49 protein-coding genes (1 of these 49 only partly in view) are annotated in these 56769 nt (G+C 70.5%); 24 read left to right on the top strand and 25 right to left on the bottom strand.

Translation table 11 applies throughout. The features are described 5' to 3' along the window. Positions 1–493 carry the beginning of an ROK family transcriptional regulator gene (locus ACZ4SW_RS14050; protein WP_468242140.1) on the bottom strand. It extends 623 nt beyond the left edge of the window, so only the first 493 of its 1116 coding nucleotides appear in the window; the start codon lies at positions 491–493; its stop codon lies beyond the left edge, outside the window. Positions 494–602: 109 nt separating this feature from the next. Here ACZ4SW_RS14050 and ACZ4SW_RS14045 point away from each other — a divergent pair, with 109 nt between their 5' ends. Beyond that, entirely contained in the window at positions 603–1688 is a 1086-nt protein-coding gene (locus ACZ4SW_RS14045; RefSeq protein ID WP_468242138.1) for a Gfo/Idh/MocA family oxidoreductase, read from the top strand. Then, positions 1685–2152 carry a heme-degrading domain-containing protein gene (locus ACZ4SW_RS14040; RefSeq protein ID WP_468242136.1) on the top strand — a complete coding sequence of 156 codons (468 nt, stop codon included), beginning with the start codon at positions 1685–1687 and terminating at the stop codon, positions 2150–2152. Before ACZ4SW_RS14045 ends, ACZ4SW_RS14040 begins: the two co-directional genes overlap by 4 nt. A gap of 105 nt (positions 2153–2257) precedes the next feature. On the opposite strand, the gene ACZ4SW_RS14035 is transcribed toward ACZ4SW_RS14040, so the two are convergent. The 4 genes from ACZ4SW_RS14035 to ACZ4SW_RS14020 form a co-directional block, all read right to left on the bottom strand. Next, complete coding sequence (locus ACZ4SW_RS14035) at positions 2258–3115, bottom strand: fumarylacetoacetate hydrolase family protein (protein ID WP_468242133.1); 858 nt, start codon at positions 3113–3115, stop codon at positions 2258–2260. Positions 3116–3270: 155 nt separating this feature from the next. After that, the gene (yidC, locus tag ACZ4SW_RS14030; RefSeq protein WP_468242657.1) at positions 3271–3981 is read right to left on the bottom strand and encodes a membrane protein insertase YidC; all 711 of its coding nucleotides are present in this window, start codon (positions 3979–3981) and stop codon (positions 3271–3273) included. Between the two features lie 318 nt (positions 3982–4299). Continuing rightward, entirely contained in the window at positions 4300–4611 is a 312-nt protein-coding gene (locus ACZ4SW_RS14025) for a DUF6412 domain-containing protein (RefSeq protein WP_468242131.1), read from the bottom strand. Positions 4612–4675: 64 nt separating this feature from the next. Continuing rightward, the gene (locus tag ACZ4SW_RS14020; protein WP_468242128.1) at positions 4676–5209 is read right to left on the bottom strand and encodes a winged helix-turn-helix transcriptional regulator; all 534 of its coding nucleotides are present in this window, start codon (positions 5207–5209) and stop codon (positions 4676–4678) included. Between the two features lie 155 nt (positions 5210–5364). Here ACZ4SW_RS14020 and ACZ4SW_RS14015 point away from each other — a divergent pair, with 155 nt between their 5' ends. Continuing rightward, a complete protein-coding gene (locus ACZ4SW_RS14015; RefSeq protein ID WP_468242126.1) occupies positions 5365–6762 on the top strand; it encodes an MFS transporter in 1398 nt (465 codons plus the stop codon). Between the two features lie 82 nt (positions 6763–6844). Here ACZ4SW_RS14015 and ACZ4SW_RS14010 read toward each other — a convergent pair whose 3' ends face one another. Continuing rightward, positions 6845–7657, bottom strand: coding sequence for a class E sortase (locus tag ACZ4SW_RS14010; protein WP_468242124.1), 813 nt, complete (start codon positions 7655–7657; stop codon positions 6845–6847). A gap of 281 nt (positions 7658–7938) precedes the next feature. Between ACZ4SW_RS14010 and ACZ4SW_RS14005 the strand changes: the two genes are divergently transcribed. From ACZ4SW_RS14005 to ACZ4SW_RS13980, 6 genes are all read left to right on the top strand, one after another. Next, the gene (locus ACZ4SW_RS14005) at positions 7939–9414 is read left to right on the top strand and encodes a glycoside hydrolase (RefSeq protein WP_468242121.1); all 1476 of its coding nucleotides are present in this window, start codon (positions 7939–7941) and stop codon (positions 9412–9414) included. Between the two features lie 316 nt (positions 9415–9730). Further along, entirely contained in the window at positions 9731–10624 is an 894-nt protein-coding gene (locus ACZ4SW_RS14000) for a pentapeptide repeat-containing protein (protein ID WP_468242119.1), read from the top strand. Between the two features lie 72 nt (positions 10625–10696). Beyond that, positions 10697–11713, top strand: coding sequence for a hypothetical protein (locus tag ACZ4SW_RS13995; protein WP_468242117.1), 1017 nt, complete (start codon positions 10697–10699; stop codon positions 11711–11713). A 115-nt stretch (positions 11714–11828) separates the two neighbouring features. Continuing rightward, entirely contained in the window at positions 11829–12341 is a 513-nt protein-coding gene (locus ACZ4SW_RS13990; RefSeq protein WP_468242114.1) for a very short patch repair endonuclease, read from the top strand. 291 nt (positions 12342–12632) lie between these two features. After that, positions 12633–13628 (top strand): DNA cytosine methyltransferase, encoded by a 996-nt coding sequence (locus ACZ4SW_RS13985; RefSeq protein ID WP_468242112.1) that lies wholly within the window; start codon positions 12633–12635, stop codon positions 13626–13628. A gap of 11 nt (positions 13629–13639) precedes the next feature. Next, a complete protein-coding gene (locus ACZ4SW_RS13980; RefSeq protein ID WP_468242110.1) occupies positions 13640–14968 on the top strand; it encodes a DNA cytosine methyltransferase in 1329 nt (442 codons plus the stop codon). A gap of 18 nt (positions 14969–14986) precedes the next feature. Here the strand turns inward: ACZ4SW_RS13980 and ACZ4SW_RS13975 are convergent, their stop codons facing one another. Genes ACZ4SW_RS13975 through ACZ4SW_RS13965 form a run of 3 tightly spaced genes read right to left on the bottom strand, consistent with a single transcriptional unit; the run spans position 14987 to position 19011 of the window. Then, the gene (locus ACZ4SW_RS13975; RefSeq protein ID WP_468242107.1) at positions 14987–15865 is read right to left on the bottom strand and encodes a DUF6339 family protein; all 879 of its coding nucleotides are present in this window, start codon (positions 15863–15865) and stop codon (positions 14987–14989) included. Beyond that, the gene (locus ACZ4SW_RS13970) at positions 15862–16857 is read right to left on the bottom strand and encodes a hypothetical protein (RefSeq protein ID WP_468242105.1); all 996 of its coding nucleotides are present in this window, start codon (positions 16855–16857) and stop codon (positions 15862–15864) included. Before ACZ4SW_RS13970 ends, ACZ4SW_RS13975 begins: the two co-directional genes overlap by 4 nt. Before the next feature lie 3 nt (positions 16858–16860). Further along, the gene (locus tag ACZ4SW_RS13965; protein WP_468242103.1) at positions 16861–19011 is read right to left on the bottom strand and encodes a helix-turn-helix domain-containing protein; all 2151 of its coding nucleotides are present in this window, start codon (positions 19009–19011) and stop codon (positions 16861–16863) included. Between the two features lie 529 nt (positions 19012–19540). On the opposite strand from ACZ4SW_RS13965, the gene ACZ4SW_RS13960 reads away from it, so the two are divergent. The 6 genes from ACZ4SW_RS13960 to ACZ4SW_RS13935 all read left to right on the top strand — a co-directional run bounded on the left by ACZ4SW_RS13960 (position 19541) and on the right by ACZ4SW_RS13935 (position 32758). Then, complete coding sequence (locus ACZ4SW_RS13960) at positions 19541–19750, top strand: hypothetical protein (protein WP_468242101.1); 210 nt, start codon at positions 19541–19543, stop codon at positions 19748–19750. Between the two features lie 140 nt (positions 19751–19890). Continuing rightward, positions 19891–24678, top strand: a complete 4788-nt coding sequence (locus ACZ4SW_RS13955) for a DEAD/DEAH box helicase (RefSeq protein WP_468242099.1) — start codon at positions 19891–19893, stop codon at positions 24676–24678. Further along, the gene (locus tag ACZ4SW_RS13950; RefSeq protein WP_468242097.1) at positions 24675–26576 is read left to right on the top strand and encodes a UvrD-helicase domain-containing protein; all 1902 of its coding nucleotides are present in this window, start codon (positions 24675–24677) and stop codon (positions 26574–26576) included. The genes ACZ4SW_RS13955 and ACZ4SW_RS13950 overlap by 4 nt, the downstream gene beginning before the upstream one ends. Then, the gene (locus ACZ4SW_RS13945; RefSeq protein ID WP_468242094.1) at positions 26573–29812 is read left to right on the top strand and encodes a helicase-related protein; all 3240 of its coding nucleotides are present in this window, start codon (positions 26573–26575) and stop codon (positions 29810–29812) included. The genes ACZ4SW_RS13950 and ACZ4SW_RS13945 overlap by 4 nt, the downstream gene beginning before the upstream one ends. Then, positions 29809–31674: a DrmB family protein gene (gene drmB, locus ACZ4SW_RS13940; RefSeq protein WP_468242092.1), complete on the top strand. Its 1866-nt coding sequence runs from the start codon at positions 29809–29811 to the stop codon at positions 31672–31674. The genes ACZ4SW_RS13945 and drmB overlap by 4 nt, the downstream gene beginning before the upstream one ends. 394 nt (positions 31675–32068) lie before the next feature. Next, positions 32069–32758 carry an alpha/beta fold hydrolase gene (locus ACZ4SW_RS13935; RefSeq protein WP_468242090.1) on the top strand — a complete coding sequence of 230 codons (690 nt, stop codon included), beginning with the start codon at positions 32069–32071 and terminating at the stop codon, positions 32756–32758. Between the two features lie 33 nt (positions 32759–32791). Here ACZ4SW_RS13935 and ACZ4SW_RS13930 read toward each other — a convergent pair whose 3' ends face one another. After that, entirely contained in the window at positions 32792–33325 is a 534-nt protein-coding gene (locus ACZ4SW_RS13930) for a DinB family protein (protein ID WP_468242087.1), read from the bottom strand. 247 nt (positions 33326–33572) lie between these two features. Here ACZ4SW_RS13930 and ACZ4SW_RS13925 point away from each other — a divergent pair, with 247 nt between their 5' ends. Beyond that, complete coding sequence (locus tag ACZ4SW_RS13925; RefSeq protein ID WP_468242085.1) at positions 33573–34343, top strand: alpha/beta fold hydrolase; 771 nt, start codon at positions 33573–33575, stop codon at positions 34341–34343. Positions 34344–34359: 16 nt separating this feature from the next. Here the strand turns inward: ACZ4SW_RS13925 and ACZ4SW_RS13920 are convergent, their stop codons facing one another. Next, on the bottom strand, positions 34360–34872 hold the full coding sequence (locus ACZ4SW_RS13920) for a PadR family transcriptional regulator (RefSeq protein WP_468242083.1): 513 nt from the start codon (positions 34870–34872) through the stop codon (positions 34360–34362). 111 nt (positions 34873–34983) lie between these two features. On the opposite strand from ACZ4SW_RS13920, the gene ACZ4SW_RS13915 reads away from it, so the two are divergent. Both ACZ4SW_RS13915 and ACZ4SW_RS13910 read left to right on the top strand, forming a co-directional pair. Further along, positions 34984–35547, top strand: coding sequence for a hypothetical protein (locus tag ACZ4SW_RS13915; protein ID WP_468242080.1), 564 nt, complete (start codon positions 34984–34986; stop codon positions 35545–35547). 181 nt (positions 35548–35728) lie between these two features. Further along, positions 35729–36496 (top strand): class I SAM-dependent methyltransferase, encoded by a 768-nt coding sequence (locus ACZ4SW_RS13910; protein ID WP_468242078.1) that lies wholly within the window; start codon positions 35729–35731, stop codon positions 36494–36496. A 213-nt stretch (positions 36497–36709) separates the two neighbouring features. On the opposite strand, the gene rox is transcribed toward ACZ4SW_RS13910, so the two are convergent. The 3 genes from rox to ACZ4SW_RS13895 form a co-directional block, all read right to left on the bottom strand. Continuing rightward, the gene (rox, locus tag ACZ4SW_RS13905; RefSeq protein WP_468242076.1) at positions 36710–38176 is read right to left on the bottom strand and encodes a rifampin monooxygenase; all 1467 of its coding nucleotides are present in this window, start codon (positions 38174–38176) and stop codon (positions 36710–36712) included. A gap of 329 nt (positions 38177–38505) precedes the next feature. Then, complete coding sequence (locus ACZ4SW_RS13900) at positions 38506–39243, bottom strand: class I SAM-dependent methyltransferase (RefSeq protein WP_468242073.1); 738 nt, start codon at positions 39241–39243, stop codon at positions 38506–38508. A 257-nt stretch (positions 39244–39500) separates the two neighbouring features. Further along, on the bottom strand, positions 39501–39929 hold the full coding sequence (locus ACZ4SW_RS13895; protein WP_468242071.1) for a MarR family winged helix-turn-helix transcriptional regulator: 429 nt from the start codon (positions 39927–39929) through the stop codon (positions 39501–39503). A gap of 61 nt (positions 39930–39990) precedes the next feature. Here ACZ4SW_RS13895 and ACZ4SW_RS13890 point away from each other — a divergent pair, with 61 nt between their 5' ends. Then, entirely contained in the window at positions 39991–40788 is a 798-nt protein-coding gene (locus ACZ4SW_RS13890; protein WP_468242069.1) for an alpha/beta fold hydrolase, read from the top strand. A gap of 30 nt (positions 40789–40818) precedes the next feature. Here ACZ4SW_RS13890 and ACZ4SW_RS13885 read toward each other — a convergent pair whose 3' ends face one another. The 3 genes from ACZ4SW_RS13885 to ACZ4SW_RS13875 form a co-directional block, all read right to left on the bottom strand. Next, on the bottom strand, positions 40819–41292 hold the full coding sequence (locus tag ACZ4SW_RS13885) for a carboxymuconolactone decarboxylase family protein (RefSeq protein ID WP_468242066.1): 474 nt from the start codon (positions 41290–41292) through the stop codon (positions 40819–40821). 396 nt (positions 41293–41688) lie between these two features. Further along, entirely contained in the window at positions 41689–42162 is a 474-nt protein-coding gene (locus ACZ4SW_RS13880) for a DUF2267 domain-containing protein (RefSeq protein WP_468242655.1), read from the bottom strand. Between the two features lie 298 nt (positions 42163–42460). Then, positions 42461–42883, bottom strand: coding sequence for an Hsp20/alpha crystallin family protein (locus ACZ4SW_RS13875; RefSeq protein ID WP_468242064.1), 423 nt, complete (start codon positions 42881–42883; stop codon positions 42461–42463). A 308-nt stretch (positions 42884–43191) separates the two neighbouring features. Here ACZ4SW_RS13875 and ACZ4SW_RS13870 point away from each other — a divergent pair, with 308 nt between their 5' ends. Further along, positions 43192–43494, top strand: coding sequence for a hypothetical protein (locus ACZ4SW_RS13870; RefSeq protein ID WP_468242062.1), 303 nt, complete (start codon positions 43192–43194; stop codon positions 43492–43494). Positions 43495–43842: 348 nt separating this feature from the next. On the opposite strand, the gene ACZ4SW_RS13865 is transcribed toward ACZ4SW_RS13870, so the two are convergent. From ACZ4SW_RS13865 to ACZ4SW_RS13855, 3 genes are all read right to left on the bottom strand, one after another. Further along, a complete protein-coding gene (locus tag ACZ4SW_RS13865; RefSeq protein ID WP_468242059.1) occupies positions 43843–44301 on the bottom strand; it encodes a hypothetical protein in 459 nt (152 codons plus the stop codon). Positions 44302–44385: 84 nt separating this feature from the next. Continuing rightward, positions 44386–45867, bottom strand: a complete 1482-nt coding sequence (locus tag ACZ4SW_RS13860; protein ID WP_468242057.1) for an MFS transporter — start codon at positions 45865–45867, stop codon at positions 44386–44388. Positions 45868–45932: 65 nt separating this feature from the next. Further along, complete coding sequence (locus ACZ4SW_RS13855) at positions 45933–47270, bottom strand: DUF445 domain-containing protein (protein WP_468242055.1); 1338 nt, start codon at positions 47268–47270, stop codon at positions 45933–45935. A 248-nt stretch (positions 47271–47518) separates the two neighbouring features. Between ACZ4SW_RS13855 and ACZ4SW_RS13850 the strand changes: the two genes are divergently transcribed. After that, positions 47519–48850 carry an SGNH/GDSL hydrolase family protein gene (locus ACZ4SW_RS13850; protein ID WP_468242052.1) on the top strand — a complete coding sequence of 444 codons (1332 nt, stop codon included), beginning with the start codon at positions 47519–47521 and terminating at the stop codon, positions 48848–48850. Between the two features lie 6 nt (positions 48851–48856). Here the strand turns inward: ACZ4SW_RS13850 and ACZ4SW_RS13845 are convergent, their stop codons facing one another. Genes ACZ4SW_RS13845 through ACZ4SW_RS13830 form a run of 4 tightly spaced genes read right to left on the bottom strand, consistent with a single transcriptional unit; the run spans position 48857 to position 52531 of the window. Continuing rightward, positions 48857–49762, bottom strand: a complete 906-nt coding sequence (locus ACZ4SW_RS13845) for a DUF1707 SHOCT-like domain-containing protein (RefSeq protein ID WP_468242050.1) — start codon at positions 49760–49762, stop codon at positions 48857–48859. Between the two features lie 10 nt (positions 49763–49772). Next, the gene (locus ACZ4SW_RS13840) at positions 49773–50822 is read right to left on the bottom strand and encodes an ABC transporter ATP-binding protein (RefSeq protein WP_468242048.1); all 1050 of its coding nucleotides are present in this window, start codon (positions 50820–50822) and stop codon (positions 49773–49775) included. A gap of 10 nt (positions 50823–50832) precedes the next feature. Next, positions 50833–51738, bottom strand: a complete 906-nt coding sequence (locus tag ACZ4SW_RS13835) for an ABC transporter permease (protein WP_468242045.1) — start codon at positions 51736–51738, stop codon at positions 50833–50835. Beyond that, entirely contained in the window at positions 51731–52531 is an 801-nt protein-coding gene (locus ACZ4SW_RS13830; protein ID WP_468242043.1) for an ABC transporter permease, read from the bottom strand. Before ACZ4SW_RS13830 ends, ACZ4SW_RS13835 begins: the two co-directional genes overlap by 8 nt. A gap of 202 nt (positions 52532–52733) precedes the next feature. Between ACZ4SW_RS13830 and ACZ4SW_RS13825 the strand changes: the two genes are divergently transcribed. Next, a complete protein-coding gene (locus ACZ4SW_RS13825; protein ID WP_468242041.1) occupies positions 52734–55175 on the top strand; it encodes a transglycosylase domain-containing protein in 2442 nt (813 codons plus the stop codon). A gap of 72 nt (positions 55176–55247) precedes the next feature. Here ACZ4SW_RS13825 and bcp read toward each other — a convergent pair whose 3' ends face one another. Beyond that, positions 55248–55715 (bottom strand): thioredoxin-dependent thiol peroxidase, encoded by a 468-nt coding sequence (gene bcp, locus ACZ4SW_RS13820; RefSeq protein ID WP_468242038.1) that lies wholly within the window; start codon positions 55713–55715, stop codon positions 55248–55250. Positions 55716–55905: 190 nt separating this feature from the next. Between bcp and ACZ4SW_RS13815 the strand changes: the two genes are divergently transcribed. After that, the gene (locus ACZ4SW_RS13815; RefSeq protein ID WP_468242036.1) at positions 55906–56244 is read left to right on the top strand and encodes a DUF3618 domain-containing protein; all 339 of its coding nucleotides are present in this window, start codon (positions 55906–55908) and stop codon (positions 56242–56244) included. 43 nt (positions 56245–56287) lie between these two features. Next, positions 56288–56629 carry a GroES family chaperonin gene (locus ACZ4SW_RS13810; RefSeq protein WP_181139332.1) on the top strand — a complete coding sequence of 114 codons (342 nt, stop codon included), beginning with the start codon at positions 56288–56290 and terminating at the stop codon, positions 56627–56629. The last annotated feature ends 140 nt before the right edge of the window (positions 56630–56769 follow it).

Genomic DNA, 56769 nt, shown 5'->3' with positions numbered 1-56769 from the left:
GCCGGTGGTCGAGCGGGCCGGGAAGAACGACCCCGACGCCGAGCACCGCCACCCCGCCCACCAGCTCCTCGACCTCGCGGGCCGCCCCCTCGACCACGGCCTCCGCCCCCGCGCCCAGGTCGAGCGGTGCCCGCCGCTCCGCCACCACCGCTCCCGCGAGGTCGCACAGCACGGCCCGCAGCTCGTCCCGGTCCAGATGCAGCCCCACGGCGTGCCCGGCGCCCGGCACGAGCCGCAGCACCGTACGCGGCTTGCCGCCCGTCGAGGCACGGCGGCCCGCCTCCGCCACGAGCCCGTCCGCCCGCAGCCGGGCGGTGATCTTGCTGACGGCCTGCGGGGTCAGCCCGGTCCGCTCCGCCAGCTCCAGCCGGCTGATTCCCGGCTCTCCGGCCGCCCTCAGCAGGTCGAGCACGACAGCCGTGTTGTGGCTGCGCAGGGCGAGCAGGTTCACTCCGCTCGGATTCACGCCGCTCAGATTCACTCCGCTCGCCACGGTCCCTCCCCCATGCCTGCCGCCTCCGCCGGTCCCGCGCACGTCCTGTCCACGCCTCCATTGTCCCTGCCGCTTGCACTTTGGCAACACTGTTGCGAAAGTGGGGCGCATGACTGGCACAGCCCCTGGTACTGACACCCCCCTGCGCGTGGGCCTGGTCGGCTACGGCCTCGCGGGCTCCGTCTTCCACGCCCCGCTGATCGCCGCGACCGAGGGCCTGGTCCTCGACACGGTCGTCACCTCGAACCCGGAACGGCAGCAGCAGGCCCGCACCGAGTTCCCGGACGTGCGGCTCGCCGCCACCGCCGACGAGCTGTGGCCGCGCGCCAGCGAACTGGACCTGATCGTCGTCGCCTCGCCGAACAGGACGCACGTGCCGATCGCGACCGCCGCCCTCGAGGCCGGACTGCCGGTCGTGGTCGACAAGCCGGTCGCGGGCACGGCGGCCGAGGCACGCGGACTGGCGGCGCTGGCCGAGGAGCGGGGCCTGCTGCTGTCGGTCTTCCAGAACCGCCGCTGGGACAACGACTTCCTGACCCTGCGCAAGCTGCTGGCCGAGGGCGAGCTGGGCGACGTCTGGCGCTTCGAGTCCCGTTTCGAGCGCTGGCGCCCGCAGCCCAAGGGCGGCTGGCGGGAGTCCGGCGATCCCGCAGAGATCGGAGGTCTGCTGTACGACCTGGGCAGCCATGTCGTCGATCAGGCGCTGGTCCTCTTCGGCCCCGCCGTCTCCGTGTACGCCGAGTCGGACGTCCGCCGCCCAGGCGCGGAGGCGGACGACGACACGTTCATCGCGCTCACGCACACCGGCGGCGTCCGCTCCCACCTGTACGTCTCGGCGACGGCGGCCCAGCTCGGCCCCCGCTTCCGGGTCCTGGGCTCGCGCGCCGGATACGTCAAGTACGGCCTGGACCCGCAGGAGGCGGCGCTGCGCGAGGGCCTGCGCCCCGGCCCGGACTGGGGACAGGAGCCCGAGTCCCTGTGGGGCCGTCTCGGCGCCGGGGAGTCCCCGCTGACCGGCGGCGGCGACGCCGTGCCGACCGTCCCCGGAGACTACCCGGCGTACTACACGGCGATCGCGAAAGCCCTGCGCGAGGGCGGCCCGAACCCGGTGCCGGCCCTGGAGGCGGCCGAGGCCCTGGACGTCCTGGAGGCCGCACGACGCTCGGCTCGCGAGGGCGTGGAGGTGAAGCTGTGACCGCCGCGACCCCCGGGATCCCGGAACTGGAGGAGCAGGAGCGCCGCCTGACGCTCACTCGGTTCACGTACGACGACGCGTGGCGGCTGGGCACGCTGCTGGTGGAGCTGGCGCGGGCGCGCAAGGCCCCGGTGGCCGTCGACATCCGCCGCGGCGGCCAGCAGCTCTTCCACGCGGCCCTGCCCGGCTCGGCCCCGGACAACGACGCGTGGATCGACCGCAAGCGCCGCGTGGTCGAACGCTACGGCTGCTCGTCCCTGCTGGTCGGCTCCCGCTTCCGCGCGAAGGGCACGACGTTCGAGGAGTCCTCCCGCCTGGACCCGGACGTCTACGCGGCCCACGGCGGCTCCTTCCCGATCAGGGTGGAGGGTGCCGGGGTGATCGGGGCGGTGACGGTTTCCGGACTGCCGCAGGTGGAGGACCACCGGTTGGTGGTCGAAGCGTTGGAGCAGTTCAAGAACTAGGGGTCGAGGGGCGCCCCTGAAGGGGCGCGGGGAACTGCGCGACCAGCCGACGACGGCCCGCGGTCGACGAACCGCCGCAGTTCCCCGGCCCTCCCGGCGCAGCGCCTACGCGTCCTTCAGTTCCTGCCGCTGGCGCCCAAGCCCTTCGATCTCCAGCTCGACCACGTCCCCGGCCCGAAGGAACGGCTTCGGCTCCGGCCGCCCCAGCGCCACTCCCGCCGGCGTCCCGGTGTTGATGACGTCACCGGGATACAGCGTCATGAACTGGCTGACGTACCGCACGACTTCGGCGACCGGGAAGATCTGCTCCGCCGTGGTCCCGTCCTGCTTCAACTCCCCGTTGACCCACAGCTTGAGGGACAGGTCCTGCGGATCGGCCACCTCGTCCGCCGTCACGAGCCAGGGCCCGAGGGGATTGAACGTCTCGCAGTTCTTCCCCTTGTCCCACGTCCCCCCGCGCTCGATCTGGAACTCGCGCTCGGAGACGTCGTGCGCGACGGCGTACCCGGCGACATGCGCCAGCGCCTCCTCGTGGGACTCCAGATAGCGGGCGGTCCGTCCGATGACGACCGCCAGTTCGACCTCCCAGTCGGTCTTGGTGGACCCGCGCGGCACCAGCACCGTGTCGTGGGGCCCGACCACCGTGTCCGCCGCCTTGAAGAAGATGACCGGCTCGGCGGGCGGCTCCGCACCGGTCTCGCGGGCGTGGTCGTGGTAGTTCAGGCCGATGCAGACGATCTTGCCGATGCGGGCGAGCGGCGGTCCGACGCGCAGCCCGGTGGGGTCGAGCGCGGGCAGTTCGCCGCTCTCGGCCGCGGCACGGATCCGGCCGAGCGCCGCGTCGTCGGCGAGCAACGGTCCGTCGATGTCCGGGACGAGACCGGACAGGTCCCGCAGGATCCCCTCGGCGTCGAGCAGCGCGGGCCGCTCCGCCCCCGCCGTACCGACTCGCAGCAGCTTCATGGTCACAGTCTCCCTAGATCGCGGGCAGCCGCCGAAGGGTGCGGCCAGGTGCGGCCCGGGCACAGCCATCGGAGGACTGGTCGATCCTCCAAGGTCGGCGGTCAGTCCGCAATACCCCGTTCACGGACTGGACCGCCGACGACCGCCCGGCGCGCTCAGCGGTACAGCACCGCCCGTTCGACGGCACTCCACGTCGTGCTGGTCACCACGTAGAGCGCGGCGGCCAGCGGCACCACCGCCACGGTCACGAGCGTGAAGAACGACAGGAACGGCATGGCCTTGGTGACCGCGCCGAGCCCGGGCACCTGCTCCCCGCCGCCCGCCTGAACGGGGCTCGCGGCCATCGTCCGCTTCGTGCGCCGGTAGTTGAAGGCGGCGACGGCCGTGACGAGCGCGAACAGCCCGAGGTAGACGAGTCCGGCCGGCCCGAGCGGCCCGCCGTGGCCGAGCGCGTCGGCCCACCGGTCGCCGAGCGGCGCGGTGAACAAGGCGTGGGAGAGCAGGTCGTTGGCCTCGCCGCCGATCGTCGTGCTCGAGAACAGGTGGTAGAGGAGGAAGAAGGCGGGCAGTTGGAGGAGGCCCGGCAGCAGCCCGGACAGCGGCGAGACCTTCTCCTCCGCGTGCAGGGCGAGGACCGCCTTCCGGAACTTCTCGGGGTCCTTCCCGTGCTTCTTCTTCAGCTCGGCGATCCTCGGCTGCAGCCGGGCGCTCGCCTGTTGTCCGCGCGCCGCGGCGCGGGAGAGGGGGTGGACGAGGAGCCGTACGAGCGCGGTGAACAGGACGATCGCGGCGGCCGCCGCGGAGGCGTGGAAGAGCGGCTGGAGCAGGTCGGCGAGGTGCTCGACCAGGCGGGCGAAAACGGACAGGAACGCGGACAAGGGTGAGCCCTCCGGGGTCTCGTCGTGCCGGGGTGGGGGGGGGATGGTGTGTCGGCATGACGACCCGCGCGGGGGCACGGACGTACGGAGGTCGTACGAGGTCGTACGCGGACGTACGGAAGACGTACGAGGTCGTAGGTGAACGTACGGAGGTCGTACGAGGTCGTAGGTGAACGTACGGAAACGCACGAGGTCGTACGCGGACCTCCGTGGACGTACGGAAGCCGTACGAGCCCCCTCGGAGACGCACGAAGGCGTACGAGGACATGCGAGGACGTACGAGCGACGTACGAAGGAAGCCGTGCCCTACGCGGTGGTCGCCGGAAGGGCGTGTCCGGGTGCCCTGGGCCGCTGTCGGCCGGCCGCGTCGGGGTCCCGTTGCGGCAGGAACGCCGTACGGTGCTCCCGGTCCCGTATCGCCGTACGCACCCGGGTCGGCGGCACGGCGGGCACACTGCGGGCGGCGATCAGCGCGCAGAGGGCGAGGGCGGAACCGGCGGCCGCGGTCGCGGCGAGGGCGACGGCGGCGGAGAGGCTGCCGGCGTCGAGGACTGCGACCTCGAGCAGCAGGAGCAGCAGCACGGCGGCGGGGCGCAGCCGCACCCAGGTCCGGATCATCCGCGTCCCTCCCCCCGGCTCGCTCGCCGTCGGTGTCCTTCTCCAGATCTGTCGTACAGGGTTGTTATACAGGCTCGACCTGGAGTGGCTGCAGCAGCATCTTCGGCTTCAGCAGCGCCCGGCTGACCGGATCGGCCGGGTGGGGGTCGAGCCCCGGTCCCGGCAGCATCTCAACGTCCTCGGCGGGCACGATGGTTCCGCAGGCGGGGCATTCGCCGTACGGCCCCAGTTCCCGGTCCGTGCCGCAGGTCGCGTGCCGGAAGATGCGCAACTGGGCTTCCGAGTAGTACTCGCGCCCCCACCGGCCGAGCGCGCGCAGCGCGGGCCACAGGGCGATGCCGCGTTCGGTGGGGACGTACTCGTCGCGCGGCGGAGATTCCTGGTAGCGGCGTTTCTCCAGGATGCCCTCGGCGGTCAGGCTCTGGAGGCGGGCCGCGAGGACGGCGCGCGGGATGCCGAGGTGGACGAGGAAGTCGTTGTAGCGCCGCACGCCGTAGACCGCGTCGCGCACGATGAGCAGCGTCCAGCGCTCGCCGATGATCTCCAGCGCGTGCGCGAGGGAGCACTCCTGCCTCGCGTAGTCCTTTCCGAGAGCCATGGCCTCACTGTAGCGAATTTCCGACGGTTAAGTTCAATCACCGAACCGACTTTTCCCAAACTTGGTTCAATGAACGAACTCACGCTGCTAGCGTCACTCACAACCGAAAGTTCAACCAACGAACCCACCACCCGACCCCGCCCGGAAGAGCAGCCATGCCCCAGCTGGATCGCACGGAACCGACCACGGGAACCCGCCCCGCCCCGCCCGTTCACGAAACTCCCCGGGCCACCCCCACCCTGGCCCTGACCAGCGCGGCCACGGCCGTCGCGCTCATGACGTACACCGCGCCGGCGGTCACGCTCCCCGCCACCGCCGCCGCCCTGCACACCCCCCTCTCCGCGCAGGCCTGGCTGCTCAACGGCACCCCGCTGGGCCTTGCCGCGCTGCTCCTGGTGGCCGGCAGCCTCGCCGACGACTACGGCCGCCGCCGGATCTTCGTGGCGGGCACGGTCGCCCTCGGCATCACCACCGTGCTCGGCGCCTTCGCCACCTCCACGTGGCTGTTCACCCTGGCCCGCGTCGCGCAGGGCGCGGCGAGCGCGGCGATCCTCGCCAGCAGCCTCGGCCTGTTGGTGCACGCCTTCCCGACCCCGCGCGGCCGGTTGCACGCGACCGGGGTGTGGGGCGCGTTCGTCAGCGGCGGCATCGCGGTCGGACCACTGATCGCCGGCGCGATGCCCGACTGGCGGCTGACCTTCGGGGTGCTGGGCGCCGCGGCGCTGATCGTCGCCGCCCTGTCCGCCCGGACGCTGACGGAGTCCCGCGCGCCCCGGGGCGGCCGTCCGGACCTCGCGGGCGCCCTCGTCTTCAGCCTGGCGCTCGTCTCCCTGGTGGCGGCGCTGACGCTGGGCCGGGACGGCTGGCTGCGCGCCCCGGTGGCGCTGCTGCTCGCGGCGGCGGTCGTCCTGATCGCCGCCTTCGCCCTGATCGAGCACCGCACCCGCACCCCGATGATCGACCTGTCCCTGCTGCGCCACCGGCGGTTCCTCGGTTCCGCGGCGGGCGGTCTGTTCACGGGCCTGGGCGTGCTCGGCCTGTTCACCTTCCTGCCGGCGCTGCTCCAGCAGACGCTGGGCCTGAGCCCGCTCGCGACGGCGTGGCTGTACCTGTTCTGGTCCGGGCTGTCCTTCGTGGTCGCCCTCCAGGCCAAGCGGCTGGCGGGCCGGGTCTCGCCCCGCCACCAGCTCGCCCTCGGTTTCACCCTGCACGCCGTCGCCGTCCTGACGCTGCTCGGCGCGGTCGGCTCCGGCTCCTGGACCCGCGTGCTGCCGGGCCTTGCGATCGGAGGCGTGGGCAGCGGTCTGCTGAACGCCGCGCTGCCCCTGGTCGCCGTGGAGTCGGTTCCCGCCGAACGCGCGGCGATGGGCTCGGGCGCGCAACAGACGTTCCGTTACATCGGCTCCTGCGCGGGCGTGGCGCTCACCATCGCACTGGCCACGTCGGGCGGCCCGGGCTCACTGGCGCACGGCGCGAATGTCGCCGAGGTCGTCTCGGCGGCGCTGGCGCTGCTGGGCGCGGTCACCGTCCTGACGCTGCGGGAGCGGGCGTGAGGATCACCGTCCTGACGCTGCGCGAGCGGGCCTGAGAATCACCGTCCTGACGCAGCGGGAGCGGGCGTGAGGAGCCTCCGCCTCACCGAGACCGCACAGACGTGAGCGTCCCCCACACCACCAGCCGGTACCGGGAGGTGTACTCGGGGGTGCAGGTGGTCAGGGTGATGTAGTGGCCGGGCTCGTCGTACCCGTAGTCGGGTCTGACGAGCGAACGCGGCACGGGCCGTACGACGCCGTAGTCGCGGGCGGAGGTCTCCGGGAGGATCCGGTCGACGGCGTACGTGTACACGGCCGCCCCGGTCTCCACCCGGACGACGTCCTTGACCCTGAGCCGGTTCAGGTACCGGAACGGCTCCCCGTGGGTGTTCCGGTGCCCGGCGAGGGCGAAGTTCCCGGCCTGCCCCGGCTGCTGGGTGCCGGGGTAGTGGCCGACGTATCCCTTGTTCAGCACCTCCGCCTTGTCCACGCCCTCGGCGACGGGGACGCGGAGGTCCAGCCGCGGGATGACGAGGACGGCGTAGGCCTGGGACCGGGCGGGACGGAGCCGCGGCGAGTCCCCGGACCGCGGCGAGCCCCCGGCCCGCCGGCCGCCACCGGCCTCGGGCCGCACGGTGGAGGAGACCGGCGCCCCGGCCCCGCCCCCGGCCGCGTCCCCGCCGGCGTCCGCGTCCCCGGTCGCCGCCGTCCCCCACTCCCGCTCCAGCGCCTCCACCTTCCGCTCGGTCCCCTGCCGGGCCTCCCGGTTGGTCCACCACGCCTCGTGCACGACGAGCAGCAGGAGCACGAGCCCGGCGGTGACGAGGAGTTCCCCACCGGTCCACAGCACCCGTCGCCGCAGGGCACGGCGCCGCCGGGTGCGGTGCACGACCACGGAAGCCCGCAGAACCCGCATGCGCACGCCTCCTTCGCCGGGGAGCCGCCCGCACGATAGAAGACGCACCCTCAAGTCACCAGGCTCGTACGCCCGGCAAGTCACCAGGCTCATAGGCCCGGCTCTCCCCACCCTGCCCCTTCCTCCTCCGCCCAGGCTTCATCTACCGGTTTTAGAAAGGGCCGTCACAACCCTCGACAACCCCATGCGCCACACCCGATCCTTCCTGTGCATCCAGCGGGACCGGTCGACGCCGGAGGGACGACCCGGCGTTCGGGCGGCACGGAGAGGCGGAGAAGGCCATGATCCGACGCAGAACTCTGCTGGCCGCCGCGGGCGGCACGTTCCTCGGGAGCGCCCTGGCGACCGGCACCGCACACGCCGACGCGACCATCGCGGTCAACCCCTCTACGACCTACGGAAGCTGGGAGGGCTGGGGCACCTCCCTGGCCTGGTGGGCCAACGTCTTCGGCGCCCGGGACGACTTCGCCGACATCTTCTTCACCACCAAGTCGGTGTCGTACGGCGGCAGGACACTTCCCGGCCTCGGCCTGAACATCGCCCGCTACAACCTCGGCGGGTGCAGTTGGAACAGCGTGGGCGGCGCATCGATGGTCGTCTCGCCCAACATCCCGTCGTTCAAGCAGATCGAGGGTTACTGGCAGGACTGGAACAACGAGGACCCGACCTCCTCGGCCTGGAAGTGGACGGCCGACGCCACCCAGCGCGCGATGCTGGTCAAGGCGACCCAACGCGGCGCGGTCAGCGAGCTGTTCGCCAACTCCCCCATGTGGTGGATGTGCCTGAACCACAACCCCTCCGGCGCCTCCGACGGCGGCAACAACCTCCAGTCCTGGAACTACCGCCAGCACGCCTCGCACCTGGCCTCCGTCGCCCTCTACGCCAGGAACAACTGGGGCGTGAACTTCACGACCGTCGAGGCCTTCAACGAGCCGTCGTCGGGCTGGTGGAAGGCGGACGGCACCCAGGAGGGCTGCCACATGGACGCCTCCGTGCAGTCGGCCGTCCTGCCGTACCTGCGCAGCGAGCTGGACAAGCGGGGCCTGACGGGCACGAAGATCTCCGCGTCGGACGAGACGAGCTACGACCTGGCGCGCACGACGTGGGGTTCCTTCAGCTCCACGACGAAGGGCTACGTCAACCGCGTCAACGTCCACGGCTACCAGGGCTCCGGCGGCCGCAGGGACCTCCTCTACACGGACGTGGTGAAGACGTCCGGGAAGGGCCTGTGGAACTCGGAGACGGGCGACGGCGACGCCACCGGCCTCACCCTGGCGAGCAACCTGCTCCTCGACTTCCGCTGGCTGCACCCCACCGCCTGGGTCTACTGGCAGGTGATGGACCCGACGGCGAGCTGGGCGATGATCGCCTACGACGCGAGCACGCTCGAGCCGGGCGCGGTGCAGACGAAGTACTACGTGATGGCGCAGTTCAGCCGCCACATCCGCCCCGGCATGACGATCCTCGACACGGGGGCCGACTACGCGGTCGCGGCCCTGGACAAGTCGGCGAAGCGCCTGGTGATCGTGGCGGCGAACAAGTCGTCCTCCGCCCAGACCCTGACCTTCGACCTCTCCCGCTTCACGACGGTGACGGGCGGCACGGGCGGCGTGATCCCGCGCTGGAACACGGTCACGGGCGGTGGCGGCGACCTGTACACGTCCCACTCGGACACCTACCTGAGCGGAAAGACGCTGAGCGTGCCGTTCGCGGCGGGGGCGGTGCAGACGCTGCAGGTGGACGGGGTGGCCGTATAGACGACGACCGGTGAAGGGGGCGGCGGCGAGAGTTCTGTGAACCCTCGCCGCCGCGGCTTTCCCCACCGGCGCCCCCTCGGCTCAAATAGCAGCCATGACCACAGGCACACCGCGGGCGGGGGCCCGGAGCAGGCAGCTTCGACGGATAGCGGACCGCCGAGCGCGAGCGGGACGGCGCAGCGGACAAGGCCCCAGGGCTCCACTGGGCGCACACCGTCCCGGCCACCGCCGCGGAGCACCGCAGCGAACGGCCGGCGCCGACGGGCCCGGCCCCACCCCACCCCCGGAGACGAGCACCTGGGGCAACCGGCTGGCTGTGACGGCCGCGATGCTCCCGGGCCTCGCCGCGGTCGCCGCACTGATCTTCACCTGGGTGTCGGTGACCCAGGCGTCCAGGGAGCTGGCCATCTCTGAACAGGGACAGATCGCCGACCGGTACGACAGGGCCCTGGAACGCCTCGACAACAACTCCGCGACCATCCGCCGAGGCGCCGTCTTCTCCCTGCAGGGCATCATGGAGGACTCCCCTCGCGATCAGCCCGAAGTGATCGCCACCCTGTCCGCGCACATCCGCACCCACGCCACCAAGAAACTGTCGACGCCGGAGAAGGCTCCCGACGTCCAGGCTGCACTCTTCGTACTGGCCCACCGCGACCCGGTCCACGACGGCGCCACACGTCTCGACCTCAGAGGTGCGTATCTGATCGGCGCGAGCCTCCAGGGCGCCGACCTGACCAAGGCGGACCTCACCGGAGCGGTGCTCACGAACTCCGACCTGCGGGACGCGGACCTCTCCGGCGCGACCCTGCGCCGCGCCTCGCTGAAACAGACCCAGTTACAGGGCGCCGCGCTCACCGGAGCAGACCTGAGCAGGGCGGCCTTGACCGGGGCCGACCTCACCGGGGCGAACCTGACCGACACCCGCCTGGACTCGGCCGACCTGAGATCCACCACCTTGGTGCACGCGGACCTGCGCAACGCCTACCTCGACAAGGCGGACCTACGGCAGGCGGACGTCACGGACGCGGACCTCGCTGGAGCCTCCCTGATCGGAGCGGACCTCGCCGGGGCCGAGCTGGACGCCGTACACCTCGACGACACGGTCCTGACGGACGTCCACCGCCCCGAAGGGGACTTGCCGCCGTCATCACCGCCGTCCACATCCCCTCCAGCGACTCCGTCAACCGACCCGCGAACCAGGCGTTCGTAACATGCCCGGCACGCTGCCCACTGACCTGCGGGTATCTGCTGCTTGTCGGCCAACGGCAGTACCGTGTCCCCCATGCGCCCCGACACGCCTGCCGAGAACGTCGACCACAACGCCGAAGCGGCACGCCTGGAGCGAACTGCCGGCCTGTATCCCGAGGACGCGGAACACCTGCTGCTGCAGGCCGCGGCCCACCGGGAACTGGCCGGCGACCGCCCCGGAGCGACCGCGCTCTACGACCGCCTGCTGTCCTCCGGCCGGCCGCTGGAGAACCCCCACCTGGTACGCGCCCTGAAGGCGTCCAACCTGTGGGAGTACGACCACGAGGCGGAGGCCCGCGCGATCATCGAGGGGGTCCGCACGGCCGCCCCGCGCCACCCCGCCCCCTGGGTGATCGTCGCGGAGTCCCTGGAGTCGCACGACGAGCTCCAGGCGGCGGAGGAGACGTTCACGCAGGGCCTGCGCCTCCTGGTCGGCGACGCCACGGAACCCCCGCAGTCCACGCACCCCCTCCTCTACGGCCGCCACCGCGTCCGCCGCATGCTCGGCGCACCCCACGACGACTGGGACGCCCTCGCGGACACCGTCCACTCCTCCTCCATCACCCTGGACGAGCTGCACGACCCCAAGCGGATCTGGACCCTGGGCTCGGACAACCCGGCGGAACTGAAGGCGGAGATCACCCGCCTCCGAGCAGAACTGGGCGCCTACCGGGAGGCCCTGTCCCGCCCGTTCCCGGTGGCGGTCCTGCACTGGCCGACGGGGGAACTGGCGGAGCTGGTGTCGGCGTACCCGACGCTGACGGCGGAGTACCCGTCGCACGAGGAGCACCTGGCGACGATAGAGGCGTCACTGAGGGAGCTTTCGGCGTCGGGGACGGGGAACCTGGGGATCGTGTCCGGGACGGTGCCGTCGTACGAGGCCTTCGCGGCCTCGGAGGGCGCGTCACCAGGGGATACGGCACTGCTGCCGCAGTACGCGACGATCTTGGCCGCACGGGGGCGGGCTGTGGCTTGGCCGCCGGAGCGGGGGGATGGGTGTTGGTGTGGGTCGGGGGTGGTTTATGAGGGGTGTCACGGAAGCACCGCCTGAGGCTGGAGACCGAGCGTCAACGGCATCAGGCGAGTACCGTCTGTTACGGAGATCGATTCGAGTGGATTGACCGAACTCGAACTTTGTCGATCGATTTGCCCGACTACGAGAAGCCATGAAAAAGAGCAGTAAGCCGCGTAGCGTCAGCGAGGATTCCTGGGCGTCATCGCCCGGCACGCGACGAAGCATGCAGTCCAACAAGGGGCGGGACACGAAGCCCGAACTGGCTCTCCGGCGAGCTGTTCACGCGTTGGGACTGCGGTACAAGGTGTCCATCCGCCCACTGCCGAAAGTCAGGCGCACAGCAGACCTCGTCTTCTCTCGGGTGCGCCTGGCTGTCTTCTTGGACGGCTGCTACTGGCATGGCTGCCCGGAGCACCACACCTTGTCGGCGACCAATACGGCTTATTGGACCGACAAACTCGAGACGAATCGTCGCCGCGATCGACAGACCGACCAATGGCTCCGTGAGGCGGGCTGGGAGGTTCTCCGTGTGTGGGAGCACGAAGATCCGCTGGCTGCCGCACTGCGAGTACGGGAGGTGTACGAGCGGCGACGGCAGGAGGTCGGGGCCTCCAGCGGGGACCGCACACGTACTCGCCGTACGCCGAGCCCGTCCCGGCGCTGAGTCTTCCATCCCGCTCGGACGGAGGTTCGACCCCCGAGACGGAGAGCGTGCCTCACGTGGCGATGTCTTTTCAGGAACTGCTTCGCTTGACGAAGATCTGCTGCAACTCATTCGGCGATGCCGCCCTGCGGGTTCTTGCTGTTCGTCGGCTGCAAAGTAGCCTCTTGACTCTGATCGTGGACGGCTGAACGGTACTCCGGTTCCCGGAGCATGAAACTCCCGAGGATGCGGCCGCATGGGTGGGGCCGCTGTGGAGCGGCGTCGGACAGAACGAACCGGGGGGAGAAAAGAATGAGCGGACTGACCTTCGTGGATGTGTGCTCCGGGGCGGGCGGGCTTGCCCTCGGGCTGGAGCAGGCGGGGTTCGAGCCGCGTCTACTGCTGGATGACGACGAGCTCGCCGTCAGAACTCTGCGGAATAATCGGCCGCACTGGAACGTGCTTCGCGCCGACCTGTTGGACTTCGACCCGGCCGAGCACCCCGTCAGCTACGACGTCGATCTGCTGGCGGCCGGTCTCCCCCGCGTGAAGTCGAGCGCCACGGTGACGCGCCAATCGTCCGACGCCGAGATCCGCCTCATCCAGGCGACGGCCTATCTGGCCCACGCCGTCCAGCCACGTGCGCTGGTCATCGAGAACATGCCCACCTTGGTCGACGGAAACCCTTTCGCGCCGATACGGGAGTTCCTCCACGAAGAGTTGGAGCACCTCGGCTACGAGCTGATCTGGTTCGTCCTGAACGCCTCCGATTTCGGAGTGCCCCAAGACCGCGAGCACGGCATCCTTGCAGCCGTCAAGGAGCAGTGGGCAAGCGCCTTCCGACCCCCTCGCCCCACCGTCCACGAGCACGTGTCGGTCGGAGAGGCGCTGGCGCCGTCGATGCGTTCCCGCGGCTGGCCGGACGCCGACCGCTGGGCGGCCCAGGCTACGAGTGTGGCGCCGACCTTGGTGGGCGGATCCAAGACACACGGCGGCCCGGACTTCGGACCGAGCGGCACGAAGGCCAGGTGGCGGCAGATGGGGGTCTACACGAAATCGTTCGGAAACGAGCCACCCGGCCCCGACTTCAAGTGGGATCCGTCACTCGGAGATGACGGACTGGTGCAGATCACAGTGGACCAGACGGCCCTGCTGCAGGGCTTCCCCGAATCATGGGAGATCGCCGGGCTCAAGACCGCCCGGTACCGTCAGATCGGGCACGCGACGCCACCACCCGTCGCTGAGGCGCTGGGACGGGCCGTCGCCGAAGCGCTGAACCGGGATCCGGTTGTCCCCGCTGCCGGCTAGACTTCCGCCACATGACCAGCACGCCGCCCCATCAGCCCATCCTCGACAAGCCCTTTGTCCTGGACCTCTTCGCAGGGCCCGGCGGGCTGGACGTGGCCGCACACGTGCTCGGTGTACCGAGCCTCGGCATCGAATGGGACAAGAGCGCCTGTCTGACGCGTTACGCGGCCGGTCTGGACACTCTGCACGCCGACGTGAGCGCAGTTCGTAGGGATGCCTTCGAGTCGCTGCCCCCGGAGATCAATGTGCTCGCCGGTGGTCCCCCGTGCCAGACGTACTCGGTTGCCGGGAGCGGCGTCGGCCGTAAGGCTCTGGACGAGGTCAAGGGCTACATCGAACGGCTCATGGCGGGCGTCTCCGACGATGAGATCGACAAGGAGCTGCAGAAGCTCAGCGATCCGCGCACGGCGTTGGTCCTCGAACCCCTCCGCTACGCGATCCAGGCGACGAGGAGCTCGAACCGCGGCAACCGACCGTACGACGTCATCGTCTTGGAGCAGGTCCCCGCGGTCGAGGCTCTCTGGGAGCATTACGCCCTGGTGCTGCAGAAGACCGGCCTGCCCGACGGCACCAGGTACCAGGTCACGGTCGATGTCCTCGACACCGAAAGGTACGGGGTTCCGCAGACTCGATCGCGGGCCGTGCTGATAGCTCGCCGTGAGGGGCTCGGTGAGCCCTTCCTTCCAGAGCCGACCCACCGCGCCTACGAAGCGAAACGATGGAATCGCAGGAACGGCGAGGCCGCCGCGCCCGCGCATCAGCCGGCTCTCGACGAGGAGATCGCTCCGGAGCCGGTGACGCGCCAGGGGAAGGCCGAGGGACCGCAGCCCTGGGTGTCGATGCGCATGGCCCTGCCCGGGCGCAGGAAACCCTTCCTGGTCCGCTCCAACTACGGCAGTTCCGGAAACCCGGGGCGACGCGGTGTCCGCACCGACCAGCAGCCGGCCGCCACTGTCACCGGCCGCATCTCGCGTTTCGTGGTATTCGAGCACCTGGACGAGAACATCGTCTACGAGGGCCCGCGGTTCAGCATGAACGAGGCGGGGATGCTGCAGAGCTTCCCACCGAACTACCCCTGGTCGGGCACGGCGCAGGCACAACAGGTGGGCAATGCCGTGCCGCCCCTCTTCGGCGCGCACCTGCTGAGCGCGGCGCTCGGTCTCCCCGCGCCGGACCCGGAAGTTCTGCGGGAGCCGTGGGTGCCGGCCACGGAGGAGAAGCGGGCCAAGCTGCGCAGCCACGGCTGCGGGGCGGCGGACGACTGCACCGCCCGCTGCCCGTGTCCCGAGGACCAGGCCCCGCCGCGCTCCACCCCGCCCAAGAAGGCTTCGACAGAGTGACCACGGGGGATCACCGGATCAGACTTCGCTCTTCCTGCCCCTGATCGGCGCGGTCTCGAAGAGTTCGGTGAAGTGGTCGACGAGCGCGGCCACGGACTCCTCGGGGACGGGGTCCTCGTCGGGTCCGACCGGGAGAAGGTGACGCGAGACCGGGGGTGCCGTCTCCGCCTCCGCGATCCAGTTTCGAAGAGCGCCCGGGTCCCTGGGCTCGTCCGGTGCGAGGACGTCGTAGACCAAGGTCGCTCCGGCCGCGGTGATGGCAACGCTCAGGCCGTTGATTTCCCGCCCTGTGGTGATCTTGCCGCTCTTCACAAGGCGGACGAGGGCCTGAGCGGTAGGACGGTGATCGATCAGATCCCTCCGCAGAACCGTGTGGATGAGGTCCTGGTTGCCGCAAGCCACCTCGACGGGCTCGTAGTCCGGCCCGTTCCGGAACAGTTCGGCCGCCCACCACAGACGGGAGAAGCACTGGCGGTCGGCGGGCCCCTGGAAACGCTCCACGGGGATACGCCGCTCCGGCCGCGCTGCCGTCGGCTCCGACAGGTGTCGCCAGGCCACGTAGTCCGGGGCCACCGCCAGTGCGAGGTGTGTCCACAGGCGCTTGTCCGCCGCCTCCCGCCGCGTGAGGCGCAGCGTGGCATGAAGCCGCGGCGCGAGCCACGCGTCGGCGCGGGTGCGGTCGTCGCGGAACTCGAAAATCGCGTCTTCCACAAGGCTGCGGATCGGCTCGACCGCCCATCTGGCGTCGTCCTCGGGGAGCGGTTCGACGACCTTGGCGAGGTCGATGCCGCCGTGGACCTGTTCGGCCTTGAGCAGTTGCTCGGTGAGGAACCTGTCTGCGGCCGATGCGGGGAGCAGCGCCAGGCGCTCCGGTACGTGGTCGGGCTGGGTGATCACTTCTCGCTCTCCCGGTTCGCTTGCTCGAGACTGCGGATGGCATAGCCCAGCGCCCTGGAGGCCTCGGCGCGTCGGATCGCTGCGTAGTGGATACGTGTCTGGAGCTCGGCCCAGCCCGAATCGCCGGTGTGCCGGCGGCGCACCTGCCGCAGCGCCTCCTCGACGTGCACGCCGGGTACGACGTCCGGGAGCATCTCCCGCAGGACCTCGCCCTGCCAGTCGGTGGGGAAGACCGGGTTGCCACCGGGCTCGATCTCCAGGTCGCCGATGGCACCGTGGAACACGGCGGTCCACACGTCCGTGGCCATGTGAGCGACGAGGAGGTCGCGGACCTTGCTCTCCACGCCGGAGCCGCTGCTGTCCAACAGCCCCACGATCCCCTCGACGTCGGTGTTCACGAAGACGGTGGGCACCCTGGCCGAGGTGTCCACGATCCACGGCGCGTCGGCGTACGCCCGCAGCCATTCCCTGGAACTCTTGGTGAAGGAGGCTTTGCGGACCTCCAGTTGGAGGCCGCTGACCGGCTCGTCGGAGACCGTGTCGACGATCCAACTCCGGTCGGTCTCGGCGATCGACCGACCCGCCACTCCGTCGACCGTGCCGACGGCGTAGATGGAGAGGGAGGCGCGCCCCAAGTGGTCGTCGCGGAGCACCTCCAGACAGCCCGCCCAGTCACGGCTGTCCTCCGCGTCACGCGTGAGGTCCGTCGCGGTACGGACGTTGGTCTCGCCGTCCACCAGCACGGCGAGGACGCGCACGTCGGACCAAGCCGCGTCCGGCGCGTCGGCCCCGGGGGGCAAGGTCGCCGACAGGCCGATGGTGGCGCTCACCCAGTCATCGTGCCCCGCGACGCCGAGCGCGACGGCCTGTTGCTGAGTCGAGTACGCGCTGGTGTCCAGCTGGTCCCGCGTACCGTCAGCGAGTTTGAGGGAGACCGATGTCACCCGGAACGTGATCGGGCGGTTGAGCCGCTTGTACGGGTAGATTTTCACGCGTCACTCCCCCTTGCCGGCACGCAGTTCGAGCACCAGGCGGGTCAGCGCGGTCCTGACCGGGTGGCTGGTGACGTCGGTGGCTCCGCGGAACGTCGCGCGGCGGGCTCCGGGGATGAAGCGGAGGGTGCCGTCCTCCACCTCGCAGCCCTCGACGGCCTCGAGCTCCGCCCAGTCCAGCTTCGGGCGGCCGCCGGAGCGCACGTCCAACAGGGCGACGGGCACCATGGGAACGACCTCGTCGCCCCGCGGAACGCTGATCTCAGCGGTGATCCGCCACTCGCCCGCATCGCCGATCGTCGCGTCGAGCCCGTTCAGCACCGGGATCACGGGGCCGGTGGGCACCTTCGCCTTGGGCCGGTTCTTCACGGTCAACGCCTTGCGTAGCGCCTCGCCGCCTTCGCGACTGCTGCGCCTCGGGCGCGCGACGAGTTCCCTGACCGCGTTGTTGACCTCCTTGGCCAGCCCCTCGAGCCGCCGGTACGCGGAGGGCGACCAGCGCAGCGTCAACTCCTCCGTCTGGCCCCAGCGGTCGTGCTCGGGGGGTTCCGCTGCACGCAGGAATTCCTCGGCTTCCTTGGCGAAGGGTGCCGCTTCCCCGGCAGCCTCGCCTGCCAGGAGAACCGCCTGGAACGGGTTGGTCCCGAGCGGTAGTCGCGGGACCGTGGCCTTCCTGACGGTCATGCGGTTGCCGCGCAGCGAATGCACCTGATTGATGGGCCTGTCGTTGTCGCCGGCCGCCTCGGTGACCAGCAGCACCGCCTGGTGGATCCCGAGCGTGCCGCCGACAGCACCTCCCGACAGCGGCAGCTTCAAGGGAACGTTCCGAACCGCAACCTGCCCGGCCTCGGTGAGCCTGTCCACCGTGGTGCCCTCGTAGAAGGCCCGCAGGGCGCGGGTCCTGGAGGGTTGTTCGACCGAGGGATCCACCTTGGTCTCCTCCACCACCACCTCTCCGTCGTTGCGCAGAGCGCGGACCGACACCTCGAGGAGGGGGAGTCGGCCGCCACCACCGGTCATGGCAGCCCAGAAGTCGCGACCCAGCGCCTGGACGAGCCGCTTGTGCATCCTGCGGATGTCGCGGGTGTCCTCGTCCCCCTCCTCCTCGACGAGATCGTCGTCGAGGTCGGACGTACTCGCCTCCAGGCTGGCCACATCGTGCGCACCGACGATGAGGAAGGACGTACCGGGCTCGTCGCTGTCGCGGCTCAGGTGCAGGCGCGCCACGGTCTCCTCGTCCGCCCACCACGAGCGGGCGACCTCGGCGCCCGGCGAGTCGGGGTCGGGGCGTCCGAACCAGGCGGGGCCCGCGTACGGCCGACCGTCGACTTCCCGCCACGGCAGTTCGAGGCGGCCGATCAGGCGTCGCTCGGTACGCCCCTCATGGGGAACGGAGAGCGTGGAGTTGATGAGAACGAGCCCGAGCGCGCTGGTTGCCCACAAAGTCGCCTTGCCCAGGCCGTAAGAACCGCCCGCCGAGCGCCCGGACTTGAGGCTCTCCAGCTGGCGTCTGACCACGGCGGCGAACTTGCCGTCCGCGTAGTCGTCGCCGGTGAGGCCGGAGGCGTTGTAGTCGTCGACACGCAGCAGGACCAGACGGCCTTTCTCGTACATGTCACGCACACCGGCGTCCACGACCCGCCCGACCTTCTGGTTGCCGGCGAGTTCCGAGACGGCCGAGTAGTGCGGGAAGAGGTCGTTCCAGAGGATCGCGTCGCGGAAGGCGTCAAGGTGTTCGCCGGTCAACTCATGCAGGGTGTACCGCACTCGGACCGGACGGCCGTTCTCCGTCAACCGCTCGTCGAGGCTGTTCTGGCAGGTCTCGCGCGCGAGCACCTGTACGTCCGCATCGAAGGCGAAGGCGGCGGCGTTGCCCAGTTCCCGGCCACCGTCGGGGTAGCCGGGACGGTGGTACCACGTCACCGGGAGACCGGCCTGGGTGTCGGTGGTACGCGTGTGTACCGTGCCGAGGTCCGTGCCGAGCGCCTTGGCGATGTCCGCCATCACGGTGGGGCGCGGGGTCGACCTCCCCGTGATCCACGCGGAGACGGCGGCTCGGGTCAGGCCGAGCTCCTCGGCCAGTTCGGCCTGAGTCTTCCCCGCGAGCTTGAGCTGCCGGGCCAGCCACGGCCCGAACTCCTCACCTGTCTCCACGCGCCACCTGCTCTTCCTCGGGTCGTCCCGATGACGCTAATTTGACGCCATCGATCTTGTCAACCAACAGTTAACCGAACGACCTCGACCACACCACTTTGCATCACCGCCCGACTTGTCCCAATAATCCGATTTCCGGCCAGATCGACCATCGACAAGGAAACGGAATCGTCAACTCCCCTCAGACGAACGAGAGTTCGCCTTGCTTCCGGCCCGCTTTACCGATACGTTCTTCGACGATGGGAAAGCCATCCCGCTCGTGCGTCCGGAATTCCGGCAGGACGGGCGGCCGGGGTAGAAATGCGTCCACGTAAGGCCCGGAGTATCAGGGGACAGCTGTGTCCACGGAACCCCTGAAACCGCACTGGGAAGATGTTTCGGGAAAGGGCTGGCGGCATCGGTCCTCGACCCGCTAGCGTTTCAAATGGGAGAGAATCCCGAAAGCAGAACCATTCCGTTTCACGGGGGATTTGGGCTGTCACGCCCCTGTGGCGAAAGCGCGAGAAGAGAAAGCAACAGGGGAGGGCCCATGGACGAGGACGACTGCGGTTTCTTGCTGCTCTCGGCACGGGAACTCAGCGCTTTAGAGCTGAGTATCCGGACGGCGCAGAGCAAGGCGGAAGTGGCGCGCATCCTGCAGGCGTACGGGCTGTCCGAGGAGGACTTCGAGAAGGGCTTCCCGTACCTGATGAAGGTGGTCCGGGACCTGCCCGCCGACCCGGCTGACCGCACGCCCTGACCCCCTCGGCGTCACCTCGTCATCAGCGCATGCACCGGGGAAGAGGGACCACTTGAGGGCTCTCTTCGACGACCCCGACGCACCACTCGCACGGGCCGGCCCGACAGTCGGCGGCCGGCCCGTGGTTCACCGCCCACCTCATGTCCCAGGAGCGCAGAACAGTGCCGTCCTCGTCCTCCACAGTCATCGAAACCGTCCTCGAGCAGTCCGCCCGTGTGCTCCAGACTTATGCCGTGGACCCCGGCCTCGTGGCCGAGCACGCCAACGGCGAACGCCGCATCACGCAGGGCGGTTACGGGGACCGACAGCTTTTCGAACTCGTTCAGAACGCGGCCGACGAAATCGCGGACGATCCCGGAGGAAGAATTCACGTAGTCCTCACGGACAGACATTTGTACTGCGCGAACGAGGGCAACCCGGTGACCCCGGAAGGCGCGGAGACCATTCTTCGAATGAGCATGTCGAAGAAGCGTGGCGGTCAGATCGGGCGTTTCGGAGTCGGCGTGAAGTCCGTTCTCGTGGTGACCGACACCCCGGAATTCTTCAGCAGCAGCGGCAGCTTCGGATTCAACCGGGCCTGGGCCTATGAGAAGATCAAATCCGTGCCCGGTGTGACGGCGCGCTACGGCCCGGAGTTCGAGGCCCCCGTCCTGCGGATGGCCCGCCCTCTCGACATGCAGGCGGAACGCGCCGTCGACCCCGTGCTGGACGAGCTGCTGACGTGGGCGACCACCGTCGTTCGTCTGCCTCTGTTGCCGAAGGCCGACGAGCGGCTCGGCCGGGACATGCACGGCGGGCGGGGCAAGGACCACGGCGAACCCCGCGACGAGTTCCCGCTCGGCTTTCAACTCTTCTCGCCGCACGTGGCGAAGGTCGTGCTGGAGGACCGCCGGCCCCGCCCCGTGGCCCGTCGGATCCTGACCACCCACCGGTCCGGTGACCTGCACACCGTGGTCGAGGAGCGCACCGGCAAGACGCCCTCCACCGAGCAATGGCGCGTCTTCACCGTCACGCACGAGCCCGGACCGGCGGCTCGCGCCGACGCCGGAGAGCTGCACGGCCGCATCACGCTCGATCTGTCCTGGGGCGTCCCCGCCCTGGAGAAGGACCCCGAGAGCGGTCTGTACGTGAGCCCGCGCTCGCGCGGTCGCGGCAAGTTCTGGTCCTTTTTCCCCACCAAGTACGAGATGTCGTTGAGCGGCATCCTCAACGGCGCCTGGAAGACCAATGAGGATCGGCAGAATCTGCTCGACTCCTCGCCCTTCAACCAGGAGATGATCCGGAGGTCGGCGCAGCTGGTGGTCGACTCGCTTCCCGCTCTCGCCTCGGCCGACGACCCGGCCGCCTACCTGCCGCTGCTCCCCGGCCGCGCCAAGGAGGCCGTCAGCTGGGCCGACGAGTTCCTGACCCGGGAGATCTGGGCCCGCGCCGCACGCTGTCCCTCGCTACCGGACCAGGACGGTGTCCTGCGCGTCCCGACGGCGCTCCACGTCCACCCGCGGCTCGACAAGGACCCGAGGAAACTGTCCGGTTGGCTGCGGATGTGGCACGAGTGCCCCGGACGTCCCGCGAACTGGCTGCACCCGAGTGTCGAGGCCGACTCCCTCCGCTCCGGCAAGGTCGAGCACATCCTCGCAGCCGCCGGGCACGGGCGTGCCGAGGTCCGCGAATGGCTGGAGGCCCTGGTCGAGAACGGCACGCCAGAGGCCTCGGCGGTGGCCGTCCGCATCGTGGCGGACATGATCGAGCAGAAGTCTCCGCACGCCGCGGAGGCCCGCAAGGCCCGGATCGTGCTCACCGAGGAGCACGGTCTCGTCGCGCCGGTCCACGGCAAGGTGTTCCGCCGGGCCGACGACCAGGACGGACTGCGCGAGTCCACGGTGTACGTGGTCACCGAGCTGGGCCAAGACCCGTCGCTGGCCCATGCCCTCAATGTTCTGGGTATCCGGGAGGCCGATGCCGAAGGCCGGTTCATCAGCGTCCTCGACCAGGGATTCGACCACTACACCGACTCGGACTGGCTGCGGTTCTGGGAACTGTTCCGCCGGGCCGGGGTCCGGCGGCTGACCCACAAGGTGCTGGAGCGGGTGCCCACCCCGCGCTCGAGCCTCCGCGTCCGGACCGCCGACAAGCGGTTCCGGCCGATCGAGGACTGCATGCTGCCCGGCGTCGTGGTCGACACCGACCGGGATCCCGCCGTGGCCGTCGACATGCACTTCCACTCCGACGACACGCACTTCTTCTCCCTGGTCGGCCTGAAGGACCGACCGGCCGGTGGAGTGCAGCCGGAGACGGGGGAGGAGTGGTTCGAGGAGTACCGGGCGGCCGTCCACTCGTCCTACCTGCGCACTCTGGACAGCAGCGCTCCTCGGCCGTCGCTGACCCGGATGAAGGTCGAGGGCGCCGCGATCGGCGGCCAGCTCCACCTCTTCCGTCACCTCTCACCGGAGTCCCGCGCCCGTTACCTGAAGGCGCTGCCCGACGACGCCGTGGTCGCCAACTGGACGCGGCAGTTCGGCGCCCAGACCAACACCCGACAAGCGGTGGTGTCACCGATCCGGTGGATGTTGCGGAAGTACGGCAGGGTCGCCACCTCCCAGGGACTCAAGCCTCTTTCTGAGGCCGTCGGCCCCGAGCTCGCCGCCTACCGCGATGTGCTGCCCGTCGCCGACATCTCCGCCGAGAAGGCCCGCAGGCTGCGACTTCCCAGCGCCATAAAGGAGGTTCCGGCCGACCGCTGGGAGGCACTCCTCGACGAGGTGTCCCGTAGTGAGGACGACGTGTTCGTCGGCACCACGTACGTGATGCTGACCCGCTTCGGAGTGGACTTCCCCGAGGACTCCCTGACCCGCTGCCGGATCGGCGACACCTGGGGCACCCGCCCCGACGGCGAGATCACCCTCGCCGTCGGCGACATCGAGTACCGGGCGCTGCGCGCCGAGCAGCTCCCGGCTCTGCTCGTGCAGACGCCCACGGACGCCGAGCTGATGGTGGAGAGGTGGGGCATGCTCCGCTACTCCGACGTGATCAGTCGGGAGACCCGCGAAGTGCCCGAGGGTGACCCCATACCGCTGGTCGAACTGTTCCCCGCCCTGCGGCCGCGCCTGAACAGCGGCAACCGGAACAGCACGGTCCAGCGGTGCACCGAGCTGGAGGAAGTCACTCGTACCCCCAACGGCACCCAGACCTCTCCCCTGGACGCCGTACGCCAGGACAACACCGTCAAGGTCCGGGTGCCGCTCGACCCCGAGCCGATGCTGCGACTGATCGACCGCGAACTCGGTCTCGGTCTCGGCGCGGCCGGCTGCCGTGCGGTGCTTGAGCATCAGGAGCGCATGGCCCGCGACAGCGAGCTGAAGGCGGCGCGGAAGGCCGTGCGCGAGGCCAAGGACGTCGTGACCAAGATCCAGCTGCTGATCGGTGCCGACGCGCTCAGGGCGGGACTCCCCGAGGGGTTGATGGAGGCCGAACTCCAGGCGACCGGTGGTGCGGAGCCGTCCCCTCGCCGCATCGCGCAAATGGCGTTCAACGCACACGGTGACGGCGTGCTCAAGGAGCACGCCCGTGACATCCAGGCCCGCTTCCCCGACGCTCCGATGTCGTACGGAGGTTCGTCGGCGGCCATCGCGTTCGTCTCGGACCTCAAGCTGCCGATCACGTTCGCCGGTTCACGGACTCCGTCGCCACCCTCGTCCGAGACCGTGGAGGGTCCGCGAGACTTCCCCAGCCTGCACGACTACCAGGAGGACCTGGTACGCAACATCTCCACCATGCTGGACCGGCTGGCTCCGCAGCGCGGCATGCTGTCGCTGCCCACCGGCGCGGGCAAGACGCGGGTCACCGCCGAGGCCGTGATCCGCTGGGTCAAACGGGTGGGCGCTCTCAAGGGACCGCTGCTGTGGATCGCACAGACCGAGGAACTGTGCGAACAGGCCGTGCAGAGCTGGAAGTTCGTCTGGAGCAAGGTCGGTGCGGAGCGTCCGCTGACCATCAGCCGCCTGTGGAGCAGCAACGAGATCGGGAACGTCGTCGACAACCCCCACCTGGTGGTCGCCACCGACGCCAAGCTGGAGAAGTGCCTGAGCACCGACCAGTACGCGTGGCTGCGCGAGGCGGCCCTGGTGATCGTGGACGAGGCGCACACCGCCATCTCCAAGCGTTACACAGAGGTCCTGGGCCTGCTGGGGCTCACCCAGTACGAGACCCGCAGGCATCTGCTCGGTCTGACAGCCACCCCCTTCCGCAACGCCAACGAGGACGAGACCCGCAGGCTGATCAACCGCTTCGGCAACAGGCGGCTCGACGAGGGCGTCTTCCCGTCCGGTGACCCGTACCGCGACCTGCAGACGTGGGGCATGCTCGCCCAGGTCGAACACCGCACACTCGAGGGCGGCCGGATCGAGCTGAGCCGGGACGAGAAGACGCACGCCGAGCGCATGGCGATGCTGTCCCGCGCCGCCGAGCAGCGGCTCGCCGACGACCACGAGCGTAGCCGGCGCATCGTCGAATCTGTGGCCGAACTTCCGGAGGACTGGCCGACGTTGCTCTTCGCGACGTCCGTGGACCATGCCAAGTATCTGGCGGCCATGCTCAACGACCGGGGCGTCCCGTCCGCCGCCGTGGACTCGACCACGAGTGCCCAGGATCGTCGCACCCGCATCGAGCATTTCCGAACCGGCCACATCCGCGTTCTTACCAATTACGGTGTTCTGACTCAGGGGTTCGATGCCCCGTCGACCAGGGCGGTCGTCGTGGCGCGGCCGGTCTTCAGCAGGAACGTCTACCAGCAGATGATCGGTCGTGGTCTGCGCGGCCCCAAGAACGGAGGCAAGGACACCTGTCTGATCCTCAACGTCAGTGACAACATCGCCAACTTCGACACACAGCTCGCGTTCACCCAGTTCGAGCACCTCTGGAGCCGCAAGTGACCGACGTCTACCTCGACAGCCCTTCGCTCACGGACGAGCAGCGGGCCGTGGTCGAGCAGCCCTGGGACGCGCGTGTCCTGGTGACCGCGGGGGCCGGAGCGGGCAAGACGCACACGTTGGTGCGCCGGCTCGACGCGCTGTGCGGGCACGACGATCCGGACGAGGCGCTCGAGGCATCGGAGATCCTGGTGCTCACCTTCTCGCGGGCCGCCGCCCGTGAGCTGCGCGAACGCATCGCCCGGCACGGGGAGCGGGCCCGTCGGGTGCGCGCCCAGACCTTCGACGCGTGGGCGTACGGGGTGCTCCTGCAAGCGTATCCGGACGGGGAGTGGAGTGGAGTCTCCTTCGATGAACGGATCCGCGCCGCCGCCGAGGCGATCGAGAAGGGCGCGCTGGAGGCCGGTGACTCGGTGCCGCCGGCACACGTGGTGATCGACGAGGTCCAGGACCTGTTGGGCGATCGGCGGGAACTGGTGGAGGCGCTCCTCGACCGGTACCAGGACAGCTGTGGTTTCACCGTGGTCGGCGACGCCGCCCAGTCCGTCTACGGCTTCCAGATCGAGGATCCAAAGGAACGGGAGGCGGAGACCGGCCGGTTCTTCGAGTGGCTGCGGCGTTCGTTCCCCGACGACTTGGTGGAGCTGCACCTCACGGAGAACTTCCGGGCCGTCACCCCGGAGGCGAGGATCGCCCTCGCCCACGGCCGTCGACTGCAGCGGATCCGGGACGCGGACGAGGCCGGCACCCTCTACGAGGAACTGCGCGACCTGCTCCTCGACCCGGCGAACACGTATGGCGAACTCACCGACGAGTACACCCTGCAGGGTCTGCGGGATCTCGACGACACCTGTGCGATCCTCACCCGCGACAACCAGCAGGCGCTGGTGGTCTCGCGGCTGCTCCACGAGCACGGCGTCGAGCACCGGCTGCGCCGCCCCCTGGAGGAGCGGCCGGTGCCCCACTGGGTGGCGGAGCTGCTGCGCCGTACCGAGGCGACCGGTCTGACCGAGGACCGGTTCCGTTCGCTACTCGGGGAGATCCCACTGCCTCACGAACCGAATGCGACGACCCTGTGGACGGTGCTGCGTCGCGCCACGCGCTCGCCCGGGCGCACCGCGCTCGATCTGGACCGGCTGCGCCGCCTGGTCGCCGAAGGACGGTTCCCCGACGAGGCGGCAGACCCGGAGACCGCGCGGATCGTCGTCTCCACCGTGCACCGGGCCAAAGGCCTGGAGTTCGACCGGGTGATCGTGCTGGCACCACCGACCGTCGCCGAGCTGCACAAGCAGTACAGGGACGACCTGGATCTCCCCGCCGAGGCGCGGGCGTTGTACGTGGCGATGACGCGTGCCCGGCAGGACCTGTATTTCATGAGTCCTCCCGAGCTGCCGCAGTTCCGGCGGGCGGGCAGCCGCGGGAACGGCCGGCGGTACATCGGCGGGTGGCGGTCGTACGACCGGTACGGCGTCGTAGCCGAGGCCGGTGACATCTGTCGGGACGACCCGCCCGGCCACACCTCCGATGCCGTGGCGACCCAGGCTTACCTGCTGCAGCAGACACGCCCCGGGCACGATGTGGTGCTGCGCAAGCGCCACGACCTGCCCATGGGTGAGTACCAAAGCCCGCCGTACGCCCTGATCCACGACGGGCGGGAGATCGGTGAGGCGTCGGAGTGGTTCCGAAAGGGGCTGTTCCAGGTGCAGAAGGTCAACCGGGCGTGGGATCCATGGTGGCCCGACGAGATCCACGGGCTGCGCATCGACACACTGGAGACGGTGGCGGGCGGCGTCGCCGCCGGCGCCAACGCCGGCCTGGGCGACCGAGGGGTGTGGATCGTTCCCCGGATCACCGGCATCGGCATGTTTCGACGGGTTGAGGATGAGGAGCGGGGCGCATGACGTACGAGGCAGGTCGGCACTCCGAGTACTACCGGGTGCGGGACGAGGAACTCCTCATGGGCCTCCGCCGTGAGCTCTTCGGCCCCGCCGAGGACTCGGCGCCGGAGGACCGGGCCGAAGTGCTCGCCCAGGACGCCCCGATCGACCGCTATCTGACCGGCGTGCTGTACCCGCGTGCCTCCAAGGAGCGGAAGGGTGAGGACGCCGCCGAACAGGACGGCCTGGACGCCGCCCCCGTGACCAGACGCGGGGACGCGGAAGAAGCCGGCGACGACGACATCGGTGTCTCCGGGGACAAGCGGCCCTCGTCCATGGGCCTGACCTTCGCGGTCGCTCCCGCCATAAGCGACACGATCGTGGTCTCCCCTCGTGCGGCGGTCTACGAGCCCACCGACGCGGAGGCCAATCCCGTCCCAGCGCGGCGGGCCGAGGCACGGACGACCGCCGAACAGCGGGAACGGTGGCACCGCAGAGAACTCGACCTCCCGGACGTCCCGATCGATGTCACCACCCCTGTGGCCGACAAGCGGGAACCTCTCGGTGACAGGGCACAACTGCGTGTCGTCGTCCGCCGTCCCGACCCGACCACCGGCACGGTCACGATCACGGTCACGCTGATCAACAAGCAGAAGGTCGGCGAATGGGACCTCCAGGACGCCTTCGCGCTCTTCCAGTGCGGCTTGACGGTCCGAGCCGCCGACGGTTCCAGCGCGATCGTCGAGCGCCCCGCCCCGACCGCGGCGCACGACCCGGAGATCGCCACCAGCCGGCTGTTGCACCGCCATGCCCCGACCTTCGCGGTCGGACATGGCTGCGCCGCTTCATGGGACTGGGTCCCCTCACCGATCGGGGTGACCGAGACACGCGAAGCCGCCGTTGCCGAGGTGCGCAGTGACTTCGTGCCCAGCGTGGAGGTGCTGCTCACCGACTCCAACCCGGAGATCGACAGCTCGTCCCTGTCTATGCTCGGGTTGGCCGAGAGGACCGACGCCCAGGTGCTGGCGGCACTGGAGGCACTGGCCATGGGCTACGAGGACTGGATCGACCGGAAGTCGTCCGAGGCGGACGCCTTGGTGGGCGGCCGTCACGAGAAGCCCGCGCGGGAGCAGGTGAAGGCCTGTCGTGAGGCACTCGGTCGTATCCGTGAGGGCATCGGCTTGTTGCAAACCAAGCCCGACCTGATGAAGGCGTTCCGGCTCGCCAACCGCGCCATGGCCGACCAGCGCGCGCGCAGTGCCTGGGTGAAAGGCGGACGCGTCGGCAGCCCCGATCCGGCCGCCGGCCGCTGGCGTCCTTTCCAGATCGCCTTCCTGCTCCTCTGCCTGGCCGGGATCGACGACCCGAAGCACGACGACCGGAAGATCTCCGACCTCCTGTGGTTCCCCACCGGTGGCGGCAAGACGGAGGCTTATCTCGGGCTGATCGCCCTGACGTCGTTTCTGCGCCGGATCCGCAAGGGGCCGCACGGCGGTGGTGTCACCGTCCTGATGCGCTACACGCTCCGGCTGCTCACCCTGCAGCAGTTCGAGCGTGCGGCGATCCTGCTCTGTGCCATGGAGCACATGCGGCGTCGCACGCCCGAGTTGGGCGACGAGGAGTTCTCCGTCGGCATGTGGGTGGGCCGCTCGGCCACCCCCAACACGCTCGCGGAGGCTGCCGCCAGGCTCGACGAGCTGCGCGCCGACCTCGGCAAGCGGCTCGCCACCGAGAACCCTGTGCAGTTGCACGCCTGCCCCTGGTGCGGGACCCGCCTCGACGCACGGAACTACGAGGTCGACGAGATCGCCGAGCGGATGTACGTCCGCTGTCCCGGCGCGGACTGTGCCTTCGCCGACGGCCTCCCGGTCCACCTGATCGACCAGGCGGTGTACGACGCGCGCCCGACCCTGGTGATCGCCACGGTCGACAAGTTCGCCTCGATGCCGTGGCGTCCGGCGACCTCCGCGCTCTTCAACCTCGATGACCCGCACGACCCCACTCCTCCACCGGAGTTGATCGTCCAGGACGAACTCCACCTGATCTCCGGCCCATTGGGCACCCTCACCGGGCTTTACGAGACCGCCGTGGACGCGCTGGCCGAATGCCCCAAGGTGATCGCCTCGACGGCGACCATCCGTCGCGCGGCCGACCAAGGGCTCCATCTCTTCGCCCGCGGCGTGCGGCAGTTCCCGCCCGCCGGTCTGGACGCACGTGACTCGTGGTTCGCCGTGGAGACCCCGCGCGAGGAGAAGGCGAGCCGCCGCTACGTCGGGCTCCTGGCCCCCGGCACGAGCCAGTCGACCCTGTTGATCCGTACGTACGCCACGCTGCTACACCGAGCCATGCACGCGGACACCGACGACAAGGTGCGCGACGCGTACTGGAGCCTCGTCGGCTACTTCAACAGCCTGCGGCTGCTCTCCGCGGCGGAACTGCAGGTCCACGACGACGTGGTGGCCTACTTGGAACTGCTCGCCGAGCGCGAGGGCGTCGCGGTGCGCCAGGTCGCCAACTACTCGGAGCTGACCAGCCGGATCGACGCCAGCGAGATCCCCGCGCGGCTCAAGGGCATCGAAAAGCGGCTCCCCGACGAGGACACCGTCGACGTCCTGCTCGCCACCAACATGATCGCGGTGGGTGTCGACGTGGACCGGCTCGGTCTGATGGCCGTGATGGGCCAACCGCAGACGACCGCCGAGTACATCCAGGCGACGAGCCGTGTCGGGCGTGCCCATCCCGGCCTGGTCGCGGTCATGCTGAACTCCGCCCGCGCGCGGGACCGTTCGCACTACGAGAGCTTCCAGCACTACCACTCGGCTCTCTATCGCGAGGTCGAGTCCACCTCCGTCACCCCGTTCTCCTCCCGCGCCCGTGAACGGGGCCTGCACGCGGTGATCGTCGCGCTCGCCCGCATCCTGATCCCGCAGGCCCGCCCGAACGACGGCGCCGGAAGGATCGAGACCTACGAGGGCGATCTTCGCGGGCCCATCAAGAACGCGCTGCTCGATCGCGTCCGCGCCGTGGCTCCGCACGAGGTCGATGCCGTGGAGCAGGGCTTCGAGGAGTTCGTCGCATGGTGGCTCAAGGAGGCCAGCAACCACAGTGGGCTGCTCTTCGAACCCCAGAAGGGCAGCCGCGCCCCCGCGCTCCTCAAGGCGTACGACGACGAGTCCGAGGGCACCGGGGCGTGGCCCACGCTGTGGAGCCTGCGCGACGTCGATGCCGAGTCCGCCCTGTTCATGGAGGGAACCCGATGACCCCGCCTCCCGCGCGTCGCCGCCGGACCGCAGCGAACGGCACCACGCCCGCTCATAACCTGCCGCGACGCGGCACGGTCCGCCGTGCCCAGGCGATCACCACATACGGCGTCGGCTCGCTCGTCGCCGTCGATCACGAGTCCTTCATCGTCTCGGGCCTCGACGAGGCCGACCGGAGCTGGAGCGTCCACGAGGCACCACGCGTCCACGAGCGGCGCCTGGAACGCCTGCTCGAGGTCGATCACTTCCGTCTTCCGCCGGCGTCCGACGACGACAGCAAGGACGGTCTGCGAGTCCGCCGCTTCCCATTGATGCACTCCTGCCCCGAGTGCGGCGAGCTGCAAAGGCATCAGGACTTCGCTCCGCCACCCGGGCGGAGTGTCTGCGGCACGTGCGAGGTGGACCTCGTCCCGTCCCGCTTCGTGGTCGCCTGCGCGGCGGGCCACCTCGACGAGTTCCCGTACTGGCAGTGGGTGCACCGCTCGACCGATCCCGCTTCGAGGTCGACCGGGAAATGCGGAGGCAAGCTCATGATGCGCACGTCCGGGCGCACCTCGTCGCTCCGCTCGATCATCATCTCCTGCACCTGCGGGAAGGCGCCCGAGGTCTCGATGGAGGGGTCCTTCCGCAAAAAAGCGTTGAAGGACCTCGGGCTCAAATGCCGGGGCACCCGTCCCTGGCTCGGCTCGTCCGTCCCGGCCGAGGGGTGCGGACGTCCCCTGCGTACTTTGCAACGAGGTTCCTCCTCGGTGTGGCAGCCGGTACTGAAGTCGGCGCTCTCCATCCCCCCGTGGAGCAGCGTCCGCGCGGATCCGCTCGCCGGCCACTGGGAGAAGCTCAGGAAGTACGACGACCGCGCGCGCATCGAGGCCTATCTCGACGCCGTCTTCGACGAGCCGTGGCCCCTCTCGCTGGACGAGGTCATGACGCTGCTCGACGCCGAACGCGAGGAGGAAGCCGAGGGCGAAGCAGCTCCCTCCTTCGACCATCGCTACCGCGCCCTGCGCAACAAGGAGTACGAACGCCTGCGCGCCGGAAACGATGAGAGCGAGCACTCCCGGGAGGAGGAATTCGTCTGCGAGTCGCCGCTCGGTGACGGGAGCGTGCTCGAACCACTGGGTGTCACCGGCCCGATGCTTGTCAAAAAGCTCCGCGAGGTGCGCGCCCTGAAGGCGTTCACCCGGCTCGTCGACGCCGAGTCGACGACCGACCCGAAGGAGATGCCACTCTCCGAAAGATTCCTGCGCTGGTTGCCGGCCATGGAGGTCCGTGGCGAGGGCGTCTTCCTCCGCCTGGACGAGGACCGACTGAGCGCATGGGAGAAGCAGGCAGCGGTGGTGGACAGGGGCGAGCGCATGCGCCGCGCCCATCAGCGGGTGCTCGATCAGCGGGCCGACGATCCGACCCGGGCCGTGTCATCCCCGGCGACCCCACGCCTTGTTTTGCTGCACACCCTGGCGCATGTCCTCATCAACGAGTGGAGCCTGGAGGCCGGTTACCCGGCCGCGTCCCTGCGGGAGCGGTTGTACTCCGATGACGACATGGCGGGCGTGCTCGTGTACACGGCGACGAGCGACTCGGCCGGCAGCCTCGGCGGACTGGTCGCGCAGGGCGAACCGGAGCGCCTGGACGAGACGATCCGTTCGGCCGTCCGCCGCGCCGAGTGGTGTTCCGCCGACCCCCTCTGTCTCGAGGCCGAGACGTCCGGCGCCGACGGGACCAATCTCGCCGCCTGTCACGCGTGCGTGATGCTCCCCGAGACGAGCTGCGAACACAACAACATCCTCCTCGACCGCGCGCTGCTCGTTGGCACCCCGGACGAAACTCACGTCGGCTTCTTCGCGAACATATTGGGTCGCTGACATCCGGAATCCGTCGGAGCGGCAGCCGCTCGTGCTAACTGTGCAGTACGTCGACGCCACCGTCTCGTCATCTCAACAACGAGGCGGTGTACTCGATGTATGGGGCCCCGTGGTTCACCGACCCGGCGATGCTTCTGCCAGCGGTCCGGGAGTGGCTGCGGCCTGGCATCGTGTTCGTCCTCTTGCAGCGGCCGACGGGCTTCACCGGCGTGCGGGCCCGTGTGCTACCGCTCCCGCCGGACCCAGAACGGTCGGGACGTCGATCGTGCGGGCGCACCGCCCCTCCCACGCGGGAAGTCAAGGGCACCCCGTCTGATGGCGAATGAACTCCACCGCATTCCAAGATCGGACAGAATGGATCACGTCCAGTGAGGTCGCTCGAGGGGGAGATGACATGGCGACGTTCGTGCTGGTGCCCGGGGCTTTTCACGGCGCGTGGTGGTTCGAGCCGCTGGTGCGGCGGTTGCTCGCGGACGGGCATGAGGCCCGTGCGGCGGAACTCACCGGCGTCGGGGAGCGGGTGCACCTGTCGTCCGGGACGGTCAACCTGGACACCCATATCCAGGACGTGGTGAACCTCCTGGAGCATGCGGACCTCACGGACGTCGTCCTCGTGGCGCACAGCTACGGCGGCATGGTCATCACCGGCGCGGCCGACCGGCTGGCGGATTCCGGACGCCTTCGTGCGCTCGTCCATCTGGACGCCTTCGTCCCCCAGGACGGCGACTCTGTGTGGTCGCTGAGCCCGCAGGTCTGGCGCGACCGCTATGTGGCGGGCGTGGGCGCGGACGGCTTCTCCATGGCCCCGCCGCCGTTCCTCACCGAGCCGCGCGTGACGTCCCAGCCCCTCGCCACCATGCTCCAGAGCATCGCGCTCACCGGCGCGTCCGAAAAGATCCAGCACCGCCACTACGTCTACATGAGCGCGTACGAGGGCTCCCCGTTCGCCCAGTTCCGCGACCGGCTGAGCGCCGAACCGTCCTGGACCGTCCATTCCCTGCCGTTCGGGCACAACGTCATGTCCGAGTGCCCCGACGAGATCCACGCCCTCCTCATCGACGTCGCGGCCCGCGCGACCGGGTGAGCATCGCCTCCTGCCCGAGACCGACTCGGTAAGTCACTCCCCCGTCTCCCCGTCGATCAGTTCTCGGGCGATGTCGAGGTGGCCGACGTGGCGGGCGTACTCCTGGAGCAGGTGGAAGAGGATCCGTCCGAGGGAGGGAGCCTCGGTGGGTGTCCGGAAGCGGCCGCCGAGGCGGGCCTTGTCGGCCAGGGCGGCGGCCGCGGCCAAGGAGGTCGTCGCGGTCACTTCCGCGCGGTAGGCGGCCATGACCTCTGCGGTGGTCCTCGTTGCGGGGACGCTCCATTCGGCCTCGTCTCCGCCGGGTGGGTGGGCGAGGACGTCTTCGGCGGCGAAGCCCCAGCGCATCCAGCGGCGTTCGACCCAGCCGAGGTGCTGGACCAGGCCGAGCGGTGACCAGCCGAGCGGTTCGACGGGTGTGCGGAGCTGGGCCTCGGACAGTCCGGAGATCTTTCGCATCAGCGCCTCGCGGTACCAGTCCAGATAGCCGAGGAGGAGGTCTTGCGGGTCGGAGACGCCGACGTCCGGGCCGTCGAGGGGCGCGGGGGCCTGTCCGTAGGGCTGCTGCATTACGCGAAGGTAGCCCGGCATGCTGTTTGGTGGGGCGGAGGCGGCTTTGAACGCTGCGTGGAAAAAAGAACTGGCCGGGGCGGAAGTCGAGTTGGTAGCCTGCAGGCAGCCGTGACACCGAGCGAGGAGGTGAGACCCATGAACGTGGTATCCGTGTGGGTGCTCCCCCTCGTCTTCACGGCCGGCGACTGACGTAGGTGTCGCCGGGAGCGCCTCGACAACCAGGCACTCCCGAAAGGCAACACCTATGTACTCTCATTCTCTGAAGTTCACCGCCGAGTCGTCGGCGAACGGTGTCCTCGAACGCGACTTCACCGTGGGCGAGGTCCCCGGCGTGCTGTGGTCGCCGGCTTCCGGCGCCGACCGTGCGCCCCTGGTGCTGTTGGGGCACGGTGGCGGCACACACAAGAAGTGGCCGGGGATGACCGGCCGTGCGCACCGCCTCGTGATCGACGGCGGTTTCCACGTCGCCTGCATCGACGCGCCCGGGCACGGCGACCGGCCGCGCACGGCGCACGACGAGCAGGAGATCGCCGAGCTGTACCGGGCGAGGGCGGCGGGCGAGCCGGAAGGCCCGATCGTCGTCCGTTACAACGCCCACCTGGCGGAGCGCGCCGTACCCGAGTGGCAGGCGACCCTGGACGCGCTCCAGGAGCTGCCCGAGATCGGCGCCGAAGGGCCGGTCGGTTACTACGGGCTGAACATGGGCACGGCGATCGGGGTGCCGTTCACGGCGATCGAACCCCGGATCGGCGCCGCGGTCTTCGGGCTCCACTGGCCCGACGCCCTGGCCGAGACGGCGAAGCGGATCACCATTCCGATCGAGTTCGCGCTCCAGTGGGACGACGAGCACATCCCGCGCGAGTCCGGTCTGGCGTTGTTCGACGCCTTCGCCTCCACGGAGAAGACGTTGCACGCCAACACGGGCAGGCACAAGGAGCTGCCCAGGTTCGAGGCCGACAGCGCGGTGCGGTTCTTCGTACGGCACCTCGGCCGGGCGGTCGCCTCACCGGCATGACCTCGTCCCTGACGCCCTATGTGATCTGCGCGGCCGCCCACTCGGCCCAGTCGCGGCGCATGGCGTTGAACCGCATGCCGTATTCCAGGACGATCCGGCCGTAGGTCGAGAGGTTGTCGTCGTCCCAGTCGACGGACTCGGCCAGGCGGCGCAGGTCCTCCTCGCTCTGGGCGGACATCTCGACCAGTTCCGTGAGGTAGGCCCGCGCCTGGCCGGGGGTCAGCACGCCGAGGAAGAACACCCGCAGCAGGATGTCGCTGCGGGTGTTCCGCTGCGGTGTGGTCTCGGTCAGCCAGCGCCGCAGCTCGGCCATCCCCTGCTCGGTGAGGGCGTACTCCTTGCGGCCGCGTGGTCCCTCGGCGGTCACGGTGATCAGTCCGGCGTCCGCCAGCTTGGTCAGCTCGGTGTAGATCTGGCTCTGCGTCGCCGGCCAGACGGTGGTCAGTGAGGTGTCGAACAGCTTCAGCAGGTCATAGCCGCTGGCGGGCCGCTCGGACAGAAGCCCCAGCAAGGCGTGTCGAAGGCTCATGCCCCCACCTTACCTTCCACTGTTGACATGTGAACACAGGAACGTCTAGCTTCGACATGTCAGAGATGGAATGTCAGTGGAACATCGAGAATATCGAAACGGGGAGCCACCATGTCCTATCTGCGCACCTTCCTCCCGTGGATCATCTTCGCCGTGCTGCCGTCCGGCCAGTGGCAGTGGGCCGCGCTGGCCGCCCTGGTGGTGGCGGTGGCGGTGATCGTCCAGCAGCGCCGGGCCGGTGCCGGATCCGACGCCCTGATCATCGAGACGGGCTCGGCGGCCTTCTTCGCGGTTCTGGCCGTGATCGCCTTCGCCGATCCGCACTCGCCTGTGCACGACTACTCGGCGGCTGCGTCGTCCGGCACGCTGGCGGTCGTCGCCGGGGTCTCGCTGGCCATCGGCAAGCCCTTCACGCTGGGCATCGCCAAGCGGACCACGCCCCGGGAGCTGTGGGGGCTGAGGCCCTTCGTCCGGACCAACGTCGTCATCACCGCCGTGTGGACCGCCGCCTTCGCCGTGACCGCCATCGTGCTCGCCGTCGTCGCGCACGCCGGGCACGCCCACTCCACCACGGCCACCCTCGTCCAGGTCGCCGGGTTCGTGGTCCCGATGGTGTTCACGGTCCGCTACGTCGCCGCCGTCCAGGCCAAGGCGAAGACCACCGGCGCCGCGTGAGGCGGATCGGGCCGGTCGGTGACGTCTCGTCAGGCCGCCCGGCCCTCCTTCTCGCCTCGTTCGCGGTTCCGTACCGCTGACGCACCGACCGCGGGCCCACCGGGCCCGCGCAGTCGTGTTCGGGGTTCAAGGGCCGGCATATCCCGTGCGTCCCGAGGTTCGGGCGCCGTAACCTCCGGTCATGCCCGAGAACTCGGTGGCGCAGTTCTACGACGAGCTGGCCGACGACTACCACCTGATCTACGCGGACTGGGACGCGGGCACGCGCCGGCAGGGGGACGCCCTCCACGCCCTCATCGGCCGGGAGCGCGCCGCGGTGCTCGACTGCTCCTGTGGCATCGGCACGCAGGCCATCGGCCTGGCCTTGCGCGGGCACCGCGTCACCGGGACGGACCTCAGCCCCCGGGCCGCCGCCCGCGCCGCCCGCGAGGCCGCACACCGGAAGGTGACGCTGCGCACGGCCGTCGCGGACATGCGGCGCCTCCCGTTTCCCGACGCCCTCTTCGACGTCGTCGTCTGCGCCGACAACTCCCTGCCGCATCTCCTGACGGAGCCGGATGTCCGCTCCGCTCTGGCGGAGATGCGCCGGGTGCTGCGCCCCGCCGGTTCGCTGCTGGTCAGCACGCGCCCCTACGACGACCTCCTGCGCACCCGTCCCCCTTCGGCGCCTCCGCAGGTCCACCGGTCCGCGGACGGCGGGGAACGGACCGTCACCTTCCAACTGTGGCACTGGCACGAGGACGGCGAGCACTACGACCTGGAGCACTTCCAGCTCCTGCCCGCAGGCGGGGATTGGCGTGTCCGGGTCCGCCGGACCACCTACTGGGCGCTCGGCCGGGACCGGCTGGCCGGCCTCGTGGCCGACTCCGGGTTCGTGGATCCCGAGTGGCGGATGCCGCAGGAGACGGGCTTCTTCCAGCCGCTGCTCATGGCGCGCGCCGGCGCGTAGGCGCTTCCACGGCCTTCGCACCGTCCGCCACGGCACGGCACGGCGAGGCGTCCTGCGACCCGCGGCGCGGAAGGGGGGGCGGCCAAGGATGTGCCCGGGGTCGTGGAGCGGCGGACCGAGGGCTGTGCTGCGCCGGCCGGCGGGGTACGGCGGTGGAGCGCGCCGAACCGCGCCGGAGCCGGCGCCCGCCCTGCCGAGCGGTCACCAGCACGCTCAGCCGGCGGCGGCGCCGAACCACTCGGGCAGTCGGCCGAGCAGGTCCTGCTGGTCTTCGCCGACCCACGCCACGTGACCGTCCGGCCGCAGCAGCACCGCGGGCACGTCCAGTTCCTCGCTGACGTCGACGACGTGGTCGACCCGGTCCGCCCAGCCCGCCACCGAGAGCCTGCCGGTCTGGTCGAGCAGCAGCCCCCGGCCGCCGTGCATCAGCGCGTAGAGGCGCCCCCGCTTCAGCGCCACGTCCCGCATCCGCCGGCCGAGCAGGTCGTGGCCCTCGCCGAAGTCGTAGCGGACCCCGATCGCGGTGATCTTCTCGATGAGGTACCGGTTCACCTCCTCGAAGTCCATCAGTTCCGACACCAGCCGGCGGACCGCCTGCGCCCCCGGTTCGGTGGACATCAGCTCCATCTGGGCGCGGGTGTTGTTCAGCACGTCGGCGGCCACCGGGTGCCGTTCGGCGTGGTAGCTGTCGAGGAGTCCCTGCGGTGCCCAGCCGGCCACCTCGGCGGCCAGTTTCCACCCCAGGTTGAACGCGTCCTGGAGACCGAGGTTGAGGCCCTGCCCGCCGGTCGGCGGGTGGACGTGCGCCGCGTCGCCGGCCAGCAGCACCCGGCCGACGCGGTAGCGCTCGGCCTGCCGGGTGGCGTCGCCGAAGCGGGACAGCCAGCGCGGTGAGTGCACGCCGAAGTCGGTGCCGGCGAACGCCCGCAGTTGCCGCTTGAAGTCCTCGAGGGTCGGCGGGACCGAGCGGTCCTCGGTCACCCCCGCCGCGGGCACGACGACGCGGTACAGCCCCTCCCCCATGGGTCCGAGGCCGAACCGCTTGTGGGTCTTGCGGACTTCGGCCACCACCGCGGTCACGGTCTGCGGTGGTACGGCCACCTCCATCTCGCCCAGCAGGGTCTCGACCCTGGTGGGCTCGCCGGGGAAGCCGACGCCGAGCAGCTTGCGCACCGTGCTGCGGCCGCCGTCGCAGCCCACGAGGTAGCGCGCGCGCAACCGCGTGCCTCCCCCGCCGGCTGCGCCCTCATCGGTGGGGGCGCCCCCACCGGCCAGTTCGACGGTCACCCCGTCCTCGTCCTGGGTCAGCCCGGCCAGTTCGCAGCCGCGCCGGATCTCGGCGCCGAGTTCGACGGCGCGCTCGGCCAGCAGGCGGTCGGTGGTGGGCTGCGGGATGCCGAGCACGTACCCGTGCGCGGTGTCCAGCCGGTCGGGCGCGGGCTTGTCGATGGCGGCGAAGAAGCCGCCGGTCGGGTACTTCCGGCCGTGCGCGAGGAACCGCTCCAGCAGACCGCGCTGGTCCATCACCTCGATGCTGCGCACGTGCAGGCCGAGCGCGCGGACCACCCTGGTCGGCTCCGCCTCCCTCTCCAGCACGAGCGTGCGCACGCCGTGCAGCCGCAACTCGCAGGCCAGCATCAAGCCGGTCGGTCCGCCACCGGCGATGATCACGTCGAACATGAAATCCCCCCATGGGACAAGGCTGCGTTTCCGGCCGGTTGCTCCGTGCCGCCCGGCTTGCACCGGTGGTTCGGCGTCGCGCAAGACCCGAACGTCGGCAAGAGCACACGTACTTCGCGAATCCCGGATTTTCCGCAGGTGCAGGCTTCGGCGGGAGATTGTGCAGCACGAACCGGCTCTTGCCGCAAGGCCCCCCGTGCGCTATACGTTGAGAGTGGCAAGGAGTGAGTGACCTCCTTGCCTTTTCTTTTCGCCGCCCTTTGCCGTCCTGTACGGGGCCCCGCGCCGCGCGGCCTTCCTTCTTCGCGGCCTCCTTCCCTGACTACGGCTCACGGCCGGGCGGTGCGACGGAACAGGGCAGTCCAGAGGAAGGGCTCGCCGAAGTACGGGGAGTCCGGTGCCTCGTCGCGCATGCGGCGCAGTTCGACCTCCTCCAGGTCGGAGAAGATCCGGCGCAGCGATTCCGGGGTGTAGGCGAGGCCGCCCTTGAGGCCGCTCTCGCGATAGAAGTCGATGTCGTCGAGTTCGGAGCCCATCGCACCGGCCGCGAAGCAGGTGAGGACGAGGTGGCCGCCGGGGGCGAGGGCCCGCTCGAGGAGGGCCAGGTAGCTGATGCGGCGGTGCGGCGGCAGGTGGTGGAAGCAGCCGGAGTCGTAGATCAGGTCGTAGGGGCCGCGCAGTTCCGTGTCGGCGAGGGCGAACGCGTCGCCGCAGAGGAACCTGACCTCGGCTCCCTCCTTCCGCGCACGCTCCCGGGCCCAGGCGACGGCCGTCGGGGACAGGTCGACGGCGTCCACCTCGAAGCCGGCGGCGGCGAGGTGCAGGGCGTTGCGGCCGGGGCCGCAGCCCAGGTCGAGGGCGCGGCCCGGGGTGATCAGGCCGCGGTCGAGACAGGAGACGAGGTTTTCGTCCGGCTTGGGCACGAAGAACGGCACGGGCCTGGAACGGTCGGCGTAGAAGCCGTCCCACCATCCGGCCGCGTCGGCCGTCCAGCGGTCGGCCGCGGGCGCGAACAAGTCGTCCAGGAGCTTGAGTACGTCGTCGACCGTGCGGATGTCGCGGTCCATCCGGGCCACCCCCTTTTCCGTCCTGCGATCCTAGGGGTGGATTCGGCGAATGCCCAGGTCAGGTGGTGTGAGCGGATGCCGTGGGCGGCCGTGTGGAGGGCGGCGGCGGGGTCGGGAAGGGGTTGCCTCGGGGGTGAGGTCGGCGCCGCCGCCATGGCCCCGTCAAGGGCTTCCACGGGGGTGATCCCAGCCCTGGCGGCGCGGCTTTTTCTCGCGATTTTCCGGCGCGGTCTCCCGCTGCGGATCCTCTGCGCCCCCTACGGGTTCTGTTCGCCGTTGAGGCGCCGGAGCAGGCCGAGCAGTGTCTCCCGGTCCGCGTCCGGCAGGGCGGCGAAGCATGCGGCGAGGACGTCGTCGGCGACCTTGCCCCCCTTCGCCAGGACCTGTTCGCCGGCGGGTGTCAGGTGGTGCTCGATGCGGCGGCCGCGGCCCGGGCGGCGCTCGATCAGCCCTTGGGCGGTCAGGCGGGTCGCGAGCGCGCCGAAGGCCTGTTCGGTCTGGAAGGTGGCCGCGGCCAGTTCGCGGGCCGAGGCCCCGGGAGAGCGGCTGATCGCCCGCAGGGCGTCCCACTGGGCGAGCGTGGTGCCGACGGCCGCGAGGGCGCCGTCGAGCGCCCGGTGCTGCCGGTACTGGGCTTGCTTGACCGCCCTGCCGAGGGCTTGCAGGTCGCCGTGCGTGAAGTGCATGGGGCAAGTCTACGCGGTGACTAAGCTAGCTTAAATAAAGATATTTAGTTATCGTGGCGGCATGCAGACAGAGACCTCAGCGGTCGTCCACGACGACCTGTCCCTCACCTTGTCGGAAGCCGGCCACGGCAGGCCGGTCCTGGTCCTGCACGGCGGCGGAGGCCCGGCCACGGTGGCCGGGCTGGCCGCGCGCCTCTCCGAGAGCGCGCACACCGTCACGCCCGTGCACCCCGGATGGGACGGCACCCACCGGCCCGCGTGGCTCACCAGTGTCGATGACCTGGCCCTCGCCTACCTGGACCTCCTGCACGACCGGGCACTGGACGACGTCCTCGTCGTCGGCTCCTCGCTCGGCGGCTGGATCGCCGCCGAGATGGCCGTGCGCGACACGGCAGGGATCATCAGCGGCCTCGTCCTGATCGACGCGGTCGGCGTGCACATCGAGTCGGAACCGATCACCGACGTCTTCGCCCTGGACGCCCGCGGCGTCGCCGAGCACTCCTGGCACGACCCGGACCGCCACTACGTCGACCCGGCCGGCGTCCCGTCCGACCAACTCGCCGTCCGCCAGGCCAACATGGCCGCTCTGCGCACCCTGGCCGGTGACCCCTACATGCACGACCCCAAGCTGCTGCGCCGGTTGGGCCGCGTCCGGGTTCCCGCCCTCCTGCTGTGGGGCGAGAGCGACCGTATCGTCAGCCCCGCCTACGGTGCCGCGTTCGCCGCGGCCTTCGGCGACGGCCGGCTGGAGATCGTCCCGAAGGCGGGCCATCTGCCGCACATCGAGCAGCCGGACGCCACCTTCGCGCACATCACCGCGCACATGGAGGAGCGGGTGCCGCTCGTCGTGCACGAGTGACACCCCCCCTCGGGGCTACGCGTCCGGGCGTCAGTCGAACATGCCCGGCTGGTAGTCGCCGGCCGGCTGCCGGACGATGACGTTCATGCGGTTGTAGGCGTTGATCAGGGCGATCAGGGACACGAGGGCCGCGAGCTGGTCCTCGTCGTAGTACTTGGCGGCGTTCGCCCACGCCTCGTCGGTGACGCCGCCGGCCGCGTCCGCGATACGGGTGCCCTGCTCGGTGAGCTCCAGGGCGGCGCGCTCGGCGTCGGTGAAGACCGTGGCCTCCCTCCAGGCGGCGACCAGGTTGAGGCGGACGGAGGTCTCGCCGGCGTGGGCGGCGTCCTTGGTGTGCATGTCCGTGCAGAAGCCACAGCCGTTGATCTGGCTGGCGCGGATCTTCACCAGCTCCTGCGTCGCGGCCGGGAGGGTCGAGTCCGTCACGACCTTGCCCGCAGAGTTGATGTAGCGCGCGAACTTGTTCGCTACGGAGTTGGTGAAGAAGTTGAGACGAGCGTCCATCGTGATCTCCCCATGTCGTGCCGTGTCGACGGTTACACAGCAACGACGGAACGACCCGGCACGGGTGTGACACCCGAGCGGGCCGGATGGACGTGACGTGCGTCACTTCGGACGGGAGCCGTAGGAGCGGGTCACGGTTCTCGCGGATGCGACCGGAAGCGGTGGACGCGGTGCGCGCGGTCGGCGCGGTCGGCACAGTCGGGGCAGTCGGCGCGCTGGACGGTTCTCGTGCCGTCCCGCGTGGTGAGGAAGACGTTACGGCCGCGGGGTGGGGAAGGCGCTCCGACCGCGGGTGAGGAAGGCGCCCCGGCCGCGGGGCGAGGAGCCGGGCCGCTCGGGGGCGTCGGTCCTCGCTCCGCGGTCACGGAGTAGGTCGTACGGGTGGCGGGGTCGGTGTCACGCCGCCGGTGCGAGTTCCGCCTTGCCGAACAACAGGGCGTAACCGGAAGGGAGTTGACGGAGCAGACGCCACGTCAGATCGTCGCCCACCAGGGTGGGCAGCGTGCTGAGGACCGCGCTGACGTCCCAGCGTGCCGTCGCCGGTGTGGCGCCCTCGATGCGGGTCGCCACCGCGTCCACGAACTCGGGCGCCGTCAGCGGCCGTGTCACCGGGATCTGCGAGGCGATCAGACGCGCGGCTTCCTCGGGGAGGCGGCGGGCCAGTTCCACGCGCTCGTCGCCGATCACGTGGCCGCCGAGGGCGGAGAGCACGATACGGGTGATGCGGTCGGCCTCCCTGGTGGTCGTGTACTGGCCGGACTCCTGCACCGCGTCGACCAGCCGGGACCACTCGGGCCGGGTCGCCGGCTGCACCGCGCTCGGCGCTTCCACCGTGATCGGCGTGTCCGGCGTGATCGGCGTGTCCGGCATGATCGGCGTGTCCGGCATGATCGCTGTGCCGACCGGGGTCGCCGTGTCCACCGCCGTGTCCACCGGGATGTTCGTGGGCGCCGTGCCGACCGGGTCCGTCATCGTCGTCCCGGCCGGAGCCGCCGTCGCCATGCCGGTCGCCGCCGTTCCGGTCGCCGCCGCGCTCGTCGTGGTCGTACTCATCCTGCGGGTACTCCTCCGTTTCGCTTCCCCACCTGGTCCCCACCCGGGTACCCGGTTGCCGTCGCCCGTCCCGTGGTTTTTTTCGGCCACGGGACGGGCCCTTGCCAGGCGAACGTCAGCTGCTGAGCTGCTTGCGCTTGTCGCCGCCCGTGATCTGGATGCGGCGCGGCTTGGCCTCCTCGGCGACAGGGATGCGGAGGGTGAGGACACCGGCGTCGTACGAGGCGTCGATGCGTTCCGTGTCCAGGGTGTCGCCCAGGAACAGCTGGCGGGTGAAGGTCCCGGTGGGACGCTCGGCCACGATCGTCTCGGCGCCCTCGGGGGCCGGGGAGCGGCGCTCGGCGCGGACGTTGAGGACGTGGCGTTCTACGTCCAGGTCGATCGACTCGGGGTCGATGCCGGGGAGGTCGAAGTGGACGACGAGTTCGTCACCGGAACGGTAGGCGTCCATCTGCATCGCGGCGGGACGCCCGGTGGTGCCGAAGACCTGCTGCGTGAGCCGGTCGAGCTCGCGGAACGGATCGGTGCGCATGAGCATCACAGGTCACTCCCTTCATGAGGTGCTGGGTTGCGATGCCCTCTACGACTTCTTATATAGCGCGGAGGCAGAAAGTTGACAAGCGCCGACTCAAGTTGTCGAGGAACGGGTCTTTGTGCAGGTGGAACGGGGGGTCCGTCGAGGTGCGGCGGGTTGCGCGGCGGCGCGAAGGCAGGGCAGCGGGGGGCGCGAAGGCAGGGCAGCGGGGCGCGACGGGCGGCGCGCCGGACGCTCACCCCCGCGCCCGGTCGCGCCACGCGCCGGGTTAGCCTCGTTCGCACAGACGCACCGTCAGGAGGCAGACAGCGATGGCGAAGGTTCCCACGGCTCTGGTGGCCGCGAGCGGGCTCGTCGGCGGATACGGGGTCGCCCGATGGACCAGGAAGCGGCAGCTCGGCGGGGCCGTACTGGCCGTCGCGGGCGCCGCGGCCGCGCAGCGGTGGCGGCGGCAGGCCGGGGGCGCGGCGGCCGGGGCGCTGACCGCCGCGTACGTCGCCGCGTTCGCCGGGTCCCACCCGCTGGCCAAGAAGGTGGGGGCGTGGCCGTCGGTCTTCGGGGTGGCCGGGGCCGTCGCGCTGGCGTCCTGGGCCGTGGCCGACCGGCGCGGCTAGTGCTGTGACCGGAAAGGTTTCCGGGAAGCTCGCGGCGTCCGGTGCGGTACATCGCAAGGCGGAGCATCGCCCGCGTACTGGATGTACTCGGGTGATGCGACAACGCGGCGAGGTGCCGTGCCGGGCGTCGCGAGCCGGTGAACCTTTCCGGTCACAGCACTGGCAAGGACCGGCACCGCGGCCCACGCGGCGGCCGTCGCCGAGGGTGACGGAGTCCGCCCTGAAACGCGCGGCGTAGCGACTGGTGCCCACCACCCGGGCGGCATCACCGGCGGCCGGGCCGCGTCACCGTACGGACGAGCGCGCGGCCCGGGTCCACCACCGGCGCCCGGCCGAGCCCTGCGGACCTCACAGCGGATTCGTGAGCGTCAGCTCCTCCTCCCTCGCCCACTCCCCCCGGAAAGCCCGCGCCGCCCCCGCCGCGACCAGGACCCCGGCCGCGATCAGCAACGTGCAGAAGCCCCAGGCCAGCGGCCACAGGGAGGCGTCGGGGCCCGGGTGGGCGCGCAGGGAGAGGTGCATCAGCGTGGCCGGTGGGGCCGCCACCAGCAGCAGGGGCCACCCGAGGCCGTCCCAGTGGCCGAAGTAGACCGCGAGGAACAGCAGGGTCAGCGCCAGGAAGAGGATGCCGGCGCCCGTCACGGGGGTCGTCTCCTCGACGGCTCCGGGGGCCGCGGCGCGGTTGCGCAGGTCCCAGGGCAGGCACAGGAGGTACGCCCCGGCCGCGAGGGCGGCGCCGAGCAGGCGGATCAGCCAGCGCTCGGGCCAGGGGCGCGTTCGCAGGGGGCGGAACAGCTTCTCGGTCATGCGTACGAGGGTGACCGCGGAGCGGCGGGGCCGGGAGAGTACGGATACTCAGATCCTCACCGCCACGCGGCCACCCGGGCCGCCCTACGGCGTCGCCCGCGCCCCCCGCGCCGACGACGCCACCGCCGTCAGCGGGCGGGCGATGTCCTCCAGCGAGCGCCGTTCCGCCCGTACCGCGAGCAGGGCCGCGACCAGGCCCGCCGCGCACATCACGGCCGCGCCGATCTGGAAGGCCAGGACCGTGTCGCCGACCTTGCCGGTGCCCGTCAGGTCGGCGAACAGGATGGGGCCGGTGACACCGCCGGCCGCGGTGCCGATCGCGTAGAAGAAGGCGATGGACATGGCGCGGGTCTCCATCGGGAACACCTCGGAGACCGTCAGGTAGGCGCTGGAGGCGCCCGCCGAGGCGAAGAACAGCACCGCGCACCAGCAGGCCGTCAGCGTGCCCGCGTCCAGCGAGCCCCGGCCGAACAGCCAGGCCGTGCCGAACAGCAGCAGGCCGGAGATCAGGTACGTCGAGGAGATCATCACCCGGCGGCCGACCGTGTCGAACAGCTTGCCGAGCAGCAGCGGGCCCATGAAGTTGCCGATCGCGATGACGGCGAAGTAGTAGCCGGTGTGGTCGGCCGGCACGTCGAAGAACTTGGTCAGGATCGCGCCGAAGCCGAACGTGATCGCGTTGTAGAGGAACGCCTGGCCGATGAAGAGGGAGAAGCCCAGCGCGGCGCGCCTGCGGTAGTCGTGGAAGACCGTGCGGGCGATGGTGCCGAAGCCGATGCTCTCGCGCTGGTGGATGGTGATGGTGTCCTCGGCCTCGGGGAGCCGCTCCCCCCGCTCGTCCTCGATCCGCCGTTCGATGCCGGAGACGACCTGTTCCGCTTCCTGCTCCCGGCCGTGGATCAGCAGCCAGCGTGGGCTTTCGGGAACGTGCCGCCGTACCAGCAGGATGACCAGGCCGAGGACGACGCCCAGGGCGAAGGTCAGCCGCCAGCCGACGTCCTTCGGCAGGATCGCGGTGTTCAGGGCGAGGATCGACAGCAGCGCGCCGCCGACGGCGCCCACCCAGAAACTGCCGTTGATGATCAGGTCGACCCGGCCGCGGTACTGCGCCGGGATCAGTTCGTCGATCGCGGAGTTGATGGCCGCGTACTCACCGCCGATGCCGAAGCCGGTCAGGAAGCGGAAGAGGAAGAACCACCAGGAGTTGAAGGACACCGCGGTCAGGGCGGTGGCGCCGAGATAGACCGCGAGAGTGATCATGAAGAGTTTCTTGCGGCCGAACCGGTCGGTCAGACGGCCCCAGAACAGTGCTCCTGAGCAGGCGCCCGCCACGTACAAGGCGGCCGCCAGCCCGGTGACCTGGCTCGAGCTGATCGCGAGGCCGCTGCCGGGCTCGGACAGACGGCTGGCGATGTTGCCGACGACCGTGACCTCCAGGCCGTCGAGGATCCACACCGTGCCGAGGCCGATCACGATCGTCCAGTGCCAGCGTGACCAGGGCAGACGGTCGAGACGGGCGGGTATCGCGGTGGTGACCGAGCCAGGGCGTGGCGCGGTGATCGACATGGCTCCCTCCTCACGGGCGCCGGGGTGACGCCGCATGCCGCCCCGGGTTCCCGCGCCGGAGCCGGTTACGCCCCCAGCGCCTTGGACACGGTGTAGATCAGCAGCCCGGCCAGCGAGCCCACGACCGTGCCGTTGATCCGGATGAACTGCAGGTCGCGGCCGATGTGCGCCTCGATCTTGCGGGTGGTGTGGCCGGCGTCCCAGCTCGCGACCGTGTCCGTGATCAGGGAGGTGATCTCCCGGCGGTAGGTGGTCACGACGTGCACCGCGGCGCCCTCCACCCAGGAGTTCACCTTGCCCTGCGTCTTCGACTCGGTGGCCATGCGGGCGCCCAGCGACAGCAGCGAGGCCCGCACCCGGAGCCGCAGCTCGCTGCGCTCGTCCTCCGCCGCCGAGACGATCATGGAGCGTACGGCCGTCCAGGCGGACGCGATCAGGTCCTGCACCTCGCCGCGGCCCAGCACCTCGCCCTTGAGCCGCTCCACCCGCGCCCGGGTGTCGGTGTCGGACTGCAGGTCGGAGGCGAAGTCGGCGAGGAACCGGTCGAGGGCGCCGCGCGCCGGGTGGCTGGGCGCGTCCCGCATCTCGGTGACGAAGCGGAGCAGCTCCTTGTAGACCCGCTCGCCGACCTTCTTGTCGACGAAGCGGGGCGTCCAGCCGGGGGCGCCGCCCTGGACGGCGGCCATCACCTGGTCGTCGTGCAGGACGAGCCAGTCGTGGGCGCGGGCGCAGACCAGGTCGACGATCCGTTTGTGGCCGCCGTCCGCGACGACGCGCTCCAGCAGCTTGCCGAGCCCGGGCGCGATCTCCTGGGCGTCGGCGCGGCGGGTGATGGCCTCGCCGACCACCGCCTGCACATCGGAGTCGCGCAGCACGGTCAGGGCCCCGCGCAGGGCCGTGGCCAGCTCGGCCGTGACCCGGTCGGCGTGCTCCGGATCGGCGAGCCAGGCACCCAGACGGCTCGCTATGCCGACGGCGCGCAGCCGCTGCCGTACGACCTCCTCGGACAGGAAGTTCTCGCCGACGAACTCGCCGAGGGAGACGCCGAGCTGGTCCTTCTTGTTCGGGATGATCGCCGTGTGCGGGATCGGCAGGCCCAGCGGGTGGCGGAAGAGGGCCGTGACCGCGAACCAGTCGGCGAGCGCGCCGACCATGCCCGCCTCGGCGGCCGCCGCCACATAGCCCGCCCAGGGACCCGCGCCCGTGTTCTGCGCCCACCTGGCCAGCGCGTACACCACGGCGACCAGCAGCAGCAGACCGGTCGCCGTGCCCTTCATCCGCCGTACGCCCCGGCGCTTCTCCTCGTCGGCAGGGCTGAAGGACGTCATCGCCCGGCCGGCGGCGATGCCCGGGCCGGACGGCTGCCGCACCGTCACCTCGTCGTCCGTCTTCGTCCGTTCCATCCACTCCACCCGTCCGCGTCCCCCGTACACATTGTCCCTTCCCGACCGACTCCCGGAACGGAACAGGAGTTCCCGACGTCTTGTCCGGGAGAGGGAAGATTCTGTGCCTTTCCAGGGTTACGTCAGGGGTTTCACCCTCGGGGGGCCGGCCCAGGGCCGCGCCGGACCCCTTCCGCCCCATGACGCATCATGGGACTGATCATTTACGGAGCCTCGGGCTCCGCTCGCCCTAGGAGACAACGCACCGCATGACCAGGAAACACGGTTATGCCCTGCTGGCCGCTGTCCTGACGCTCGTTCTGAGCGTCTCGGCCGCCATATACGCCGGTGTCGCGGCCGGTGACGCCAGCCGCCGCAGCACCCCCGCCGCCGGTCATCCCGCTTCGGCGAACCCCGCCGCCCCCGCATCCGCCGGCATCTGGGTGGGCGCCTGGGCGGCCTCCCCGTCCGGGGCCGAGCCCGGCACCCGGGCGACCGGGGCGGCGGGCAGGTCCGTCCGCAACGTCGTGCACGTCGGCATCGGCGGGACCAGTGCCCGGATCACGCTGTCCAATCTCTACGGCGCCCAGCCGCTGAACATCACGCACGCCTCGATCGCCCTGGCCGCCGCGGACGACACCGCGCGGGCGGCCGCCGACAGCATGCGCCGGCTCACCTTCGCCGGCTCGCCGTCCGTCGTCATCGCCCCCGGCGGGCAGGCGGTCAGCGACGCCGTCCGGATCGTCGTCCCGCGTGACGCGGACGTACTGGTGACCACGTACTCCCCCACCCCGTCGGGCCCGGTCACCTACCACCGGCACGCGCAGCAGATCTCCTACGTGGCCCGCGGCGACCGCACCGAGGACACCAGCGGCGCCCCGTTCACCGCGCCGACCTCCTCCTGGCGCTATCTGACCGCGCTCGACCTGTTCAGCAACGAGGCGGCGGGCACCGTCGTCGCGTTCGGCGACTCGATCACCGACGGCATCACCTCCACCGTGGGCGCCGACCGCCGCTGGACGGACGTCCTGAACGAGCGGCTGCGCGCGGCGGCCGGATCGCGTGACGTGCCCCGGTACACCGTGGTGAACGAGGGCATCAGCGGCAACGAGGTCCTGGCGAGCGGCGGAGGACGGCCGGCCGACAACCCGAGCGGTCTGAGCCGCTTCGGCCGGGACGTGCTGGAGCGCACGAACGTCAAGGCCGTCGTCATCGACCTCGGCGTCAACGACATCCTGCACAACCCCGGCCACGCCGACCCGGACCGGATCACCGCCGGGCTGCGCACCCTCGTCCGCGACGCCCACGCACGCGGCCTGAAGGTCGTCGGCGCGACGCTGATGCCGTTCGAGGGCCACCGCCTCTACCGGGCCGACCGGGAGCAGGTGCGCCAGGCCGTCAACGCGCGGATCCGCTCCGGCGGCGTGTTCGACGCGGTCGTCGACTTCGACAGGGCGCTGCGCGACCCGTACGACCCGCGCCGGCTGCGCCCCGACTACGACTCGGGCGACCACCTCCACCCCAGCGACCAGGGCTTCCGGAGGATGGCGCAGGTCCTCGCCCTGACCTCGCTGAAGGGCGCCGCACCCGCGGAGCTGTAGTCCCGCTCACCAGCCGCCGTGACGGCGCCGGTCGCGTTCCTCGCGCCGCGCCTCACGGCGCTCGCGGTGCTCCTCCCGCCGCTCCTCGCGGCGTTCGCGCATCCACTCCCGGTGGTCCTCGAGCGCCTTGTGGGCGTCGAGCAGGTCCTCCAGGCCCTCGCGGGGGGAGTTCCGCAGTTCCTTGCGCCCGGCCCTGCGCTCCAGCTTCTCCTGGCGGCGCTCCTCCTTCAGCCGCTGCCGCTCGGCCCTGGTCAGCTTGCGCTCGACGCCGACCCCGCCCCAGAACGCGAACCCGGTGACGACCACGCGCGGCGCGCCCGGCTCCCCCGGCACGCCCTCCTCGCGGTGGTCGAAGCCGCCCATGATGCCGATGCCGCGCACGACCACCTCGACGCCGGGCGGCACGATCACGTTCATCCCGCCCATGATGGCGACGCAGTTGATCTCGACCTCGCGGTCCGCGAACTCCGCCTCCCTGAGGTCGATCTCACCGCCGCCCCAGAAGGCGAAGCAGTTGAACCGCCTGGGCACCCGCCAGCGGCCCTTGCGCTGGAAGCCGGACATCACGGCGACCGCCCACGTGGACGACCCCTCACCACCGGTGATCCGCCCGGCCCAACCGCCGCTCTGCGCCGGTTCCTTGGTCAGGGACACCGCCGGGGGTGTGACGCCCGCGGCCGGCAGGTCACGGGTGATCGGCGCCAGTTCGCGGTACGTCCGCGCCCGGTACGTCGCCTCCAGCCGCTCCTCGAACTCCTCCATGTCCAGACGGCCCTCCGCGAGGGCGTCCCTGAGGACCTCGGCGACTCGTTCACGATCGGCGTCGGAGGCGCGCAGATCCGGATCCGGGACCGGGGTGTGCGGCGCCGGCCGCTGATCGTGGCTTCCCCCGTGAGACACAGCGTCGGTCATGTGCGCCAGCCTACGAGTTCGCGGCGCCCCGGACCACGCCGCGGCCCCCGCCGGCCTCCTCCGCGTGCACCTGCGTGTGCTTCTCCGCGTACATCTTCGCGATCACCGCCTCGATGTCCGGCTCCCGCACCGACAGGTCCACCAGCGGGTACTCCGCCGCTATCCGCGCGACCAGCGGCGCCGCCGACTGTGACGCCGGGAACGCCAGCCACTGCCGCGGCCCCTCCACCCGCACCACGCGCGCGGGCGGCGCCTGGATCGGCGGAAGCTCCCGCTCCAGGTCGACCACCAGGGTGCGTTCGCCGTCGCCGACCTCGTGCAGCCCGGCGAGCGGGCCGTCGTACATCAGACGGCCGTGGTCGATGACCATCACCCGGGAGCACAACTGCTCGATGTCCTGGAGGTCGTGCGTGGTCAGCAGCACCGTCGTGCCGCGCTCCGCGTTCACCTCGCGCAGGAACTCCCGCACCTTCGCCTTGGAGATGACGTCCAGGCCGATCGTCGGCTCGTCCAGGTACAGCACCTCGGGGTCGTGCAGCAGCGCCGCCGCGATGTCGCCGCGCATCCGCTGGCCCAGCGAGAGCTGCCGTACCGGCACGTCCAACAGGGCGCCCAGTTCGAGCAGTTCGACCAGGCGGTCGAGGTTCTCGCGGTAACGGGCGTCCGGGATGCGGTACATGCGGTGCATCAGCCGGTAGGAGTCGATCAGCGGCAGGTCCCACCACAGGGTCGTACGCTGCCCGAACACCACGCCGATGCGCTGTGCGAGCCGGGTCCGCTCCCGGGAGGGGTCGATGCCGGCGACCCGCAGCCGGCCGCCGCTCGGGGTCAGGATCCCGGTCAGCATCTTGATGGTGGTGGACTTCCCGGCGCCGTTCGGCCCGATGTAGCCGACCATCTCGCCGCGCGCCACGGTGAAGGAGATCGAGTCCACGGCCCGCACCCGCCGCCGCTCGCTCTTGAGGAACCCGGTCCTCTTGCGCACGTCGAAGACCTTCTCGACGCGGTCCAGTTCGATGAAACGGCCGTCTTCGACGAGGCCGCCGTCCGTGCTGTCCACGAGTTGTCCCTCAGCTTCCCGTACTCCGGTACGAACGCAGTCCCGCCCGCCACGCCAGCCCCGCCAGCCCGCAGCAGCCCGCCGCGACCAGCGGCGGGGCGAAGGCGGCCCAGGACGGCAGATCGAGCGGATAGGGCCGGCCCAGCACGTACAGCGCGGGCAGCCAGTTGACGAAGGCGAGCGGCAGCACGAACGTCACCCCGCGCAGCAGCTCCTTCGCGAACACGGTGGGCGGGTACTGCAACAGCGTCTGCCCGCCGTAGGTGAAGGAGTTCTGCACCTCGGAGGCGTCCTGCGCGACGAACTGGAACGCCGCTCCCGCCACGAACACCGCGCAGAAGATCGCGGCGCCGCTCGCCAGCGCCAGCGGGACCGTCAGCACCTTCAGCGGGCTCCAGGAGATGTGCAGGGCGGCGATCGCGTACCCGAGGACCAGCAGGCCCTGGGTGAGGCGGCCCAGGCGGCGCAGCCCGAAGCGGTCCGCGGCGACCTGCGCCAGCACCGGCACCGGGCGCACCAGCAGCGTGTCCAGCGTGCCGTCGCGCACCCGCCGCCCCAGCCGGTCCATCGAGCCGAGGGCGAGGTCGGCGAAGCCGAAGGCGGTCGCGGACAGGCCGTACAGGAACGCGACCTCAGGCAGGGTGTAGCCGCCGAGCGTGTCGATCCGCGAGAACATCAGCATGATCGCGACGAAGTCCAGCGCCGTGCCGGTGAAGTTGCCGAACGTCGTCATCGCGAAGGAGGCGCGGTAGGCCATGGTGGAGCGGATCCACATGGCGGTGATCAGACGGTAGGCGCGCAGCCCCTCGCGCACCCGGCCGTACGTCCGCCCGCCCCCGTACGCCTCCGCGCGCTCCCGCCCGCGAGCCTCCCGACGCTCCCGCGCGTCCTGGCGCCCGTGGCCCTGTTCAGCCACCCTGGACCACCACCCGCCGGGTCGCCGCCGCCTGCACCAGCCGGCCCGCGGCCAGCAGCACCACCGCCCACGCGCCCTGGAAGGCGTACGTGGGCAGGGGGTCCGCCGTGCCGAGCAGCACGTCCAGGGGGGACTGCAGCAGCGCGGACCAGGGCAGCACGCGCATCACCTCGCCGAGCGTGCCGGGGAAGACGTTCAGCGGCAGCAGCATGCCCGAGCAGAAGACCGCGAGGAGCCAGGACAACTGGGCCACCCCCGCCCCGTCCAGCAGCCAGAACGCGGTGAGCGCCACGATGAACCGGAGCGCGAAGCTCACCACCACCCCGAACCCGACCGCGATCAGGAAGGCCAGCCAGGTCAGCGGGCTCGTGGGCAGTGCGAGCGGGAACACCAGCGCGCCCACCACCAGCGGCACCACTCCCCGGCCGAGCAGGTGGAACAGGGCCCGCCCCAGGTCCGCGGCCAGCCACCACGACTGCAGGTCGGCGGGCCGGTACAGGTCGATCGCGATGTCGCCGGTGCGGATCCGTTCGATCAGCTCGTCCTCGAAGCCGCCGCCCATCACCGAGACGGTCATCAGCAGCGCCTGGCCGGTCCACACGTACGTCAGCGCCTGTCCCTCGTCGTAACCCCCCAGGTGCGGTCGTTCGTGCCACAGGGCCAGATAGGTGTATGCCAGGATCAGCCCGAAGACTGTGTTGGTGAACACCCCCGCCGCGGTCGCGGTCCGGTAGGTCGCGTACCGCCGGAAACCACCGGCGGCGACAGCGGCGTACAACCGCCCTGTCCCCACGGGAGTCCTCCCTTCGACGCGTGCGGGCGAAACGCAGGAGCCTAGCGCGCGGACGAAGTGGCGTACCACACGTTTTCCCCCCGCGGAACGGTCCCCGTTCCGGGAACTGGAACGCAAGGTGCGACAGTCTTCATCAGGGGATGCAGATGGCGTACGAGGACGTACGGGAACGTACGACGCGAAACGGGAGTCCGGCAGCACGATGAGCGACCAGCCACAGCCGCAGAAGAGCAGCCAGGGCGTGGCGTCCGGAGAACCGCAGACGGCACCCGTCGCGGCGCTCCCCGGCGAAGGCCCGAAGCGGCCGAGGCGCACGGGCTGGCGCCGGCTGATCCCCACCTGGAAGACGGTGCTCGGCACCCTGCTGGCGGGCGTGCTGCTCCTGGTCGGACTGTTCGCCCTGGGCTACTACATGGTCAGGATCCCGGCGGCGAACACGGCGGCGACCCAGCAGAGCAACGTCTACCTGTACGCGGACGGCAGCGAACTGGCCCGGGACGGCGCCGTCAACCGCGAGAACGTCAAGCTCGCCGAGATCTCCAAGGCCGCCCAGCACGCGGCGCTCGCCGCCGAGGACCGCGACTTCTACACCGAGTCCGCCGTCGACCCCCAGGCCATGCTCCGCGCGGCCTGGAACACGGCCACCGGCAAGGGCAAGCAGTCCGGCTCGACGATCACCCAGCAGTACGTCAAGAACTACTACCTGGAGCAGCAGCAGACCGTCACCCGCAAGGTGAAGGAGTTCTTCATCGCGATCAAGCTGGACCGCGAGAAGAGCAAGGACGAGATCCTCGAGGGCTACCTCAACACCAGCTACTTCGGCCGCAACGCCTACGGCATCCAGGCCGCCGCCCAGGCCTACTACGGCGTGGACGCCAAGGACCTCGACGTCGGCCAGGCCGCCTACATCGCCGCCCTGCTCAACGCGCCCAGCGAGTACGACGTGATCGCGCACCCCGAGAACAAGGGCGCGGCCCTCGCCCGCTGGAACTACGTCCTCGACGGCATGGTCAAGAAGGGCTGGCTGAGCGCCGCCGAGCGCAAGAAGGTGACCTTCCCCACGCCCCGCGAGCAGGTCCATGCCTCCGGCATGTCCGGGCAGCGCGGCTACCTGGTCGAGGCGATCAAGGACTACCTCACCAGCAACAAGATCATCGACGAGGACACCCTGGCCCGCGGCGGCTACCGCATCACCACCACGCTGGAGAAGTCCAAGCAGGACGCGTTCGTCAAGGCCGTCAACGACCAGGTGATGGACAAGCTCGACAAGAAGAACAACAAGGTCGACCAGTACGTCCGCGCGGGCGGCGCCTCCATCGACCCCGCCACCGGCAAGGTCCTCGCGATGTACGGCGGCATCGACTACACCAAGCAGTACGTCAACAACGCCACCCGCCGCGACTACCAGGTCGGCTCGACCTTCAAGCCGTTCGTGTTCACCTCGGCGGTGGAGAACGGCTCCCGCACCCAGGACGGGGTCACCATCACCCCGAACACGGTCTACGACGGCACCGACAAGCGGCCCGTGCAGGGCTGGTCCGGCGGGGCCTACGCACCGGAGAACGAGGACAACGTCTCCTACGGCCCGATCACCGTCCGCAAGGCCACGGACAAGTCCGTGAACGCCGTGTACGCGCAGATGGCGGTGGACGTCGGCCCGTCCAGGGTCAAGCAGACCGCGATCGACCTGGGCCTGCCCGCGAGCACCCCCGAGCTGTACCCATACCCGTCGATCGCGCTCGGCACGGCCACCGCGAGCGTCCTCGACATGGCGCAGGCGTACGCGACGCTCGCCAACCACGGCAAGCACGGCGCGTACACGCTGGTCGAGAAGATCACCAACGGCACCCAGAACATCGCGCTGCCGCAGCAGTCCATGAAGCAGGCGGTCAGCCGGGAGTCGGCCGACACCACCACGTCGGTCCTGCAGAGCGTGGTCGACAACGGCACCGCGACCGCCGCGCAGGCCGCCGGGCGGCCCGCCGCCGGCAAGACGGGCACCGCGGAGGAGGACCAGGCCGCCTGGTTCGCGGGCTACACCCCCGACCTGGCCACCGTGGTCGCCGTGATGGGCCAGGACCCGAACACCGGCAAGCACGAGTCGCTGTACAACGCCATGGGGCTGCCCCGCATCAACGGCGGCGGCGCGCCCGCGCAGATCTGGGGGGAGTACACCAAGGACGCGTTGCAGGGGCAGCCGGTGAAGGACTTCGACCTGCAGCTCCAGGCGGGCGCGGACCAGACGGTGGAGCCGCCGAGCACCGGTCCGTCGAGCCAGCAGCCGGGCACCACGGGCGACCAGTCGAACGGCGGCACGACCGGCGGCCAGTCCAGCACCCCCGGCCAGGACCAGGGTCAGACCCAGGGCCAGACGACGGGCGGCACCCCGGGCACGGGCGGCACCACGACGGGCGGCACGCCGGGCACCGGCGGAGCGGCGGCGGGCGGCCCGACCGGGACCGGCGGCACGACCGGCGACGGCGGCACGACGGGGACCGGAGGCACCACCGGCGACGGCGGCACGACCGGCGCGGGGGGAACCACCGGGGACGGCGGCGCCACCGGCGCGGGAGGCACCACCGGGGACGGCGGCGCCACCGGGAACGGCGGGACGACCGCCGGGGCACCGGGCCGGAGGGCGTAGCGGCGAGACCCCCGGGACACGAAACGGCCCGCACCGGATCACACCGGTGCGGGCCGCTCCCCATGGCCGGGCTCAGACACCCAGATCCTTGATGATCTTGGCCACGTGCCCCGTAGCCTTCACGTTGTACAGCGCGCGCTCCACCTTGCCGTCCTCGTCCACGATCACCGTGGAACGGATGACGCCGACGACCGTCTTGCCGTACAGCTTCTTCTCCCCGAAGGCGCCGTACGCCTCCAGCACCTTCTTGTCGGGGTCGGCGAGCAGCGTCACCTTCAGGGACTCCTTCTCGCGGAACTTCGCGAGCTTCTCCGGCTTGTCCGGGGAGATGCCGATGACGTCGTAGCCGGCGCCCGCCAGCAGCTCGAGGTTGTCCGTGAAGTCGCACGCCTGCTTGGTGCAGCCCGGGGTGAGCGCGGCCGGGTAGAAGTAGACGATGACCTTGCGGCCCTCGTGGTCGGCCAGGGAGACCTCGTTGCCGTCGGCGTCCGGCAGGGTGAAGGCGGGGGCGGTGTCGCCGGGCTGGAGTCGCTCGCTCATCGGTACCTCACGGGGCAAGGGGCGGGTCACGCGGATCACGCGGACTGGCGGGTTACCGGACGAGCCTAATCTCCTTCGGGCCCGCCACGGGGGTGCCGATGGGTGCCTTCGGCACGAAGCTGACAGACTGTCCAGCACAGAATCAGGAAAGTGCGCGGAACACGCCGCACACGACCACGGAGGAAGCGCGGTGACGGACACGTCGAGCACACCGGACACCAGGACTCCGGCCGAGATCGAGGCGGACATCAAGCGCCGCCGTGAGACGCTGGCCGAGACGCTCGACGAGATCGGCGTCCGGGTGCACCCCAAGACGATCGTCGGGGACGCCAAGGCCAAGGTCGTCTCCAACATCGACCACACGCTCGGGCGGGCCTATGTGGGCGTCAACCGGGTCGTCAGCGAGGTCAAGGGCCAGCTCGTCACAGAGGAGGGCGCGCCGCGGCTGGAGCGCATCGTGCCGGTGGCGCTGGTCGTGGTCGGGGTCGTGGGGCTCCTCGCCCTGGGCTCCCGGCGGCGCAGGGACTGACCCGGCCGCGCGCGAGGCCGTCGAAGGCAGGTAGGTTCAGGGCGTGAGCGAGAAGACCCACCACGACAAGTTGCCCATCCGGATGCTGCACGACCGCGTGCTGGTGCGGCAGGAGACCGGCGAGGGCGAGCGCCGCTCCGGCGGCGGCATCCTGATCCCCGCGACCGCGGCCGTGGGCCGGCGCCTCGCCTGGGCCGAGGTCGTCGCGGTCGGGCAGAACGTACGGACCGTGGAACCGGGCGACCGGGTCCTGTTCGACCCCGAGGACCGCGCCGAGGTGGAGGTACGCGGCATCGCCTACGTCCTGATGCGCGAACGCGACCTGCACGCCGTGGCCGCGGACCGCTTCGAGGGGGCGGAGGACTCCACGGGGCTGTACCTGTAGCGGGCGGCTCGTACCGGTGAAGGGTGGCCGAAGGGCCGGTGACACCCTCAGGTTCTAGTAGTCGTTGCAACACCCCAGCTCAGGGGATGCAATGGACTTCGAGATCCGCAGGGACCGGACGGCTCAGGGGCCTGTGAAGC

Source organism: Streptomyces sp. NPDC028331 (assembly GCF_055565775.1).
The sequence above is the reverse complement of the archived record's forward strand: the minus strand, read 5'-3'. Positions and strand labels throughout refer to the sequence as shown.

Excerpts from the sequence above, each read along its gene's own strand:
- ACZ4SW_RS14015 (WP_468242126.1), top strand. The coding sequence starts at position 5,365 with ATGCCCCAGCTGGATCGCACGGAACCGACCACGGGAACCCGCCCCGCC.
- ACZ4SW_RS13850 (WP_468242052.1), top strand. The coding sequence starts at position 47,519 with ATGACCAGGAAACACGGTTATGCCCTGCTGGCCGCTGTCCTGACGCTC.
- ACZ4SW_RS13890 (WP_468242069.1), top strand. The coding sequence starts at position 39,991 with ATGCAGACAGAGACCTCAGCGGTCGTCCACGACGACCTGTCCCTCACC.
- ACZ4SW_RS13865 (WP_468242059.1), bottom strand. The coding sequence starts at position 44,301 with ATGACCGAGAAGCTGTTCCGCCCCCTGCGAACGCGCCCCTGGCCCGAG.
- ACZ4SW_RS13870 (WP_468242062.1), top strand. The coding sequence starts at position 43,192 with ATGGCGAAGGTTCCCACGGCTCTGGTGGCCGCGAGCGGGCTCGTCGGC.
- ACZ4SW_RS14020 (WP_468242128.1), bottom strand. The coding sequence starts at position 5,209 with ATGGCTCTCGGAAAGGACTACGCGAGGCAGGAGTGCTCCCTCGCGCAC.
- ACZ4SW_RS13915 (WP_468242080.1), top strand. The coding sequence starts at position 34,984 with ATGTCCTATCTGCGCACCTTCCTCCCGTGGATCATCTTCGCCGTGCTG.
- ACZ4SW_RS13955 (WP_468242099.1), top strand. The coding sequence starts at position 19,891 with ATGTCCCAGGAGCGCAGAACAGTGCCGTCCTCGTCCTCCACAGTCATC.
- ACZ4SW_RS13920 (WP_468242083.1), bottom strand. The coding sequence starts at position 34,872 with ATGAGCCTTCGACACGCCTTGCTGGGGCTTCTGTCCGAGCGGCCCGCC.
- ACZ4SW_RS13875 (WP_468242064.1), bottom strand. The coding sequence starts at position 42,883 with ATGCTCATGCGCACCGATCCGTTCCGCGAGCTCGACCGGCTCACGCAG.
- ACZ4SW_RS13980 (WP_468242110.1), top strand. The coding sequence starts at position 13,640 with ATGACCAGCACGCCGCCCCATCAGCCCATCCTCGACAAGCCCTTTGTC.
- ACZ4SW_RS13880 (WP_468242655.1), bottom strand. The coding sequence starts at position 42,162 with ATGCCGGACACGCCGATCACGCCGGACACGCCGATCACGGTGGAAGCG.
- ACZ4SW_RS13985 (WP_468242112.1), top strand. The coding sequence starts at position 12,633 with ATGAGCGGACTGACCTTCGTGGATGTGTGCTCCGGGGCGGGCGGGCTT.
- ACZ4SW_RS13845 (WP_468242050.1), bottom strand. The coding sequence starts at position 49,762 with ATGACCGACGCTGTGTCTCACGGGGGAAGCCACGATCAGCGGCCGGCG.
- ACZ4SW_RS13925 (WP_468242085.1), top strand. The coding sequence starts at position 33,573 with ATGTACTCTCATTCTCTGAAGTTCACCGCCGAGTCGTCGGCGAACGGT.
- ACZ4SW_RS13860 (WP_468242057.1), bottom strand. The coding sequence starts at position 45,867 with ATGTCGATCACCGCGCCACGCCCTGGCTCGGTCACCACCGCGATACCC.
- ACZ4SW_RS13990 (WP_468242114.1), top strand. The coding sequence starts at position 11,829 with ATGAAAAAGAGCAGTAAGCCGCGTAGCGTCAGCGAGGATTCCTGGGCG.
- ACZ4SW_RS14045 (WP_468242138.1), top strand. The coding sequence starts at position 603 with ATGACTGGCACAGCCCCTGGTACTGACACCCCCCTGCGCGTGGGCCTG.
- ACZ4SW_RS14005 (WP_468242121.1), top strand. The coding sequence starts at position 7,939 with ATGATCCGACGCAGAACTCTGCTGGCCGCCGCGGGCGGCACGTTCCTC.
- ACZ4SW_RS13825 (WP_468242041.1), top strand. The coding sequence starts at position 52,734 with ATGAGCGACCAGCCACAGCCGCAGAAGAGCAGCCAGGGCGTGGCGTCC.
- ACZ4SW_RS13855 (WP_468242055.1), bottom strand. The coding sequence starts at position 47,270 with ATGGAACGGACGAAGACGGACGACGAGGTGACGGTGCGGCAGCCGTCC.
- ACZ4SW_RS13960 (WP_468242101.1), top strand. The coding sequence starts at position 19,541 with ATGGACGAGGACGACTGCGGTTTCTTGCTGCTCTCGGCACGGGAACTC.
- ACZ4SW_RS13895 (WP_468242071.1), bottom strand. The coding sequence starts at position 39,929 with ATGCACTTCACGCACGGCGACCTGCAAGCCCTCGGCAGGGCGGTCAAG.
- ACZ4SW_RS13995 (WP_468242117.1), top strand. The coding sequence starts at position 10,697 with ATGCGCCCCGACACGCCTGCCGAGAACGTCGACCACAACGCCGAAGCG.
- ACZ4SW_RS13935 (WP_468242090.1), top strand. The coding sequence starts at position 32,069 with ATGGCGACGTTCGTGCTGGTGCCCGGGGCTTTTCACGGCGCGTGGTGG.
- ACZ4SW_RS13900 (WP_468242073.1), bottom strand. The coding sequence starts at position 39,243 with ATGGACCGCGACATCCGCACGGTCGACGACGTACTCAAGCTCCTGGAC.
- ACZ4SW_RS13945 (WP_468242094.1), top strand. The coding sequence starts at position 26,573 with ATGACGTACGAGGCAGGTCGGCACTCCGAGTACTACCGGGTGCGGGAC.
- drmB (WP_468242092.1), top strand. The coding sequence starts at position 29,809 with ATGACCCCGCCTCCCGCGCGTCGCCGCCGGACCGCAGCGAACGGCACC.
- ACZ4SW_RS13885 (WP_468242066.1), bottom strand. The coding sequence starts at position 41,292 with ATGGACGCTCGTCTCAACTTCTTCACCAACTCCGTAGCGAACAAGTTC.
- ACZ4SW_RS14010 (WP_468242124.1), bottom strand. The coding sequence starts at position 7,657 with ATGCGGGTTCTGCGGGCTTCCGTGGTCGTGCACCGCACCCGGCGGCGC.
- rox (WP_468242076.1), bottom strand. The coding sequence starts at position 38,176 with ATGTTCGACGTGATCATCGCCGGTGGCGGACCGACCGGCTTGATGCTG.
- ACZ4SW_RS13910 (WP_468242078.1), top strand. The coding sequence starts at position 35,729 with ATGCCCGAGAACTCGGTGGCGCAGTTCTACGACGAGCTGGCCGACGAC.
- bcp (WP_468242038.1), bottom strand. The coding sequence starts at position 55,715 with ATGAGCGAGCGACTCCAGCCCGGCGACACCGCCCCCGCCTTCACCCTG.
- ACZ4SW_RS14035 (WP_468242133.1), bottom strand. The coding sequence starts at position 3,115 with ATGAAGCTGCTGCGAGTCGGTACGGCGGGGGCGGAGCGGCCCGCGCTG.
- ACZ4SW_RS13930 (WP_468242087.1), bottom strand. The coding sequence starts at position 33,325 with ATGCAGCAGCCCTACGGACAGGCCCCCGCGCCCCTCGACGGCCCGGAC.
- ACZ4SW_RS14025 (WP_468242131.1), bottom strand. The coding sequence starts at position 4,611 with ATGATCCGGACCTGGGTGCGGCTGCGCCCCGCCGCCGTGCTGCTGCTC.